The organism is Streptomyces sp. NPDC031132 (assembly GCF_055570595.1).
Map to the genome: position 1 here is coordinate 541,223 of NZ_JBVIGX010000001.1, position 53,644 is coordinate 594,866.

51 protein-coding genes and 1 pseudogene (1 of these 52 only partly in view) are annotated in these 53,644 nt (G+C 71.4%); 38 read left to right on the plus strand and 14 right to left on the minus strand.

Going from position 1 to position 53,644, the window contains the following annotated elements:
• Positions 1–548 carry the 5' portion of an LLM class flavin-dependent oxidoreductase gene (locus tag ACZ49B_RS02460; RefSeq protein ID WP_468299646.1) on the minus strand. Its footprint begins 439 nt before the window's first position, so the window shows 548 of its 987 coding nt (coding positions 1–548); its start codon is at positions 546–548; its stop codon lies beyond the left edge, outside the window.
• Positions 549–611: 63 nt separating this feature from the next.
• Positions 612–2,096: a cytosine permease gene (locus tag ACZ49B_RS02465; RefSeq protein ID WP_468299648.1), complete on the minus strand. Its 1,485-nt coding sequence runs from the start codon at positions 2,094–2,096 to the stop codon at positions 612–614.
• A 142-nt stretch (positions 2,097–2,238) separates the two neighbouring features.
• Here ACZ49B_RS02465 and ftsY point away from each other — a divergent pair, with 142 nt between their 5' ends.
• Entirely contained in the window at positions 2,239–3,456 is a 1,218-nt protein-coding gene (ftsY, locus tag ACZ49B_RS02470) for a signal recognition particle-docking protein FtsY (RefSeq protein WP_468299650.1), read from the plus strand.
• Positions 3,457–3,547: 91 nt separating this feature from the next.
• Here the strand turns inward: ftsY and ACZ49B_RS02475 are convergent, their stop codons facing one another.
• Entirely contained in the window at positions 3,548–4,216 is a 669-nt protein-coding gene (locus ACZ49B_RS02475; RefSeq protein WP_468299652.1) for a bifunctional DNA primase/polymerase, read from the minus strand.
• A gap of 407 nt (positions 4,217–4,623) precedes the next feature.
• Here ACZ49B_RS02475 and nsdA point away from each other — a divergent pair, with 407 nt between their 5' ends.
• From nsdA to ftsH, 6 genes are all read left to right on the plus strand, one after another.
• Positions 4,624–6,129 carry a transcriptional repressor NsdA gene (nsdA, locus tag ACZ49B_RS02480; protein WP_037635708.1) on the plus strand — a complete coding sequence of 502 codons (1,506 nt, stop codon included), beginning with the start codon at positions 4,624–4,626 and terminating at the stop codon, positions 6,127–6,129.
• A gap of 383 nt (positions 6,130–6,512) precedes the next feature.
• The gene (locus ACZ49B_RS02485; protein WP_468299655.1) at positions 6,513–7,859 is read left to right on the plus strand and encodes an ammonium transporter; all 1,347 of its coding nucleotides are present in this window, start codon (positions 6,513–6,515) and stop codon (positions 7,857–7,859) included.
• Positions 7,856–8,194, plus strand: a complete 339-nt coding sequence (locus ACZ49B_RS02490; RefSeq protein WP_468299657.1) for a P-II family nitrogen regulator — start codon at positions 7,856–7,858, stop codon at positions 8,192–8,194. Before ACZ49B_RS02485 ends, ACZ49B_RS02490 begins: the two co-directional genes overlap by 4 nt.
• A gap of 17 nt (positions 8,195–8,211) precedes the next feature.
• Positions 8,212–10,653, plus strand: coding sequence for a [protein-PII] uridylyltransferase (locus ACZ49B_RS02495; RefSeq protein ID WP_468299659.1), 2,442 nt, complete (start codon positions 8,212–8,214; stop codon positions 10,651–10,653).
• A gap of 310 nt (positions 10,654–10,963) precedes the next feature.
• Complete coding sequence (gene ffh, locus ACZ49B_RS02500) at positions 10,964–12,532, plus strand: signal recognition particle protein (RefSeq protein ID WP_468299661.1); 1,569 nt, start codon at positions 10,964–10,966, stop codon at positions 12,530–12,532.
• A 127-nt stretch (positions 12,533–12,659) separates the two neighbouring features.
• On the plus strand, positions 12,660–14,588 hold the full coding sequence (gene ftsH / locus ACZ49B_RS02505) for an ATP-dependent zinc metalloprotease FtsH (RefSeq protein WP_468299663.1): 1,929 nt from the start codon (positions 12,660–12,662) through the stop codon (positions 14,586–14,588).
• A gap of 28 nt (positions 14,589–14,616) precedes the next feature.
• Here the strand turns inward: ftsH and ACZ49B_RS02510 are convergent, their stop codons facing one another.
• Complete coding sequence (locus ACZ49B_RS02510; protein WP_468299665.1) at positions 14,617–15,294, minus strand: methyltransferase type 11; 678 nt, start codon at positions 15,292–15,294, stop codon at positions 14,617–14,619.
• A gap of 131 nt (positions 15,295–15,425) precedes the next feature.
• Here ACZ49B_RS02510 and proS point away from each other — a divergent pair, with 131 nt between their 5' ends.
• The 18 genes from proS to ACZ49B_RS02600 all read left to right on the plus strand — a co-directional run bounded on the left by proS (position 15,426) and on the right by ACZ49B_RS02600 (position 30,365).
• Complete coding sequence (proS, locus tag ACZ49B_RS02515; protein ID WP_468299667.1) at positions 15,426–16,838, plus strand: proline--tRNA ligase; 1,413 nt, start codon at positions 15,426–15,428, stop codon at positions 16,836–16,838.
• 213 nt (positions 16,839–17,051) lie between these two features.
• Entirely contained in the window at positions 17,052–17,651 is a 600-nt protein-coding gene (locus ACZ49B_RS02520; RefSeq protein WP_099889267.1) for a hypothetical protein, read from the plus strand.
• Between the two features lie 179 nt (positions 17,652–17,830).
• On the plus strand, positions 17,831–18,271 hold the full coding sequence (gene rpsP / locus ACZ49B_RS02525; protein WP_030859859.1) for a 30S ribosomal protein S16: 441 nt from the start codon (positions 17,831–17,833) through the stop codon (positions 18,269–18,271).
• A 2-nt stretch (positions 18,272–18,273) separates the two neighbouring features.
• Positions 18,274–18,513, plus strand: coding sequence for an RNA-binding protein (locus tag ACZ49B_RS02530; protein WP_030011889.1), 240 nt, complete (start codon positions 18,274–18,276; stop codon positions 18,511–18,513).
• Positions 18,514–18,606: 93 nt separating this feature from the next.
• Entirely contained in the window at positions 18,607–19,170 is a 564-nt protein-coding gene (gene rimM / locus ACZ49B_RS02535; RefSeq protein WP_468299670.1) for a ribosome maturation factor RimM, read from the plus strand.
• Positions 19,170–19,991, plus strand: a complete 822-nt coding sequence (gene trmD, locus ACZ49B_RS02540; RefSeq protein WP_468299672.1) for a tRNA (guanosine(37)-N1)-methyltransferase TrmD — start codon at positions 19,170–19,172, stop codon at positions 19,989–19,991. The genes rimM and trmD overlap by 1 nt, the downstream gene beginning before the upstream one ends.
• A 133-nt stretch (positions 19,992–20,124) precedes the next feature.
• A complete protein-coding gene (rplS, locus tag ACZ49B_RS02545) occupies positions 20,125–20,475 on the plus strand; it encodes a 50S ribosomal protein L19 (RefSeq protein ID WP_008737520.1) in 351 nt (116 codons plus the stop codon).
• A 44-nt stretch (positions 20,476–20,519) separates the two neighbouring features.
• Positions 20,520–21,281, plus strand: a complete 762-nt coding sequence (gene lepB / locus ACZ49B_RS02550; RefSeq protein ID WP_468299675.1) for a signal peptidase I — start codon at positions 20,520–20,522, stop codon at positions 21,279–21,281.
• Complete coding sequence (gene lepB / locus ACZ49B_RS02555; RefSeq protein WP_468299677.1) at positions 21,274–22,137, plus strand: signal peptidase I; 864 nt, start codon at positions 21,274–21,276, stop codon at positions 22,135–22,137. Before lepB (ACZ49B_RS02550) ends, lepB (ACZ49B_RS02555) begins: the two co-directional genes overlap by 8 nt.
• A 104-nt stretch (positions 22,138–22,241) precedes the next feature.
• Positions 22,242–23,144 (plus strand): signal peptidase I, encoded by a 903-nt coding sequence (gene lepB / locus ACZ49B_RS02560; RefSeq protein ID WP_468299679.1) that lies wholly within the window; start codon positions 22,242–22,244, stop codon positions 23,142–23,144.
• Between the two features lie 44 nt (positions 23,145–23,188).
• Complete coding sequence (gene lepB / locus ACZ49B_RS02565) at positions 23,189–24,001, plus strand: signal peptidase I (RefSeq protein ID WP_468299681.1); 813 nt, start codon at positions 23,189–23,191, stop codon at positions 23,999–24,001.
• Positions 23,991–24,497: an NUDIX hydrolase gene (locus tag ACZ49B_RS02570; protein ID WP_468299683.1), complete on the plus strand. Its 507-nt coding sequence runs from the start codon at positions 23,991–23,993 to the stop codon at positions 24,495–24,497. Before lepB (ACZ49B_RS02565) ends, ACZ49B_RS02570 begins: the two co-directional genes overlap by 11 nt.
• Before the next feature lie 55 nt (positions 24,498–24,552).
• The gene (locus ACZ49B_RS02575; protein WP_006139554.1) at positions 24,553–24,861 is read left to right on the plus strand and encodes a DUF2469 domain-containing protein; all 309 of its coding nucleotides are present in this window, start codon (positions 24,553–24,555) and stop codon (positions 24,859–24,861) included.
• Between the two features lie 124 nt (positions 24,862–24,985).
• Positions 24,986–25,357: a YraN family protein gene (locus ACZ49B_RS02580; protein WP_053786130.1), complete on the plus strand. Its 372-nt coding sequence runs from the start codon at positions 24,986–24,988 to the stop codon at positions 25,355–25,357.
• Positions 25,357–26,991, plus strand: coding sequence for a YifB family Mg chelatase-like AAA ATPase (locus ACZ49B_RS02585; protein ID WP_468299686.1), 1,635 nt, complete (start codon positions 25,357–25,359; stop codon positions 26,989–26,991). The genes ACZ49B_RS02580 and ACZ49B_RS02585 overlap by 1 nt, the downstream gene beginning before the upstream one ends.
• A 497-nt stretch (positions 26,992–27,488) precedes the next feature.
• Positions 27,489–28,709: a DNA-processing protein DprA gene (gene dprA, locus ACZ49B_RS02590; protein ID WP_468299870.1), complete on the plus strand. Its 1,221-nt coding sequence runs from the start codon at positions 27,489–27,491 to the stop codon at positions 28,707–28,709.
• A 209-nt stretch (positions 28,710–28,918) separates the two neighbouring features.
• Positions 28,919–29,755 carry an RNA polymerase sigma factor WhiG gene (gene whiG / locus ACZ49B_RS02595; protein WP_468299688.1) on the plus strand — a complete coding sequence of 279 codons (837 nt, stop codon included), beginning with the start codon at positions 28,919–28,921 and terminating at the stop codon, positions 29,753–29,755.
• A gap of 52 nt (positions 29,756–29,807) precedes the next feature.
• Positions 29,808–30,365 carry a TetR/AcrR family transcriptional regulator gene (locus ACZ49B_RS02600; protein WP_468299872.1) on the plus strand — a complete coding sequence of 186 codons (558 nt, stop codon included), beginning with the start codon at positions 29,808–29,810 and terminating at the stop codon, positions 30,363–30,365.
• A 224-nt stretch (positions 30,366–30,589) separates the two neighbouring features.
• Here ACZ49B_RS02600 and ACZ49B_RS02605 read toward each other — a convergent pair.
• Positions 30,590–31,018, minus strand: a pseudogene (locus ACZ49B_RS02605) (peptidoglycan DD-metalloendopeptidase family protein); the annotation flags it as partial.
• Between the two features lie 167 nt (positions 31,019–31,185).
• Here ACZ49B_RS02605 and rpsB point away from each other — a divergent pair.
• From rpsB to ACZ49B_RS02650, 9 genes are all read left to right on the plus strand, one after another.
• Entirely contained in the window at positions 31,186–32,079 is an 894-nt protein-coding gene (rpsB, locus tag ACZ49B_RS02610; RefSeq protein ID WP_468299690.1) for a 30S ribosomal protein S2, read from the plus strand.
• A gap of 135 nt (positions 32,080–32,214) precedes the next feature.
• Positions 32,215–33,051 (plus strand): translation elongation factor Ts, encoded by an 837-nt coding sequence (tsf, locus tag ACZ49B_RS02615; protein WP_468299692.1) that lies wholly within the window; start codon positions 32,215–32,217, stop codon positions 33,049–33,051.
• Between the two features lie 162 nt (positions 33,052–33,213).
• On the plus strand, positions 33,214–33,993 hold the full coding sequence (pyrH, locus tag ACZ49B_RS02620) for a UMP kinase (RefSeq protein ID WP_030162523.1): 780 nt from the start codon (positions 33,214–33,216) through the stop codon (positions 33,991–33,993).
• An 85-nt stretch (positions 33,994–34,078) separates the two neighbouring features.
• Entirely contained in the window at positions 34,079–34,636 is a 558-nt protein-coding gene (gene frr, locus ACZ49B_RS02625; RefSeq protein ID WP_030298420.1) for a ribosome recycling factor, read from the plus strand.
• On the plus strand, positions 34,636–35,709 hold the full coding sequence (locus ACZ49B_RS02630) for a phosphatidate cytidylyltransferase (protein ID WP_468299695.1): 1,074 nt from the start codon (positions 34,636–34,638) through the stop codon (positions 35,707–35,709). Before frr ends, ACZ49B_RS02630 begins: the two co-directional genes overlap by 1 nt.
• Positions 35,710–35,868: 159 nt before the next feature.
• The gene (rlmN, locus tag ACZ49B_RS02635; protein ID WP_468299696.1) at positions 35,869–36,981 is read left to right on the plus strand and encodes a dual-specificity RNA methyltransferase RlmN; all 1,113 of its coding nucleotides are present in this window, start codon (positions 35,869–35,871) and stop codon (positions 36,979–36,981) included.
• Between the two features lie 252 nt (positions 36,982–37,233).
• On the plus strand, positions 37,234–38,337 hold the full coding sequence (locus ACZ49B_RS02640; RefSeq protein WP_468299698.1) for a thiamine ABC transporter substrate-binding protein: 1,104 nt from the start codon (positions 37,234–37,236) through the stop codon (positions 38,335–38,337).
• A 71-nt stretch (positions 38,338–38,408) separates the two neighbouring features.
• Positions 38,409–40,025, plus strand: coding sequence for an ABC transporter permease (locus ACZ49B_RS02645; RefSeq protein WP_468299700.1), 1,617 nt, complete (start codon positions 38,409–38,411; stop codon positions 40,023–40,025).
• Entirely contained in the window at positions 40,025–41,056 is a 1,032-nt protein-coding gene (locus ACZ49B_RS02650) for an ABC transporter ATP-binding protein (protein WP_468299702.1), read from the plus strand. Before ACZ49B_RS02645 ends, ACZ49B_RS02650 begins: the two co-directional genes overlap by 1 nt.
• A gap of 76 nt (positions 41,057–41,132) precedes the next feature.
• Here ACZ49B_RS02650 and ACZ49B_RS02655 read toward each other — a convergent pair whose 3' ends face one another.
• The 6 genes from ACZ49B_RS02655 to ACZ49B_RS02680 all read right to left on the minus strand — a co-directional run bounded on the left by ACZ49B_RS02655 (position 41,133) and on the right by ACZ49B_RS02680 (position 47,129).
• Positions 41,133–42,050: a DMT family protein gene (locus ACZ49B_RS02655; RefSeq protein ID WP_468299705.1), complete on the minus strand. Its 918-nt coding sequence runs from the start codon at positions 42,048–42,050 to the stop codon at positions 41,133–41,135.
• 91 nt (positions 42,051–42,141) lie between these two features.
• Positions 42,142–43,233, minus strand: coding sequence for an LOG family protein (locus tag ACZ49B_RS02660; RefSeq protein ID WP_468299707.1), 1,092 nt, complete (start codon positions 43,231–43,233; stop codon positions 42,142–42,144).
• Positions 43,234–43,259: 26 nt separating this feature from the next.
• Positions 43,260–44,333, minus strand: a complete 1,074-nt coding sequence (locus tag ACZ49B_RS02665) for a hypothetical protein (protein ID WP_468299709.1) — start codon at positions 44,331–44,333, stop codon at positions 43,260–43,262.
• Positions 44,315–45,076 (minus strand): ABC transporter ATP-binding protein, encoded by a 762-nt coding sequence (locus tag ACZ49B_RS02670; RefSeq protein WP_468299711.1) that lies wholly within the window; start codon positions 45,074–45,076, stop codon positions 44,315–44,317. Before ACZ49B_RS02670 ends, ACZ49B_RS02665 begins: the two co-directional genes overlap by 19 nt.
• 184 nt (positions 45,077–45,260) lie before the next feature.
• Entirely contained in the window at positions 45,261–46,622 is a 1,362-nt protein-coding gene (locus ACZ49B_RS02675) for an aspartate aminotransferase family protein (protein WP_030298399.1), read from the minus strand.
• A 3-nt stretch (positions 46,623–46,625) separates the two neighbouring features.
• Positions 46,626–47,129: an Lrp/AsnC family transcriptional regulator gene (locus ACZ49B_RS02680; protein ID WP_030298396.1), complete on the minus strand. Its 504-nt coding sequence runs from the start codon at positions 47,127–47,129 to the stop codon at positions 46,626–46,628.
• A 169-nt stretch (positions 47,130–47,298) separates the two neighbouring features.
• On the opposite strand from ACZ49B_RS02680, the gene ACZ49B_RS02685 reads away from it, so the two are divergent.
• From ACZ49B_RS02685 to ACZ49B_RS02695, 3 genes are all read left to right on the plus strand, one after another.
• On the plus strand, positions 47,299–48,738 hold the full coding sequence (locus ACZ49B_RS02685; RefSeq protein ID WP_468299714.1) for a gamma-aminobutyraldehyde dehydrogenase: 1,440 nt from the start codon (positions 47,299–47,301) through the stop codon (positions 48,736–48,738).
• A 104-nt stretch (positions 48,739–48,842) separates the two neighbouring features.
• A complete protein-coding gene (locus tag ACZ49B_RS02690) occupies positions 48,843–50,021 on the plus strand; it encodes an ABC transporter substrate-binding protein (protein ID WP_468299716.1) in 1,179 nt (392 codons plus the stop codon).
• A gap of 119 nt (positions 50,022–50,140) precedes the next feature.
• Positions 50,141–50,641, plus strand: a complete 501-nt coding sequence (locus ACZ49B_RS02695) for a hypothetical protein (protein WP_468299718.1) — start codon at positions 50,141–50,143, stop codon at positions 50,639–50,641.
• On the opposite strand, the gene ACZ49B_RS02700 is transcribed toward ACZ49B_RS02695, so the two are convergent.
• From ACZ49B_RS02700 to ACZ49B_RS02710, 3 genes are all read right to left on the minus strand, one after another.
• A complete protein-coding gene (locus tag ACZ49B_RS02700; RefSeq protein ID WP_468299720.1) occupies positions 50,608–50,904 on the minus strand; it encodes a hypothetical protein in 297 nt (98 codons plus the stop codon). The genes ACZ49B_RS02695 and ACZ49B_RS02700 overlap by 34 nt on opposite strands.
• A gap of 73 nt (positions 50,905–50,977) precedes the next feature.
• Positions 50,978–51,676 carry a glycerophosphodiester phosphodiesterase gene (locus ACZ49B_RS02705; RefSeq protein WP_468299722.1) on the minus strand — a complete coding sequence of 233 codons (699 nt, stop codon included), beginning with the start codon at positions 51,674–51,676 and terminating at the stop codon, positions 50,978–50,980.
• A 20-nt stretch (positions 51,677–51,696) separates the two neighbouring features.
• Complete coding sequence (locus ACZ49B_RS02710) at positions 51,697–52,722, minus strand: adenosine deaminase (protein WP_468299724.1); 1,026 nt, start codon at positions 52,720–52,722, stop codon at positions 51,697–51,699.
• 110 nt (positions 52,723–52,832) lie between these two features.
• Here ACZ49B_RS02710 and ACZ49B_RS02715 point away from each other — a divergent pair, with 110 nt between their 5' ends.
• Positions 52,833–53,492, plus strand: a complete 660-nt coding sequence (locus ACZ49B_RS02715; protein ID WP_468299726.1) for a DUF4190 domain-containing protein — start codon at positions 52,833–52,835, stop codon at positions 53,490–53,492.
• The last annotated feature ends 152 nt before the right edge of the window (positions 53,493–53,644 follow it).

Sequence of the window (53,644 nt, forward strand, 5' to 3'; positions counted from 1 at the left end):
CGGGCCGCGCGCCGGGCCGCCGCCTGGGAGCTGCCGCCGACCAGGAGCAGCGGGTGCGGCTGCGTGAACGGCGTCGGCGTCACCCGTACCGTGCGGCCGCGGAACGCGAACGGCTCGCCGGTCCACGCCTTGAGCAGGGTCTCCAGCAGTTCGTCCTGGAGCCGGCCGCGCCGGCCCCACTCGACGCCGTGCTGCTCGTACTCCTCGGGCCGGTAGCCGATGCCCGCGACCGTGACGAGGCGGCCGCCGCTCAGCAGGTCGAGGACCGCGATGTCCTCGGCCACCTTCAGCGGGTCGTACAGCGGGCCGATGATCGCCGAGACGGTCACCGCGATCCGGCGGGTGGCGCCGAAGACCGCGCCCGCGAAGGCGAACGGCGACGGCAGCCAGTTGTTGGTGGTGCCGTGGTGCTCCTCGGTCTGGATCGTGTCGATCCCGCGGTCGTCCGCGTACTTCGCCATCTCCAGCGCGGCCTTGTAGCGGGCGGAGAGGGTCTCGGGGGTGCCGTTCGGGTCGACGAGATTGAACCGGGCCACGGTGATGGGCATGGAGAAGTCCCCCTTCGCCGGAGGTGGGTGGGCGGGCGAAGGGGGACGTTAGCTGACGTGACGTCAGTTGGACAGGGATCCGGCGAGCGCAGGCTCCTCCGCCCCGGCCGCGCCGGCCGCCGGAGCCGGGGTGCGCGGCAGTACGGCGTACAACACGCCGGAGGTGACGATGCCGGCCGCCCAGCCCAGGCCGTTCTGCCCGATCCAGGTGCCGGCGAGCGGCCCGCCGAACCAGTCGACCTTGGTGAAGAGCAGTCCCACGACCAGGGCCACGCCCCACGCGGTCATGGCCTGCCAGGCGAACCCGCCCCGGTACCAGTAGGCGCTGCTGCGGGTGGTGTCCAGCAGCGCGGCGCCGTCGTACGAGGTCCGGCGCAGCATGTCCACGCCGAAGACGCCGATCCACGCGGAGAAGGCCACGGCGAGGAGCGTCAGGAAGGAGATGAACGAGCCGAAGAAGCTGGTCGCGACCACCATCAGCAGGAAGCCGAAGACCAGGCTGATGACGGCGTTGACGCTGACGGCCGCCGCGCGCGGGACCTTGATTCCGAGGGTCTGCGCCGTGAAGCCGGCCGAGTACATGGACATCGAGTTGATCAGCAGCATGCCGACCAGCGCGATCAGCAGGTACGGGACCGCGATCCAGGCGGGCAGCAGGTTGCCGATGAAGGAGACCGGGTCCTGCGCCGTGGCCAGGTCCGGGGTGCCGACCGCCATGACCGCGCCCATCAGCACCATCGGGATGACGACGACGGCCGCGCCGCCGATCGTCGCGCCGACCATGCCCTTGGCGGAGGCCGTACGCGGCAGGTAGCGCGTGAAGTCCGGGCCGGACGGGACCCAGCTGATGCCGCCCGCGGCGATGGTGCCGATGCCGGCGATCATCATCGCCGTCGAGCCGGCCGGCTTGTCGAAGACGGCGGACCAGTCGGTCTCCGCGACCAGATAGCCGAGCACGAGCACGCTGAAGGCGCCGAAGAGGTACGTCGACCAGGTCGAGCAGGCGCGCAGCGCGCTGATGCCGAGGCCGGACACCAGGAAGGTGCAGCCGACGAAGAGCACCAGGGTGACCACGATCAGGGCCGTGTTCTTCCGCACGCCGAACAGCAGGTCCAGCACGGTGAGCATGGCGAACGCGCCGCTGACCGCGTTGATGGTCTCCCAGCCCCAGCGGGCGACCCAGATCAGGGCGCCGGGGAAGAGGTTCCCGCGCTGGCCGAACACGGCCCGCGAGAGGGCCATGCCGGGGGCGCCGCCGCGCTTCCCGGCGATCGAGATCAGGCCGACGAGGCCGTACGAGACGACGGGCGCGGCGACAGCGACGACGAGCACCTGCCAGATGTTGAGCTTGTTGAAGATCACCAGGCCGGCGCCCATGGTCAGCAGCAGCACGCTGATGTTGGCGGCGACCCAGGTGGGCACGAGCTCGCGGACCCGGCCGCTGCGCTCGCCGTCCGGGACGGGCTCGAGGCCGCGGGTCTCGACCGAGGTGTCGGTCGGGGTCTCGGCCGGCTGCTGTATCGCGCCGTCGGCGGGCTCGGCAGGCATGCGGTACTCCGGTGGCAGGGCGTACGGGTAAGTCGCCCATCATCGTGGATATGCCGCTAAGGCCGCAAATGGAGGCTTACGGCCCCGCCGGAACCGCGGGAACCGGGGGCCCGGGGCAGCCGTGGCCGATACTGGATCCGTTATGGACATCCTCATCCTTGCTGTAGTCATCGCCCTGGTCGCGGTCGGCGTGATCAGCGGGCTCGTGGTCGGCAGCCGCAAGAAGAAGCAGCTGCCGCCCCCGGCGCCGCCCAGCACACCGACCATCACTGCCCCGCCCGCCGAACCGCAGGTGGGGGAGGACGCCGTAGAGACGGCGGAAGAGCCCCGCCGCACCATCGAGGAGGTCGTCCTCCCCGAAGCGGAGGCTGCGGCTCCCGAGGCGCCCCCCCTCGTCGAACCCGAGGCTCCGGCCGCCCCCGAGATCGAGGTGCCCGAGCCCACCGCCGGCCGCCTGGTCCGGCTGCGCGCCCGCCTCGCCCGGTCGCAGAACTCGCTCGGCAAGGGGCTGCTCACGCTGCTCTCGCGCGAGCACCTCGACGAGGACACCTGGGAGGAGATCGAGGAGACCCTCCTGATCGCCGACGTCGGTGTCGTACCGACGCAGGAGCTCGTGGACCGGCTCCGCGAGCGGGTCAAGGTGCTCGGCACCCGCACCCCCGCGGACCTGCGGAACCTGCTCAAGGAGGAGCTGCTGACCCTGGTCGGCACCGACTTCGACCGCGCGGTGAAGACCGAGAGCGGCGTGGACACCCCGGGCGTCGTGATGGTCGTGGGGGTCAACGGCACCGGCAAGACCACCACCACCGGCAAGCTGGCCCGCGTGCTCGTCGCCGACGGCCGCTCCGTGGTGCTCGGCGCCGCGGACACCTTCCGCGCCGCCGCCGCCGACCAGCTCCAGACCTGGGGCGAGCGGGTCGGCGCGCGCACCGTGCGCGGCCCCGAGGGCGGCGACCCGGCCTCGATCGCCTACGACGCGGTCAAGGAGGGCATCGCCGAGGGCGCCGACGTGGTGCTCATCGACACCGCCGGCCGCCTGCACACCAAGACCGGCCTCATGGACGAGCTCGGCAAGGTCAAGCGCGTCGTGGAGAAGCACGGCCCGCTGGACGAGGTCCTGCTGGTCCTGGACGCCACCACCGGGCAGAACGGCCTGACCCAGGCCCGCGTCTTCGCCGAGGTCGTGGACATCACCGGCATCGTGCTGACCAAGCTCGACGGCACCGCCAAGGGCGGCATCGTCGTCGCCGTCCAGCGCGAGCTCGGCGTCCCGGTCAAGCTCATCGGCCTCGGCGAGGGCCCGGACGACCTGGCGCCCTTCGAGCCGGAGGCGTTCGTGGACGCCCTGATCGGCGACTGAGCGAGACCGTACGCAGCGCACGCAGACCGTACGCACGGCAGCGCCCCCGCATTCCGGCCGGAACGCGGGGGCGCTGGCGTGCGTACCGGGATCAGCGCCGCAGGCGGTGGCAGATGTACGCGAGGGTGCCGAGCAGCAGCCGGGCCTGCGGCGGGCCGCCCGCGGAGTCGAGCGCGGGCGGGCGCAGCCAGCCGACCGGGCCCAGGCCCGCGTGGTCGGAGGGCGGGGCGGTCAGGAAGGCGCCGACGCCCAGGGCGCGCAGATCGAGGTCGGCGTCGTCCCAGCCCATCCGGTAGAGCAGCTGCGGCAGCTCGGCGGCCGCACCCGGGGCGACGAAGAACTGGGCACGGCCGTCCGGGGTCGCGGTGACCGGCCCGAGCGGCAGGCCCATCCGCTCGAGGCGGACCAGCGCCCGGCGCCCGGCCTCCTCCGCGACCTCGATGACGTCGAAGGTGCGGCCCACGGGCAGCAGGACCGCGGCGCCCGGGTACCCGCTCCAGGTCTCGGTGACCTCGTCGAGGGTGGCGCCGGCCGGGACGGTCGGAGCGAGGGGGAGCGGATGCGCCCCCGGCGTGCTGCAATGCGTATGACCGCAGGAGCACTCGCTGGCGGGGGCCGCGGCGCGGGCGCCGGGGACCACGTCCCAGCCCCACAGCCCGGTGTACTCCGCGACCGCCGTGCACTCCGACGTCCGGCCGCGGCGCCGCGAGCCGGAACGGAACTCCTTGGTGCTGCGGCTGCCGCCGATCGTGAAGCCCATGCCCATGCCCCCTCCAACGGGTCGGACGCGCCGGTGGTTACGACGTCGGCGGGACGGGATGCGGGGCCGGGCGCGAGCCCGGTGTCCCGAAGGGCCACCGGCGCACTCCTCGCCGCGTGCGCCCCTGCTGCACTCCCGTCCAACCGATCGTTTTCGCCTCGGTGTCAAGTGAATCGCGCCTGGCCGGTGGCTAGTTCATTCGAAGGGGTGGCGAATGGTGGCGTTTCTGGAAACGACCTCGCCGCAGGGGTGATCGTAGGATTACTTTCAGTACATCGAACCCCGAAGGCGGGCCGTCCGTGGTTATGCCGGAGGCAACTTGTGGAGGACCTGTGAAGGTCCGTGGCGGCGCTCGCCGTCCCAGCCAGGGTTTCGTATGAAGATGCTGAGTGGATGGGGGCGTTCCAGTGAGCGGCAACGGCGCAAGCGGAACGAGCGAGGAGCCGGAGGTCCCGGGCTCTGCAGCCCGCAATGAGCAACTGACGTCGTGGTTCGTCCGCAGCGGCTGGTCGAAGGGCGAACTGGCCCGCCAGGTGAACCGGCGTGCCCGGCAGATGGGCGCCCACCACATCAGCACGGACACCTCCCGGGTGCGCCGCTGGCTCGACGGCGAGCAGCCCCGCGAGCCCGTCCCGCGGATCCTGTCCGAGCTGTTCTCCGAGCGGTTCGGCTCCGTCGTCGCCATCGAGCAGCTCGGGCTGCGCACCGCCCACCAGACGCCTTCCGTCTCCGGCGTCGACCTGCCCTGGGCCGGCCCGCAGACCGTCGAGCTGCTCGGCGAGTTCTCCCGCAGCGACCTGATGCTGGCCCGCCGCGGCTTCCTCGGGACCTCCCTCGCCCTCTCCGCCGGCCCCGCCCTCATCGAGCCCATGCAGCGCTGGCTCGTCCCGGTCCCCGCCGCCGACCCGGGCCCCCGCGAGGCCGGGGCGGCCGGAGCCCTCAGCGGCCACCGCCCGCCGCGCCTGTCCGAACCGGAACTCGGCCTCCTCGAAGCCACCACCGTGATGTTCCGCCAGTGGGACGCCCAGTGCGGCGGCGGCCTGCGCCGCAAGGCCGTCGTCGGCCAGCTGCACGAGGTCACCGACCTGCTCCAGGAGAACCACCCGGCCCCCGTCATGAAGCGGCTCTTCAAGGTCGCCGCGGAACTCGCCGAACTCGCCGGCTGGATGAGCTACGACATCGGCCTGCACCCCACCGCGCAGAAGTACTTCGTCCTCGCGCTGCACGCCGCCAAGGAGGGCGGGGACAAGCCGCTGGGCTCGTACATCCTCTCCAGCATGAGCCGCCAGATGATCCACCTGGGCCGGCCCGAGGACGCCCTGGAACTCATCCACCTCGCGCAGTACGGCAGCCGCGACTGCGCCGGGCCGCGCACCCAGGCCATGCTGTATGCGATGGAGGCCCGCGCCTACGCCAACATGGGCCAGCCCAGCCGCTGCAAGAGGGCCGTCCGGATGGCCGAGGACACCTTCTCCGACGTCGCCTTCGGCGGCGAGCCCGAGCCCGACTGGATCCGCTTCTTCTCCGAGGCCGAGCTCAACGGCGAGAACTCCCACTCGTACCGCGACCTGGCCTACGTGGCCGGGCGCAGCCCCATGTACGCCTCCCTCGCCGAACCCGTGATGCAGCGGGCCGTGGAGCTCTTCGAGAAGGACGACGAGCACCAGCGCTCGTACGCCCTCAACCTCATCGGCATGGCCACCGTGCACCTGATCCAGCGCGAGCCCGAGCAGGCCACCGTCCTCGTAGGCCGCGCCCTCGACGTGGCCGGAAAGGTGCGGTCCGAAAGGGTGAACACGCGGCTGCGCAAGACCGTCGACACCGCCGCCCGTGAGTACGGCGACGTCGCCGACGTGGTCCGGCTGACCGACCAGCTCGCCTCCCGGCTCCCCGAAGCGGCGGAGGCCGTCTGACGGCCGAAGCGGCCGCCCCCGAAGGCCCCGGCCGCGGCAGTCACCCCGTGAAGCCCGATCAGGCTCCCCCAGCCAGGTCCCCCCGGGTACTGCCGTGGCCGGCCCCCTTTTTTTGCGCCTAAACCGGCGCCGCTCTCGCGGACGTGGTTGCTCGCCGTCGTGCTTCCCCAATTGATGGTTGCGCTGTTCATCACGCCGTAACACCCGAGATGCCTTCGTCACGGACGCGAAACACCGAGCGGCGCCGCCGGAAACCGGCCTGCGCGAATCTCAGGGTCAATAACCGGCCAGCCCCCAGGCCCCACCCCCCGGCCTTACGCCTTGCGCCGCTCAGGTTTTCACGATCGCCCGCACGCGAACGTACCGACGACGAGGAGACGCCGATGGCATCAGCCATCACGACCCTCGCCGCAGACGCCCCGACGCTGTCTGCTGCGAACACCGGGTTCATGCTCATCTGCTCCGCCCTGGTCATGCTGATGACCCCGGGACTCGCCTTCTTCTACGGAGGCATGGTCCGCGTCAAGAGCAGCCTCAACATGCTGATGATGAGCTTCATCAGCCTCGGGATCGTCACGATCCTGTGGGTCCTCTACGGCTTCAGCCTCGCCTTCGGCACGGACGCCGGCAGCCTCATCGGCTGGTCCTCCGACTACGTCGGCCTCAGCGGCATCGGCATCACCGAGCTGTGGGACGGGTACACCATCCCGGTCTACGTCTTCGCCGTCTTCCAGCTGATGTTCGCCGTCATCACCCCCGCCCTGATCAGCGGCGCCCTGGCCGACCGCGTGAAGTTCAGCGCCTGGGCCCTGTTCACCGCCCTGTGGGTCACCGTCGTCTACTTCCCCGTCGCCCACTGGGTCTGGGGGGCCGGCGGCTGGCTCTTCGAGCTCGGCGTCATCGACTTCGCGGGCGGCACCGCCGTCCACATCAACGCCGGCGCCGCGGCCCTCGGCGTCATCCTGGTCATCGGCAAGCGCGTCGGCTTCAAGAAGGACCCGATGCGCCCGCACAGCCTCCCGCTCGTGATGCTCGGCGCCGGTCTGCTCTGGTTCGGCTGGTTCGGCTTCAACGCCGGATCCTGGCTCGGCAACGACGACGGCGTGGGCGCGGTCATGTTCGTCAACACCCAGGTCGCCACCGCCGCCGCCATGCTCGCCTGGCTCGGCTACGAGAAGCTGCGCCACGGCTCCTTCACCACCCTCGGCGCCGCCTCCGGCGCGGTCGCGGGCCTCGTCGCCATCACCCCCTCCGGCGGCTCCTGCTCCCCGCTCGGCGCGATCGCCATCGGAGCCATCGCCGGTGTCGTCTGCGCCATGGCCGTCGGCCTCAAGTACAAGTTCGGCTTCGACGACTCCCTCGACGTGGTCGGCGTCCACCTCGTCGGCGGTGTGATCGGCTCGCTGCTCGTCGGCTTCTTCGCCACCGGCGGGGTCCAGTCCGACGCGGCCGGCCTCTTCTACGGCGGCGGTCTGGAACAGCTCGGCAAGCAGGCCATCGGGGTCTTCTCCGTCCTCGCCTACTCTCTCGTCGTGTCCGCGATCCTCGCCTTCCTCCTCGACAAGACGATCGGGATGCGGGTCACCGAGGACGACGAGGTCTCCGGCATCGACCAGGTCGAGCACGCCGAGACCGCCTACGACTTCAGCGGAGCCGGCGGCGGCGCCTCCTCCCGGAGCACCGCCACCCCCGTCCCCGTTGCCGCCGCGAGCAAGAAGGTTGACGCATGAAGCTGATCACCGCGATCGTCAAGCCGCACCGGCTGGACGAGATCAAGGACGCCCTCCAGCGCTTCGGAGTCCAGGGCCTCACGGTCTCCGAGGCCAGCGGCTACGGCCGCCAGCGCGGCCACACCGAGGTCTACCGGGGCGCCGAGTACACGGTGGACCTCGTACCGAAGATCCGTATCGAGGTGGTCGTCGAGGACGACGACGCCGAATCGGTGATGGAGCTCCTCGTCAAGAGCGCCCGCACCGGCAAGATCGGTGACGGCAAGGTGTGGAGCGTCCCCGTGGACTCGGTCATCCGGGTCCGCACCGGCGAGCGCGGCGCTGAAGCGCTCTAGGCGACGGGAGCTCCTGGGTGACGAGCGTCGAGCAGACCACGACGGGTGATTCCGGCGATCCGTCCGGCTCGGGACCCAGCGGGTACGCCGCGGCCCGGCTGCGACTCCTCCAGGAGGAGTCGCGGTCCGGGCCTTCGCGGCGTTCCGCGCTGGCCGGGCTGACCGACGCATGGCTGAACGCCCTGTTCACCACGGCCCAGCGGGAGACCGGGGTGCGGGGCGCCACCCTCGTCGCCGTCGGCGGCTACGGGCGCGCCGAACTCTCCCCGCGCAGCGACCTCGACCTGCTGCTGCTCCACGACGGCAAGGCCGAGCCGCGGGCCCTGAGCGCCCTGGCCGACCGTCTCTGGTACCCCGTGTGGGACCTGGGCGTGGCCCTCGACCACTCCGTGCGGACCCCGGCCGAGGCACGCAAGACCGCCGGCGAGGACCTCAAGGTGCACCTGGGGCTGCTCGACGCCCGGCCCGTCGCGGGCGACGCCGGCCTCCTCGCGGGCCTGCGCACCTCGGTCCTGGCCGACTGGCGCAACCAGGCCGCCAAGCGGCTCCCGCAGCTGCACTCGCTGTGCCGGGAGCGGGCCGAGCAGTCCGGGGAGCTCCGCTTCCTGCTGGAACCCGACCTCAAGGAGGCCCGCGGCGGGCTCCGCGACGCCACCGCACTGCGGGCGGTCGCCGCGTCCTGGCTGGCCGACGCCCCGCGCGAGGGGCTGGCCGAGGCCCGGCGGCGGCTGCTCGACGCGCGGGACGCCCTGCACCTGGTGACGGGCCGGGCGACCGACCGGCTCGCGCTGCAGGAACAGGACCAGGTCGCCGCCCAGCTGGGCCTGCTCGACGCGGACGCGCTGCTGCGCGAGGTGTACGAGGCCGCGCGGGTCGTCGCGTACGCGGGCGACGTGACCTGGCGCGAGGTCGGGCGGGTCCTGCGGGCCCGGGCGGCCCGGCCGAGGCTGCGCGGGCTGCTGGGGACGCGGGGGGCCGCGGCAGCCGAGCGGGCGCCGCTCGCCGAGGGGGTCGTGGAGTCCGACGGCGAGGCCGTGCTGGCCCTGGCGGCCCGGCCCGACCGGGATCCGGTGCTGGCGCTGCGGTTCGGGGCCGCGGCCGCGCAGGCGGGACTGCCGGTGTCGCTGCACGCCGTACGCCGGCTCGCCGCGCAGGCGAAGCCGCTGCCGGTGCCGTGGCCCGCGGAGGCGCGGGAGCAGCTGCTGACCCTGCTGGGGGCAGGGGAGCCGACGGTGGCCGTCTGGGAGGCGCTGGAGGCCGAGGGGCTGATCACCCGGCTGCTGCCCGACTGGGAACGGGTGCGGTGCCGTCCGCAGCGCAACCCCGTGCACACCTGGACGGTGGACCGGCACCTGGTCGAGACGGCGGTGCGGGCCTCGGCCCTGACCCGCCGGGTGAGCCGCCCTGACCTGCTGCTGATGGCCGCCCTGCTGCACGACATCGGCAAGGGATGGCCGGGGGACCACTCGGTGGCGGGCGAGACGATCGCCCGCGACGTGGCCGTACGGGTGGGCTTCGACGCGGACGACACCGCCGTGCTGGGGGTGCTCGTACGGCACCACCTGCTGCTGATCGACACCGCGACGCGGCGTGACCTGGACGACCCGGCGACCGTCCGGTCGGTCGCGGAGGCCGTGGGAGCGCTCGGCACGCTGGAAATCCTGCACGCCCTGACCGAGGCGGACGCCCTGGCCACCGGGCCCGCGGCGTGGAGCACGTGGCGGGGCTCGCTGGTGGCGGACCTGGTGGCGCGGGTGGCCTCGGTCCTGGGCGGGGACGCGCCCGTCGAGGCGGAGCTGGCCATCCCGACGACGGACCAGGAACGCCTCGCGGTGGAGGCGCTGCGCACCCGGGAGCCGGTGCTGGCGCTGCACGCGCGCCAGGAGGAGGACGACGCGGTCGGGGTCGAGCTGGTGGTGGCGGTCCCGGACCAGCCGGGGGTCCTCCCGGCGGTGGCCGGCGTACTGGCCCTGCACCGGCTCACGGTCCGCGCCGCGGACCTGCGCTCGCTGGAGCTGCCGGATCTGGCGGGTGAGGTCCTGGTCCTCCGCTGGCGGGTGGCCGCCGAGTACGGCTCGCTGCCGGAGGCGTCCCGCCTGCGCACGGACCTGATCCGGGCGCTGGACGGCTCGCTGGACGTCCCGGCGAAGCTGGCGGACCGCGAGGCGGCGTACCCGCGCCGGCGCGGGGTGGTCCCGCCGCCCCCGCGGGTGACGGTGGTCCCGGACGTGTCCTCCTTGGCCACGGTCCTGGAGGTCCGGGCCCCGGATGCGCTGGGTCTGCTGCACCGGATCGGGCGCGCGCTGGAATCCTCCGGGGTCCGCGTCCGCAGCGCGCACGTCTCCACGCTCGGCGCCAACGCGGTGGACTCCCTGTACGTGGTCGACCCGGACGGCAAACCCCTCCCGCCGCGCGCGGCCGCGTCCCTGGCCACCGCCCTGGAGGCGAGCCTGCACTGACCCGGGGCCACGGGTCCCGCTGCGCGGAGCCGCTCCCCAGGGAAAACCAGCCCCGCCGGCGATGGAGGCAAGGGGGCCCGGAGGCGGAGCCCCCGGTTTCGGGAAGGGGCGGGGAGGGGCAAGCCCCGCGCAGCGGCCCCCGCCTTCGGCCCCGCCCCCGGGCGCGGCCCACGGCGTCGGTCGGAGCTGCTCGGCAGGGGCCGACGGGGCGGAGCCCGGGGGCCGGAAACGGGCGGGTCCCCGGACAGGGGGAGGGCCCGATACCCTGGGGGGCGACCACACGCCCCCGACCCGAGGAATCGCGACCACCGTGTTCGATACGCTTTCCGACCGCCTCAGCGCGACCTTCAAGTCCCTCCGGGGCAAGGGCCGCCTCTCCGAGCAGGACATCGACGCTGCGGCGCGGGAAATCCGTATCGCCCTCCTCGAGGCCGACGTCGCCCTGCCCGTCGTCCGCTCCTTCATCGCGAACGTCAAGGAGCGCGCCCGCGGCGAAGAGGTCTCCAGGGCCCTCAACCCGGGCCAGCAGGTCCTCAAGATCGTCAACGACGAGCTCGTCTCGATCCTCGGCGGCGAGACCCGGCGCCTGCGCTTCGCCAAGACCGCGCCCACCGTGATCATGCTCGCCGGTCTCCAGGGTGCCGGTAAGACCACCCTCGCCGGAAAGCTCGGCCTCTGGCTCAAGGGCCAGGGCCACTCCCCGCTGCTCGTCGCCTGCGACCTCCAGCGCCCCAACGCCGTCAACCAGCTCAGCGTCGTCGCCGAGCGCGCCGGTGTCGCGGTTTACGCGCCCGCCCCCGGCAACGGCGTCGGCGACCCGGTGCAGGTGGCCAAGGACTCCATCGAGTACGCCCGCACCAAGCAGTACGACATCGTCGTCGTCGACACCGCCGGCCGCCTCGGCATCGACTCGGAGCTGATGCAGCAGGCCGCGGACATCCGCGACGCCGTCAACCCCGACGAGATCCTCTTCGTCGTCGACGCCATGATCGGTCAGGACGCGGTCAACACCGCCGAGGCCTTCCGTGACGGCGTCGGCTTCGACGGCGTCGTGCTCTCGAAGCTCGACGGCGACGCCCGAGGCGGTGCCGCGCTCTCCATCGCGCACGTCACCGGCAAGCAGATCATGTTCGCCTCGAACGGCGAGAAGCTCGACGAGTTCGACGCGTTCCACCCCGACCGCATGGCGGGCCGGATCCTCGACATGGGTGACATGCTCACCCTCATCGAGCAGGCCGAGAAGACCTTCAGCCAGGCCGAGGCCGAGAAGATGGCGGCCAAGCTGGCGAAGGGGCCGAAGGAGTTCACGCTCGACGACTTCCTGGCCCAGATGGAGCAGGTCCGGAAGATGGGCTCCATCTCCAAGCTGCTCGGCATGCTCCCCGGCATGGGGCAGATCAAGGACCAGATCAACAACATCGACGAGCGCGACGTCGACCGCACGGCCGCGATCATCAAGTCGATGACCCCGGCCGAGCGCCACGACCCGCACATCATCAACGGCTCGCGCCGTGCCCGTATCGCCAAGGGCTCCGGTGTCGAGGTCAGCGCCGTCAAGAACCTCGTCGAGCGCTTCTTCGAGGCCCGCAAGATGATGTCCCGCATGGCCCAGGGCGGCGGGATGCCCGGCATGCCGGGCATCCCGGGCATGGGCGGCGGCCCCGGCCGGCAGAAGAAGCAGATCAAGCAGGCCAAGGGCAAGCGCAAGAGCGGCAACCCGATGAAGCGCAAGGAAGAGGAGGCGGCCGCAGCCGCCCGCCGCGAGCAGGGCCCGCAGACCGCCCCGCCCGCCACCGGCAGCCCGTTCGGTCTTCCGGCCGCGGGTCAGCCCGGGCAGGACTTCGACCTCCCGGACGAGTTCAAGAAGTTCATGAAGTAACCGCGTCCGTACGCGAACGGGTCCTGGCCGGAGCTTCCGGCCAGGACCCGTTCGCGTAGGTCCTGCGGGCGCAATGGTGCGTTATATCCCTTATGGTCGGCCACGAGGACGGCAGTAAGGAGGCCACGTGCCCAGCCCCACCCCCGTACCGCCTCGCGAGCGCGCCGACACGCCCTGGCGTTCCGAGGGCGCGCCGCCCGCACCGCCGCCCAAGAGGAAGATGCCCGGGGGTTGGCGCGGGCTGATCCTCGCCGCCCTGATCGTCTTCCTGCTCACCAACGTGGTCCTGTCGTTCTTCAACGAGGGCGACGAGCCGACCGTCTCGTACACGGAGTTCAGCAAGCAGGTCGCCGACGGCAACGTCTCGAAGATCTACTCCAAGGGCGACGCGATCCAGGGCGAGCTGAAGAACGAACAGCCGCTGCCCGACGGCGGCAAGGGCGACTACACGAAGTTCGTCACCCAGCGCCCGGCCTTCGCCGACGACCAGCTGTGGGTGAACCTCACCAAGCACAACGTCGTCGTCACGGCCTCCCCGGTCGTCGTCCAGCGCAGCTTCCTGGCCAACCTGCTGATCTCGCTGGCGCCGATGCTGCTGCTGGTCCTCCTGTGGGTGTTCATCGCCCGACGCATGGGCTCGGCCATGGGCGGCGTCGGCGGGCTGGGCCGCAAGCAGCCGCCCAAGCCCGTGGAGCTGGAGGGCGGCAGACGCACCACGTTCGCCGACGTGGCCGGCATCGACGAGGTCAAGGGCGAGCTCCACGACGTCGTGGACTTCCTCAAGAACCCGCAGCAGTACCGGGCCCTGGGCGCCAGGATGCCCGGCGGGGTCCTGCTCGCCGGCCCGCCCGGCACGGGCAAGACCCTGCTGGCGCGGGCGGTGGCGGGCGAGGCCGGGGTGCCGTTCTTCTCCGCCTCCGCCTCCGAGTTCATCGAGATGATCGTCGGCGTGGGCGCCTCCCGGGTCCGCGAACTCTTCTCCGAGGCGCGCAAGGTGGCCCCCTCGATCGTCTTCATCGACGAGATCGACACGATCGGCCGGGCCCGCGGCGGCGGCGCCGCCATGGGCGGCCACGACGAGCGCGAACAGACCCTGAACCAGATCCTGACCGAGATGGACGGGTTCTCCGGCTCGGAGGGCGTCGTCGTCATCGCCGCAACCAACCGGCCGGACGTGCTGGACCCTGCGCTCACCCGACCCGGCCGCTTCGACCGCACGGTGTCGGTCTCCCCGCCCGACCGGGCCGGCCGCGAGGCCATCCTGCGGATCCACACGCAGGACATCCCCCTGGCCGCCGACGTGGACCTCGACCAGGTGGCCCGCACCACCCCCGGCATGACGGGCGCGGACCTCGCCAACCTGGCCAACGAAGCCGCCCTCCTCGCGGTGAAGCGCAAGCAGGGCCAGGTCACCCAGGCGGACTTCATGGACGCCCTCGAGAAGGTCCAGCTGGGTGCGGCCCGCGCGCTGGTCATGCCCGAGGAGGAGCGCCGCCGCACGGCCTACCACGAGAGCGGCCACGCCCTGCTGGGCATGCTCCAGCCGGGCGCAGACCCCGTCCGCAAGATCACGATCGTGCCGCGCGGCCGGGCGCTCGGCGTCACCCTCTCGACCCCCGACGCGGACCGCTACTCGTACACGGAGGACTACCTCCGCGGCCGCATCATCGGCGCGCTGGGCGGCATGGCGGCCGAGCACGTCGTGTTCGACGTCATCACCACGGGCGCGGAGAACGACCTGGAACAGGTCACCAACCTCGCCCGCGGCATGGTCGGCCGCTGGGGCATGAGCGAGCGCATCGGCCGCCTCACCGCGATCCCGGCGGACGCGCAGAGCCCGTACGGGCTCCTGGCGGCCCCCGCCACCCTCGACGCGGTGGACCACGAGATGCGGCGGATCGTCGACGAGTGCTACGTGGAGGCCTGCCGGCTGCTGCGCGAACACCGTCCGAAACTCGACGCCCTGACCGAGGCCCTGCTGGCGAACGAGACCCTGGACGAACCGGCCGCCTACGAGGCCGCGGGCATTCCCCGCCTGTCGAAGGAGGCGAAGTAGCGGCGCAGGCCCCGCGCGGCCGTCACGGCTACGGCACGCGGGCGATCACGTAGCGGAAGATGTTCGGCAGCCAGACGGTGCCGTCCGGCCGCTCATACGGGTGAAGGGCCTCCGTGAGCTCCTTCTCGACCTGCGCCGGATCCGAGGTGGACTCGTACAGCCCCGCCGACAGCAGCCCCCGTACCGCGCTGTCCACGTCCGCGTACCCGAAGGGGCAGAACACCCGGCCCGATCCGTCGGGCGAGAGGCCCGCCCGCGCCACCGCCGCGTCCAGATCCTGCGGCGCGGGTCCGCCGCCCAGCACCGCAGGCACGGTGCACCGCTCCGCCGGGCCCCAGTCGGCCAGCACCACCGCCCCGCCCCGCCGGACCGCAGGCAGGGCCGCGGCCAGGGCCGCCTCGGACGGCGAGAAGGCCAGCAGCACGTCGTACGGCCGCGCGGCGGCCGGCGGGGCCGGGACCACCTCCAGCAGCCGCTCACGCGCCAGTTCCCGGCGCGCCGGATCCGCCTCCACCCCCGTGGTGGCGGCTCCCCGCCCCGCGGCGAGCAGCAGGGCCAGCCCGGCCCCGCAGTCCAGGCCGAGCAGCCGGTCGCCCGGCCCGACCTCCAGCCGGTCGTAGACCGCCTCGTACAGCGGTACCAGCATCCGTTCCTGGATCTCCGCCCAGTCCCGGGCGACGAGCGTCGCCGTCGGCGTCGGTGTCATCGAAAGAGCGCTCCTGATTCCTTGTCGCCCCCTTGCCCCCGTTGCCAGAGAACTCCCCATTCGCCCCCGCGTCCAGAGGAGTGCGCCACCCGATTCACGCATCGAGTGCCCGGCGCCGTACCATTCGCGCCATGGCAAAGGCACCCGTTCTCACCCCCCAGGCGGAGGATTTCCCCCGCTGGTACCAGGATCTGATCAACAAGGCCGAGCTGGCCGACAACGGTCCGGTACGCGGCACCATGGTCATCCGGCCGTACGGCTACGGCCTGTGGGAGCGGATGCAGCAGGAGATGGACGCGCGCATCAAGGACGCGGGCGCCCAGAACGCGTACTTCCCGCTGTTCATCCCGCAGTCGTACCTGACGCGCGAGGCCGAGCACGTCGAGGGCTTCGCCCCCGAGCTCGCCGTCGTCACGCACGGCGGCGGCAAGGAGCTGGACGAGCCGGTCGTGGTCCGGCCCACCTCCGAGACGATCATCAACGACTACTTCTCGAAGTGGGTCCAGAGCTACCGCGACCTGCCCCTGCTGATCAACCAGTGGGCCAACGTCGTCCGCTGGGAGATGCGCCCGCGCGTGTTCCTCCGTACGAGTGAGTTCCTCTGGCAGGAGGGCCACACGGCCCACGCCACGTACGAGGACGCCCGCGACTACGCCGCCCGCATCCACACGGACGTGTACGGCGACTTCATGACGAACGTGCTCGGCATCGACGTCGTGCTCGGCCGTAAGACTGCCAAGGAGCGCTTCGCCGGCGCCATCAACACCCTCACCCTCGAGGGCATGATGGGCGACGGCAAGGCGCTGCAGCTGGGCACGAGCCACGAGCTCGGCACCAACTTCGCCAAGGCCTTCAACACGCAGTACCTGTCGAAGGAAGGCAAGCAGGAGCTCGTCTGGCAGACCTCGTGGGGCGTCTCGACCCGCATGGTCGGCGGTCTGATCATGTCCCACGGCGACGACAACGGCCTGCGCGTCCCGCCGCGCCTCGCGCACGTCCAGGTCGTCGTCATGGCGATCAAGGGCGACGAGGCCGTCGCGAAGGTCCGCGAGCTCGGTGCGCAGCTGAAGGCCGCGGGCCTGCGCGTGCAGGTCGACGACCGCGTCGACACCCCCTTCGGCCGCCGCGCCGTGGACTGGGAGCTCAAGGGCGTACCGGTCCGCATCGAGATCGGCCCCCGCGACCTGGAGGCCGGCACGGCGATGCTGGCGCGCCGGATCCCGGGCGGCAAGGAGCCCGTGCAGATCGACGCGCTCGCCGACCTGCTGCCCAAGGTGCTCGACGAGGACCAGGCGCAGCTGCTGCGCGAGTCCCGCGAGCGCCGCCTGGCCCGTACCTCCGACGTCTCCACCATCGAGGAGGCCGCCGAGGCCGCCGTCGCCGGCGGCTGGGCGCGGATCCCGTGGGCCGACCTCGGCCCCGAGGGCGAGGCCAAGCTGGGCGAGCAGGCCGTGTCCGTACGCTGCCTGATCGCCGAGGACGGATCGGTTCCGGAGGCGGACGACGCCCCCGGTACGCTCGCCGTCGTCGCGCGCTCGTACTGACCGACCCCGACCACCGGCCCGCCCCGGCGCACGGCACGAGCCGCGCGCCGGGGCGGGTTCGTGTCGGTCTGGTCGTCGTTACGTACCGACTCCTCCTGGGATCGGCGCACCCGTCCTCGTCAGGACGCATGAGACTGAACTGACTGGTACGTGCAAAAAATTTGGAATGGCCCGGAATCGGAACACCGGGGCACTCCGGCTCGTTGTCACGACGTGAGCACGACACCACCTGTTCTCGCCGCAGAGCTGGCGCAGGCGTGGGCCGACATTCAGCGGTACCACCCCGAGCTGCCTGACCTTGCCGCGCCCGAGTCCCTGATCGGAGAGTCCTCGTCCGCCTGCGGCGCCGAGCTCTCCTTCGAGCGACTGCTGCACGAGGCAGTCCACGGCATCGCCGCCGCCCGCGGAGTGCGCGACACCTCGCGAGCAGGCCGCTACCACAACCGCAGATTCCTCGCGATCGCCGAGGAGATGGGGCTGGACCACTCCGACGAGCCGCATGCCAGCAGCGGCTTCTCGCTGGTCTCGCTCAATCCCGAGGCGAAGAAGCGCTACCGCCCCACCATGGAGCGGCTGCAGCGCGCGCTGAAGGCGCACACGGCCGCAACGGCCGCCGACACCAAGCGCAGCTTCCGCGGGCCGGCCGCCCGGCACGGCTCCTCGGGTGGCGGTGTCCGCGTCAAGGCGGTCTGCGACTGCGGGCGCAACGTGCGGGTGGTCCCGTCCGTGCTGGCCCAGGCGCCGATCGTGTGCGGCGGCTGCATGAAGCCGTTCCGCATCCCCGAGGTGGCGCTGTCCGCTGCCGCTTCCTGAGCCCGGCCGACTCCCCGTGAGAAGCGCCGCAGGCATGTGGCACAATGGCTAGCTGTACTCGACAGTCGCATAGGACCCCTCTCTCCTCCGGCTGACGCGTCCATCGGGCACCCGAGTACCGCAACCCCACGTGGCATCTCATGTGCCCAACCACGTCAAGTTCAGGAGACACCACTCCAGTGGCAGTCAAGATCAAGCTCAAGCGCCTCGGCAAGATTCGCCAGCCGCACTACCGCATCGTCGTCGCCGACGCCCGTACCCGTCGGGACGGTCGCGCGATCGAAGAGATCGGTATCTACCACCCGACGTACAACCCGTCGCGCATCGAGGTCAACGCCGAGCGTGCGCAGTACTGGCTGTCGGTCGGCGCCCAGCCCACCGAGGCTGTGCTCGCCATCCTGAAGCTGACCGGTGACTGGCAGGCGCACAAGGGCCTCCCGGCCCCCGCGCCGCTGCTGCAGCCGGAGACGAAGGAGAGCAAGCGTCGCTCCTTCGACGAGTTCGCCAAGGCCCTCGAGGGCATCGGCGAGACCAAGGGCGAGGCCATCACGCAGAAGGCGAAGAAGGCCGACAAGAAGGCGGACGAGGCTGAGGCCACCGCCGAGTCGACCGAGGCCTGAGCATGCTCGAGGAGGCTCTTGAGCACCTCGTAAAGGGCATTGTGGACAACCCCGACGAAGTGCAGGTCGCCTCGCGCAACCTGCGTCGCGGGCAGGTGCTCGAGGTTCGGGTTCACCCGGACGACCTCGGGAAGGTGATCGGCCGCAACGGCCGCACCGCGCGTGCCCTGCGTACCGTCGTGGGCGCCATCGGCGGCCGGGGGATCCGCGTCGACCTCGTCGACGTGGACCAGGTCCGCTGAGACTTGGTTCATTGAGAACGTGAATCACCGGCACGGGCCGGGGAGGGCATTCGTGCCCGCCCCGGCCCGTCGTCGTCTGAACAGGAGAAACAAGTGGAGCTGGTTGTCGCGCGGATCGGCCGCGCCCACGGGATCAAGGGTGAGGTCACCGTCGAGGTGCGGACCGACGAGCCGGAGCAGCGGCTCTCGCCCGGCGCCGTTCTGCGGACCGAGCCGGCTTCGGCGGGTCCGCTGACCATCGAGACGGGCCGCGTGCACAGCGGGAGGCTGCTGCTCCGCTTCGCCGGCGTCAAGGACCGCACCGGGGCCGAGGCGCTGCGCAACATCCTGCTCATCGCCGACGTGGACCCGGCGGAGCTGCCCGAAGAAGAAGACGAGTACTACGACCACCAGCTGATGGACCTGGACGTGGTGCTGGAGGACGGTACCGAGATCGGCCGGATCACCGAGATCTCCCACCTGCCCTCGCAGGACCTCTTCATCGTCGAGCGCCCCGACGGCACCGAGGTGATGATCCCCTTCGTCGAGGAGATCGTCGCCGAGATCGACCTCGAGGAGCAGCGCTGTGTCATCACCCCGCCGCCCGGGCTGATCGACGACCGCGCAGAGATCGTCTCCACGCGCGACAACGGGGCCGAGGCCGGGGAAGAAGCCTGATGCGTCTCGACGTCGTCACGATCTTCCCCGAGTACCTGGAGCCGCTGAACGTCTCCCTCGTCGGCAAGGCGCGGGCCCGCGGGCAGCTCGACGTACACGTCCACGACCTGCGGGACTGGACCTACGACCGGCACAACACGGTCGACGACACCCCGTACGGCGGCGGTCCCGGCATGGTCATGAAGACCGAGCCGTGGGGCGAGGCCCTCGACGAGGCGCTGGCCGACGGGTACGAGTCCGGTGCGCGCGGGCCGGTCATGGTCGTCCCCACGCCGAGCGGCCGCCCGTTCACCCAGGAACTGGCCGTCGAGCTCTCCGAGAGGCCCTGGCTGATCTTCACGCCGGCCCGGTACGAGGGCATCGACCGCCGGGTCATGGACGAGTACGCCACGCGGATGCCGGTCTACGAGGTCTCCATCGGCGACTACGTGCTGGCGGGCGGCGAGGCCGCAGTCCTGGTGATCACCGAGGCCGTGGCCCGGCTGCTGCCCGGGGTGCTCGGCAATGCCGAATCGCACCGCGACGACTCCTTCGCGCCCGGCGAGATGGCGAACCTGCTGGAGGGGCCGGTCTACACGAAGCCCCCGCAGTGGCGCGGCCGGGGCATCCCCGACGTGCTGCTCAGCGGCCACCACGGGAAGATCGCCCGCTGGCGCCGGGACGAGGCGTTCCGCAGGACCGCCCAGCACCGCCCCGACCTGATCGAGCGCTGCGAGGCCTCCGCCTTCGACAAGAAGGACCGCGAGACGCTGAGCATCCTCGGCTGGCGGCCGGACGCCGACGGCCGATTTTGGCGTAGGCCGCAGGTCGTGGAAGAATAGGCGGCTGCTGTGTGCTCGCGTGCGCCCCTGCCACAGGGGGACAGTCGCCCGCAGAGTGACCCGGCTCCCGAATTCTCTACGGAAATCCGCACCGGCGGCCTGTGGCGTCGTGCGAAGAAAGCAGACGAAGAACATGTCTCACCTGCTCGATGGCGTCAACGCCGCCTCGATCCGCTCCGACGTCCCGGCCTTCCGCCCGGGTGACACGATCAACGTGCACGTCCGCGTCATCGAGGGCAACCGCTCCCGTATCCAGCAGTTCAAGGGCGTTGTCATCCGTCGCCAGGGCTCTGGCGTCTCCGAGACCTTCACCGTTCGCAAGGTCTCCTTCAGCGTCGGCGTGGAGCGCACCTTCCCGGTGAACTCCCCGATCTTCGAGAAGATCGAGCTCGTCACCCGCGGTGACGTGCGTCGCGCCAAGCTGTACTTCCTCCGTGAGCTCCGCGGCAAGGCCGCGAAGATCAAGGAGAAGCGCGACCGCTGATCTCCTCTCCGGGTCCCCGGGGTGGCCGGATAGGCTCGCCCCTGATGGACACCGAAGCAGAGCTCACACAGCGCGGCCACTCCTCCCCCGAAACGGGGGAGGGGCGGCCGCGTTTTGCGTTGTGGGGGCGCCGCGCGCGTCCCGGCTGGCGTGCGTTCCTGACCTGGCGGCGGGCCGGGATGCTCGGCGTGCTCTGCACGGCCTTCCTGCTGCTGATCAGCAATTTCGTCGTACAGCCGTTCCTGATCCCGAGCCGGTCGATGGAGCCGACGCTCCAGGTCGGGGACCGGGTGCTCGTGAACAAGCTGGCGTACCGTTTCGGCGATCAGCCGAAGCGCGGGGACGTGGTGGTCTTCGACGGCACGGGGTCCTTCGTGCCGGAGCGCGCCGCGGGCAACCCGATCGGCGAGGCCCTGCACGGCGCGGCCTCCGCGCTCGGGATCGGCGAGCCCTCCGACACCGACTTCGTGAAGCGGGTCGTGGGCGTCGGCGGGGACGACGTGGTGTGCTGCGATGCAGGCGGGCGGATCAAGGTGAACGGCGTCCCGCTGCAGGAGCCGTACCTGTATCCCGGCGACACGCCCTCGAAGGTGCCCTTCCGGATCGCCGTACCCCTTGGGACCCTGTGGGTCATGGGTGATCATCGTTCCCAGTCCCGGGACTCCCGGGACCACTTGGGGGAGCCGGGTGGGGGGATGGTGCCGGTGGAGAAGGTGATCGGGCGGGCCGACCGGATCGGCTGGCCGGTCTCGCGCTGGGGATCGACTCCCACGGCCACACCGTCCTCCGGCGGCGGTCATGGGTAGCCGGGGGCGCCCCAGAGGCGGCCGGGTCCCCGAGCCGGAGCCGGATCCGGAGCCCGAGCCGGTCCCCGAGGCCGCCGGGGGCGGCGGTCGGGCCGAACGGCGCCGGCTGGCCCGCCGGGTCAAGCGGCGCAGGCGCACCCGTCGGGTGGGCGAGGTACCGCTGCTGATCATCGTGGCGCTGTGCATAGCGCTCGTCCTCAAGACCTTCCTCGTGCAGGCCTTCTTCATCCCGTCCGGGTCCATGGAACAGACGATCCGGATCGGCGACCGGGTGCTGGTCGACAAGCTGACGCCGTGGTTCGGCTCCGAGATCGAGCGCGGCGACGTCGTCGTGTTCAAGGACCCGGGCGGCTGGCTCAAGGGCGAAGCCGCGCGCCCGCCCGAGGACCCGGTCGGCGTCAAGCAGATCAAGGAGACGCTGACCTTCATCGGCCTGCTGCCCTCGGCCGACGAACAGGACCTGATCAAGCGGGTCATCGGCGTCGGCGGCGACACCGTCATGTGCTGCGACGCCAAGGGCCGGGTCACCGTCAACGGCGCGCCGCTCGATGAGCCGTACGTGAGCCCCGGCAACGCCCCGTCCGAAATCAGGTTCGAGGTCCAGGTGCCGCCGGGGCGGCTCTTCGTCATGGGCGACCACCGGGCGAATTCGGCCGACTCCCGCTACCACCTCGACGAGGCCTTCGACGGCACCATCGACGAGGAGGGCGTCGTGGGCCAGGCCGTCGTCATCGCCTGGCCGTTCGACCACTGGCGCAAGCTCGAACAGCCCGCGACCTTCCGTACGGTGCCCGATCCGGCACCGAGCGGGCGACGCGGCCGCCGCGGGCGCCGTCGTCGGCCGCCGTTCGCATAGTGTGTCCTCGGTCTCCCGCGCCTTAGGGAACTCCCGCTCGTTAAGGGAGGGGAGGGCCCGTCACCAATTCGGCACGGGCGGCGACTTGCGAGTGAGGAGTGGATGTGGGGGATGTGGCAGTAGGCGCGCGATCCGGACGCGACGAAGGCGAGGAGCGGCCGGACGAAGCCGAGCGCGAGGCCGAGGACGAAGGTGCAGAGGCGCGCCCGCACCGCTCGTTCTGGAAGGAGCTCCCGCTCCTCATCGGCATCGCCCTGCTGCTGGCCCTGCTGATCAAGACCTTCCTGGTGCAGGCGTTCTCGATCCCGTCCGACTCGATGCAGAACACCCTGCAGCGCGGCGACCGGGTGCTCGTGGACAAGCTGACCCCGTGGTTCGGCTCCGAGCCCGAGCGCGGCGAGGTCGTGGTCTTCCACGACCCCGCGAGCTGGCTGGCCGGGGAGCCCACCCCGGAGCCCAACTTCATGCAGACGGTCCTCAGCAAGATCGGCCTGATGCCGGACGCGGCCGAGAAGGACCTGATCAAGCGGACCATCGCCATCGGCGGTGACACGGTCGAGTGCAAGAAGGGGGGACCGGTCGTCGTCAACGGCAAGGCGCTGGACGAGCCGTACATCTACCCCGGCAACACCCCGTGCGACGACGCTCCGTTCGGCCCGCTCACCGTGCCCAAGGGCAAGATCTGGGTGATGGGCGACCACCGGCAGAACTCGCAGGACTCCCGCTACCACATGCAGGACTCCACCCAGGGCTTCGTCCCGGTCGAAAAGGTCGTCGGGCGGGCCGTGGTGGTGGCGTGGCCCATCACCCGCTGGTCGACCCTGCCCGTCCCGGACACGTTCGACCAGCCGGGCATCGGGAACCAGACCAAGGCGACGGCGCTGGGTCTCGGGGCCGCCGGTCTGGCACCGGTCGGGCTCGGTCCGGCCGCGCTGGGCCTCGTCGGCGCGGTTCCGGTCGTGATGTGGCGCCGGCGGAGGCTGACCAGCGGGACTACCGACAGGTAGGGTGCCGCCCAGGTCGTCGATCCCGGAAGTGTGGGGGCGCTGCAATGGGCGGAACGCAGGAAAGCGGTACCGAAGGAATACGCGGTGGCAAGGACGGCCGCGGCGGTCTCGGCCATGTGCTGTCGGGAGTCGCCGTGGCCGTCGGCTTCGTGCTCTTCCTGGGCGCCTTCGTATGGGGGGCGCTCGTCTACCAGCCGTACACGGTGCCGACCGACTCGATGATGCCGACGGTGAACCCCGGCGACCGGGTGCTCGCGCAGCGGATCGACGGCGGTGAGGTGCGGCGCGGCGACGTGGTCGTGTTCACTGATTCCATGTGGAGTGACTCGCCCATGGTCAAGCGGGTCGTCGGCATCGGCGGCGACACCGTGAAGTGCTGCGGCGAGGGCGGCCGGCTCACCGTGAACGGCAAGGAACTCGACGAGCCCTACATCGAGCACACCAAGCCCGAGGCGGCCGCCGCGGGCACGGGTACGGGCACTGGCACGGGCTTGGGCGTGGCCTCCGACACGCCGTTCGAGGTGACCGTGCCCGAGGGCAACCTCTTCCTGCTGGGCGACCGGCGGTCCGCCTCGCTCGACTCCCGCGCCCACCTCCAGGAGGCTGGCCAGGGCACCGTGGCGCGCTCGGCGGTCCACGCCCGGGTCGACGCCCTCGCCTGGCCCTCGATGGCGATGCTCGAGCGGCCCGGCACGTACGCCTCCCTGCCCGGCGGGACCTCGCAGCCGGGGCCGCTGCGCCTCCAGCTGGCCGCGGTGGTGGCCGGAGCCGCCCTGGTGGTCCTGGGGGCCGCGTACGGCCCCGTCGTACGGGTCCTGGGGCGCGGGCGGAGGCGGGAGCCGGCCGGTGCCCGCTGAGGCGGCCGCCGGACACGGCCCCCGCAAGGTCGCACGGGTGATCCTGCTGGACCCCGCGGACCGGATCCTGCTGCTGCACGGCTTCGAGCCGGACGACCCGGCCGACCACTGGTGGTTCACCCCGGGCGGCGGCCTCGAGGGCGGCGAGACCCGGGAGCAGGCCGCACTGCGGGAGCTCGCCGAGGAAACCGGGATCACCGAGGTGGAACTCGGGCCGGTGCTGTGGCACCGGTACTGCTCCTTCCCGTTCGACGGGCGGCGCTGGGAGCAGGACGAGTGGTACTACCTGGGCCGGACCGCCCAGACGCGCACCGAGATGGGCGGGCTCACCGAACTGGAGCGGCGCAGCGTCACCGGTGCCAGATGGTGGACCTCCGAGGAACTGCTGGCGGCCCGTGAGACGGTGTACCCGACCAGACTCGCCGAGCTGCTCCGTACGCTGCTCGACGACGGTCCTCCGGGTGCGCCGGTGGTCCTGGCCCCGGAAATCGTTTAGGGGCGCACGGGCCTGGCGCACAATAGGGGGACGCACGGCTGAAGGGGAACATGCCATGAGCGCCGAGGACCTCGAGAAGTACGAGACCGAGATGGAGCTGAAGCTCTATCGCGAGTACCGCGACGTCGTCGGGCTGTTCAAGTACGTGATCGAGACCGAACGTCGGTTCTACCTCACGAACGACTACGAGATGCAGGTGCACTCGGTCCAGGGGGAGGTGTTCTTCGAGGTCACGATGGCCGACGCCTGGGTGTGGGACATGTACCGGCCTGCGCGTTTCGTCAAGCAGGTGCGGGTGCTGACCTTCAAGGACGTGAACATCGAGGAGCTCAACAAGAGCGACCTCGAACTGCCCGGCAGCTGATTCCCCTCACCTCCCCTCCCCTCACCCGGGAGGGTGAGGGTGTTGTCCACAACGGCCGGGTTGTCCACCAAGATCCACAAGGTGGGCGGGGGCGCGGGATCGTCGGTGCCGGAGGTGGTGCCGGATGAACGCGAAGGGCGTGGCACAGCAGGCATTGGGGCGGTACGGCGAGGAGCTCGCGGCGCGGCGGCTGGCCGAGGCCGGGATGACCGTGATCGCGCGGAACTGGCGGTGCCGCAGCGGGGAGATCGACATCGTCGCGCGGGACGGGGACGCCCTCGTCGTGTGCGAGGTCAAGACCCGCCGGGCGGGTGAGTTCGAACATCCCATGGCCGCCGTCCGTCCCGGCAAGGCCGAGCGATTGCGCCGGCTCGCCGGCCGATGGCTCGCCGACCACGGCGGACCACCCCCGGGCGGGGTGCGCATCGACCTCGTGGGAGTCCTGCTGCCGCGGCGCGGTGCGCCCGTGGTGGAACACGTCCGGGGGGTGGCGTGATGGGGTTCGCACGAGCCTGTTCGGTCGCCCTCGTGGGTGTCGACGGCGTGGTGGTGGAGGTCCAGGCAGACCTGGAGCCCGGGCTCGCCGCCTTCACCCTGGTGGGGCTGCCCGACAAGACCCTGGTCGAGAGCCGGGACCGGGTGCGGGCCGCCGTCGTGAACTCGGGGGCCGCATGGCCGCAGAAGAAGCTCACCGTGGGGCTCAGCCCGGCCTCCGTACCGAAATCCGGGGCCGGCTTCGACTTGGCTGTTGCCGCAGCAGTGCTGGGCGCCGCCGAGGTGGTCGATGCCGCTGTCATCGCCGACCTGGTGCTGATCGGGGAACTGGGGCTGGACGGCCGGGTGCGGCCGGTGCGGGGCATCCTGCCGGCGGTCCTCGCCGCGGCGGATGCCGGGTATCGGAACGTGGTGGTGCCACAGCAGTGCGCCGCCGAGGCCATGCTCGTCCCCGACGTCTGCGTGCTCGGCGTCCGCAGCCTGCGCCAGCTGATCGCCGTCCTCACCGACGGGGAGGTCCCCGACGAGGAGGCGCCGGGTCCACAGGGGCGGCCGGACCCGATGCTGGCCGGACTGGTGGTTCCCGGCGCCGGGCTCGGCACCGGGATCTCCCAGCGCCGGGCCGGGGAGGGCACGGCCCCGGACTTCCCCGACCTCTCCGATGTCGCCGGGCAGCACGGCGCCCGGCGGGCCCTGGAGGTGGCGGCCTCCGGGGGTCACCACCTCTTCCTCAGCGGGCCTCCGGGAGCCGGCAAGACGATGCTGGCCGAGCGGATCCCCTGGATCCTGCCGCCGCTCTCCCGGAAGGACTCGCTGGAGGTCACGGCCGTCCATTCGGTCGCCGGGATCCTGCCGCCCGGCGAACCGCTGGTCGCCCGGCCCCCGTACTGCGCGCCCCACCATTCGGCGACCATGCAGTCCCTGGTCGGCGGTGGAGCGGGGGTGCCCCGGCCCGGGGCCGTCTCCCTGGCCCACCGGGGTGTGCTGTTTTTGGACGAGGCCGCCGAGTTCAGCACCAAGGCGCTGGACGCGCTGCGCCAGCCCCTCGAATCGGGGCACGTGGTCATCGCCCGGGCCGCCGGGGTGGTGCGGCTTCCGGCCGGATTCCTGATGGTGCTCGCGGCGAACCCCTGCCCGTGCGGGCGGCACACCCTGCTCGGCGCCGGCTGCGAGTGCCCGGCATCCGTGATCCGGCGCTACCAGGCGCGGCTGTCCGGGCCGCTGCTGGACCGGGTGGACCTGCGGGTGGAAGTCGAGCCGGTCACCCGCTCCGACCTCCTGGGGCGCGGCGGCCGCGGGGAGACCACGGCAGCCGTCGCCGACCGGGTGCGCGAGGCCAGAGACCGCGCCGCGGCCCGGCTCGCCGACACCCCGTGGCGGCTCAACGCCGAGGTGCCCGGGCACGAGCTGCGCACGCGCTGGCAGGCGGCTCCCGGGGCGCTGGCGCAGGCCGAGCGGGATCTGGAGCGCGGGCTGCTCACCGCCCGCGGGCTGGACCGGGTGCTGCGGGTCGCCTGGACCGTGGCCGACCTGCAGGGCCGGGACCGCCCGGAGGCGCTGGACGTGGCCGTCGCCCTCGAACTGCGGACCGGCATCGCCCGCGGCGCGGCCCTTGCCATGGGAGCAGGCTCATGAGCGCCGCCACCGAGCCCGGGCCGCCGGCGGAGCCACGGCCGGCCGCCGAGTCCGAGCCGGCCGCCGATCGGGGACCATCCGCCGGACCTGAGACGGCCGCCGGACCTGAGACGTCCGCCGGACCTGAGACGTCCGCCGGGCCCGAGACGGCCGCTGAGCAGGGGCAGGCCGCCAGGCCTGGGACAGCCGCCGGGCCTGGGGGAGCGGCCGGGCCTGGGGGAGCCGCCGGGTCCGACCCGGCCCCCGGATCCGAGCAGGCCGCTGAGGCGGGACGGACTGCCGTGCCCGAGCCGCCGACCCGGGCCGGGCCAGCCGCTGAGCAGGGGCAGGCCGCCAGGCCTGGGACAGCCGCCGGGCCTGGGGGAGCGGCCGGGCCTGGGGGAGCCGTCGGGTCCGACCCGGCCCCCGGATCCGAGCAGGCCGCTGAGGGGGAACGGGCTGCCGTGCCCGAGTCGACTGCCGAGCCAGGGCCGGCTGCCGAGGTCGGACCGGCCGTGGTGCGGGCGCGCACGGCCAGGGCCGGGTCTGAGGCGCGGTCAGGGGCAGCCGAGGGGCTCGATTCGGAGCTGTTGGCGCGGGCCGCGCTGACCCGGGTGCTGGAGCCCGGCGACGAGCACGGCGGGCGGTGGCTGCGCGAACACGGCGCCGTCCGGCTGATACGGCTGCTCACCGGCCCGGCCGGCGAGGCGGCGGCGCTGGCCGGGGTGGCGGAGCAGCGGCTCAGCGGATACCGCAGACGGGCGGCGCTCGCCGACCCCCGGCGGGATCTGGCGGCCGCGGCCCGCAGCGGCGGCCGGTTCATCTGCCCCGGCTCGGCGCAGTGGCCGACCCAGCTGGACGACCTGGGCGACGCCCGGCCCGTCGGGCTCTGGCTGCGGGGCCGACCGGCTCTGCGGACCTGGGCGCTGCGCTCCGTCGCCGTGGTGGGCGCCCGGGCCTGCACCCCGTACGGCGCGCACATGGCCCAGACCCTGGCCGCCGGGCTCGCCGAGCGGGGCTGGGTGGTGGTCTCCGGGGCGGCTTACGGGGTCGATGCCGCCGCCCACCGCGGGGCCCTCGCCTCGGGCGGCGCCACGGCCGCCGTGCTCGCCTGCGGGGTGGACACCGCCTACCCCCGCGGCCATGCCGGGCTGCTCGCCCGGATCGCCGAGCAGGGGCTGGTGCTGGGCGAGCTGCCGCCCGGCAGTCACCCGACCCCCAGCCGGTTCGTCCTGCGCAACCGGGTCATCGCCGCCCTCACCCGGGGCACCGTCGTGGTCGAGGCGGCCCACCGCAGCGGCTCCCTGGTCACGGCACGGCGGGCCCAGCAGCTCGGGCGGTTCACCATGGGCATCCCCGGACCGGCCACCAGCGGGCTGTCCGGCGGAGTGCACGAACTGCTGCGCGGTGAGGCCGTGCTCGTCACCGACGCCGCGGAAGTGGTCGAGCTGGTCGGCGGCATAGGCGAACTGGCTCCCGAGCGGCGCGGCCCCGTGCTCGCCCGGGACCTGCTGAACCGGGACACGGCCCGTGTGCTCGAAGCACTCCCGGCCGGCCGGCTCGTGCACGCCGACGAAGTGGCTCTCGCCGCGGGCACCGGCACCGATGAAGTCATCGGCAGACTGTACGAACTTCACTCTCTGGGGTTCGTCGAACGGCAGGGCGAGGGCTGGCAGTTGACCACACAATCACCTGAAGGAGGCACACAAACCGGGGGCACCCGGCGAGGCGGTCGTTGACCTGGGGTGTTCCGGTGAAAGAGTGAAGCCGATGAGAGACGCGGTCTTCCCGGTGGCAGCCGCCGGGACCGAGCGCCAGGCGCCGGTCCCGGGTCTCCCGCGCGAGTCACGACGCCCCGGTGCCCCTGCGCGATCCCGTACTCTTCGCGCACCGCGACACTTCCGTCACGCTACGCTCCCAAGGAATCCGGCTCCGGCAAAGGCGAAGCATGCCCCAGCACACCTCAGGGTCTGACCGCGCTGCGGTGCCCCCCGCTGCCCGCGGCAGCGTGCGGACCCCCGCGCCCTCGTCCCTCGAGGTGCTGTGGCGCTCGTACAAGGAGAGCGGTGACGAGCGGCTGCGGGAGCAGCTGATCCTGCACTACTCGCCCCTGGTGAAGTACGTGGCCGGCCGGGTCAGCGTGGGCCTGCCGCCCAATGTGGAACAGGCCGACTTCGTCTCCTCCGGGGTCTTCGGACTGATCGACGCCATCGAGAAGTTCGACATCGAGCGGTCCATCAAGTTCGAGACGTACGCGATCACCCGGATCCGGGGCGCGATGATCGACGAGCTGCGGGCGCTGGACTGGATCCCGCGTTCGGTCCGGCAGAAGGCGCGGGCCGTGGAGCGGGCCTACGCCACGCTCGAAGCCCAGCTGCGCCGCACCCCGACCGAGCACGAGGTCGCCGGCGAGATGGGCATCGCCGTGGAGGAACTCCACGCCGTGTTCAGCCAGTTGTCGCTCGCCAACGTGGTCGCCCTGGAGGAGCTGCTGCACGTCGGCGGAGAAGGCGGCGACCGCCTCTCGCTGATGGACACCCTGGAGGACACCGCCGCCGACAATCCGGTCGAGGTGGCCGAGGACCGCGAGCTGCGCAGGCTTCTGGCCCGGGCCATCAACACCCTGCCGGAGCGGGAGAAGACCGTGGTGACGCTGTACTACTACGAAGGGCTCACGCTGGCCGAGATCGGCAACGTCCTCGGCGTCACGGAGAGCCGGGTCAGTCAGATCCACACCAAGTCGGTGCTCCAACTGCGGGCCAAGCTGGCGGATGTCGGCCGGTGAGCTTGCGGCACCTCCGTAGAGTGGATGCGTGCCCAGGATTCGAGCGGCCTCCGTGGCCGAGCACCGGTCGATGCAGCGCGGCGCCCTGCTGGACGCTGCACGCTCCCTGTTGTCCGAAGGCGGGACGGAAGCTCTGACCTTCCCCGCCCTGGCGGAGCGCACCGGCCTCGCCCGGTCCTCCGTGTACGAGTACTTCCGCTCCCGCGCGGCCGTGGTCGAAGAGCTGTGCGCCGTGGACTTCCCCGTGTGGGCCGCCGAGATCGAGGCGGCGATGGAACAGGCCCAGTCGCCGGAGGCGAAGGTCGAGGCCTACGTGCGGAGCCAGCTCGGGCTGGTCGGGGACCGGCGGCACCGGGCGGTGGTGGCGATCTCGGCCAGTGAGCTGGACGCGGGGGCGCGGGAGAAGATCCGTGCTGCGCACGGGGGGCTCGTGGCGATGATCGTGGAGGCGCTCGGGGCCCTCGGGCACGAGCAGCCCCGGCTTGCCGCGATGCTCCTGCAGGGCGTCGTCGATGCCGCCGTGCGGCGCATCGAGCTCGGCGCCGCCGAGGACCCCGGTGTGGTGACGGAGGCGGCCGTGGCCATGGCCCTGCGGGGTGTACGGGGCTGAGGTCCCGGGGGTTCTGCCCCCAGACCCCCGCGCCTCGAACGCCGGCGGAGCTCGATTCGGGGCTCCCGCCCCGGGCCCGCGCCTCGAACGCCGGCGGGGCTGGATTGGCCGGCGGGGCTGGAGTGGGGCAGGAGTCGTGGCGTGGGGTGGGGGAGGAGGGCCAAGGGGTTCAGGTACGTCGTGCCTGAGAGGAGGCCCCAGTGGAGGCAGGGGGTCGTGCAGTGCGTGCCCTCCGTGAGGACCGCCACCACCTGGCCCGCCGTGACCTCCTCGCCCTCCACGACCAGCGGCCGCACCGGTTCGTACGTGGTGCGCAGGCCCCCCGGGAGCGTGAGGGAGAGGACCCCGCGGCCGGCCACCAGGCCCGCGTAATGCACCCGGCCCGGACCGACCGTGCGGAGCTCCGCGCCCACCCGGGCGGACAGGTCCACCCCGCGGTGCCCCGCCGCGTACGGGGTCGGGGGCGGGTCCCACCAGCGGGCCACCACCAGTGGGGGCGGCAGCGGCCGCGCCCCCGGTACGAGCGCTTGGGCCAGGGTCAGCAGCAGCGTGAGCAGCAGTGTCGTCATGCCGTCCAGGTTGCCGCCGGCTCGCGCAGCGTGACGGCGGCTGTGGACAAACGGCCGGGTGTGGACAACGGCGTCACCTGGCATACCGCCCGGTCCCGTACACTTCTTACGGCGATCCGGGTCACCGGGTCGACTTCGCACGCCCCAGCACCAGCCGCTCAGGCCGGGTGAAAGCGTCTCTCGGTCCCCTTGTCGGGGGCAGGACGCGGTGGGGCGTCAGGAACCAAACCGAGAAAACCAAGGAGATGGCCATGGCCGTCGTTACGATGCGGGAGCTGCTGGAAAGCGGCGTCCACTTCGGTCACCAGACCCGTCGCTGGAACCCGAAGATGAAGCGCTTCATCTTCACCGAGCGCAACGGCATCTACATCATCGACCTGCTCCAGTCGCTGTCGTACATCGACCGCGCCTACGAGTTCGTCAAGGAGACCGTTGCCCACGGCGGCTCCATCATGTTCGTCGGTACCAAGAAGCAGGCCCAGGAGGCCATCGCCGAGCAGGCGACGCGCGTTGGTATGCCGTACGTCAACCAGCGCTGGCTGGGTGGCATGCTCACCAACTTCTCCACCGTCTACAAGCGCCTCCAGCGTCTGAAGGAGCTTGAGGCGATCGACTTCGAGGACGTCGCCGCCTCGGGTCTCACCAAGAAGGAGCTCCTGGTCCTCTCCCGCGAGAAGACCAAGCTGGAGAAGACCCTCGGTGGTATCCGCGAGATGTCGAAGGTTCCCAGCGCCGTCTGGATCGTCGACACCAAGAAGGAGCACATCGCCGTCGGTGAGGCGCGCAAGCTCCACATCCCGGTCGTCGCGATCCTCGACACCAACTGCGACCCCGACGAGGTCGACTACAAGATCCCGGGCAACGACGACGCGATCCGTTCCGTCACCCTGCTCACCCGCGTGATCGCCGACGCCGTCGCCGAGGGCCTCATCGCCCGCTCCGGCGCTGCGACCGGTGACTCGAAGCCGGGCGAGAAGGCCGCCGCCGAGCCGCTCGCCGAGTGGGAGCGCGACCTGCTCGAGGGCGAGAAGAAGGCTGACGACGCCGAGGCCGCTCCGGCCGAGGCCGCTGTCGAGGCTCCGGCCGCCGAGGCCCCCGCCGCCGAGGCTGTCGAGGCCCCGGCCGCCGACGCCGAGCAGGCCTGACCCACTGAGAGCGCCCGGCGTTCATACGCCGGGCACTCGCAGCACGGACGATGACGGCGGGGGAGCCGCGCCACAAGCGCGGCGCCTCCGCCGTTCACCCGTAGATCTACGACTTCGAGAGAGAATCACAGACTCATGGCGAACTACACCGCCGCTGACGTCAAGAAGCTCCGCGAGCTCACCGGCGCCGGCATGCTGGACTGCAAGAACGCGCTCGTGGACGCCGACGGTGACGTCGACAAGGCCCAGGAAGCGCTCCGTATCAAGGGTCAGAAGGGCGTCGCCAAGCGCGAGGGCCGTTCTGCCGAGAACGGTGCCGTCGTCTCCCTCATCGCCGACGACAACACCTCCGGTGTCATCGTCGAGCTGAAGTGCGAGACGGACTTCGTCGCCAAGGGCGAGAAGTTCCTGGCCGTCGCCAACCAGCTGGCCGCGCACGTCGCCGCCACCTCCCCGGCCGACATCGAGGCGCTGCTCGCGTCCGAGATCGAGCCCGGCAAGACCGTCACCGCCTTCGTGGACGAGGCGAACGCGAACCTGGGCGAGAAGATCGTCCTGGACCGCTTCGCGCAGTTCTCCGGCGGTTACGTCACGGCGTACATGCACCGCACCATGCCCGACCTGCCGTTCCAGATCGGCGTCCTGGTCGAGCTCGACAAGGAGAACGCCGAGGTCGCCCGCGGTGTCGCGCAGCACATCGCCGCGTTCGCCCCGCAGTGGCTCTCCGCCGAGGACGTCCCGGCCGACAAGGTCGAGTCCGAGCGCCGCATCGCCGAAGAGGTCACCCGCGCGGAGGGCAAGCCCGAGGCTGCCATCGCGAAGATCGTCGAGGGTCGCGTCAACGGCTTCTTCAAGGACGCCACGCTGCTCGGCCAGGCGTACGCCCTGGACAACAAGAAGTCCGTCCAGAAGGTCCTGGACGAGGCCGGTGTCACCCTGAAGCGCTTCACGCGCATCAAGGTCGGCATCTGAGTCCGTCCGTACACGACGGACACCGGACCCCGGTAGGGTCTGAAGCAGTCGTCCGCCCGCGCGCGGAACGACCGCAGATCTGACGAGGAGGCCATTGCCGTAGAGGGAACCGCGAGGACCCACCGGCAATGGCCTTCTTCGTATGTGCACGAGGAGATCTCCATGAATCAGGGCGTGGACCCCCACACCGCTTCCGACGACAAGAGCGACCACGACAAGAAGGGCCGCCGCTTCATGCTGAAGCTGTCGGGCGAAGCCTTCTCCGGTGGTGGAGGACTGGGCGTCGACCCCGACGTCGTCCATGCCATCGCGCGCGAAATCGCCGCGGTGGTCCGTGACGGCGCGGAGATCGCCGTCGTGATCGGCGGCGGAAACTTCTTCCGCGGCGCCGAACTGCAACAGCGGGGCATGGACCGTGCGCGGTCCGACTACATGGGCATGCTCGGCACCGTCATGAACTGCCTCGCCCTCCAGGACTTCCTGGAGAAGGAAGGCATCGACTCCCGCGTGCAGACCGCCATCACCATGGGCCAGGTCGCGGAGCCGTACATCCCGCTGCGCGCCGTACGCCACCTGGAGAAGGGCCGCGTCGTCATCTTCGGCGCCGGCATGGGCATGCCGTACTTCTCCACCGACACCACGGCCGCCCAGCGCGCCCTGGAGATCGACGCCGAGGCCCTGCTCATGGGCAAGAACGGCGTCGACGGGGTCTACGACTCCGACCCGAAGAAGAACCCCGACGCGGTGAAGTTCGACGCGCTGGAGTACAGCGAGGTGCTCTCCCGCGACCTCAAGGTCGCCGATGCCACCGCCATCACGCTGTGCCGCGACAACAAGCTGCCGATCCTGGTCTTCGAACTGCTCGCCGAGGGCAATATCGCCCGCGCCGTCAAGGGTGAGAAGATCGGCACGCTCGTGAGCGACCAGGGCACCCGGGCCTGAGCGTCCCGACGCCGGGCCCGGCCCTCCTGGGCCGAGCCCGCCCCGCCCGCCTGAACCATCCAAATCTGACATGCAGGAGCACGTGGTGATCGAAGAAATCCTCCTCGAGGCCGAGGAGAAGATGGAGAAGGCCGTCGTCGTCGCCAAGGAAGACTTTGCCGCGATCCGCACCGGTCGCGCGCACCCGGCGATGTTCAACAAGATCGTGGCCGACTACTACGGCGCCATCACCCCCATCAACCAGCTCGCGTCCTTCTCGGTGCCCGAGCCGCGCATGGCGATCGTGACCCCGTTCGACAAGAGCGCCCTGCGCAACATCGAGCAGGCCATCCGCGACTCCGACCTGGGCGTCAACCCCAGCAACGACGGCAATATCATCCGGGTGACCTTCCCCGAGCTGACGCAGGACCGCCGCAAGGAGTACATCAAGGTCGCGCGCACCAAGGCCGAGGACTCCAAGGTCTCGATCCGCTCCATCCGCCGCAAGGCGAAGGACGCCCTCGACAAGCTCGTCAAGGACAAGGAGTCCGGCGAGGACGAGGTGCGGCGCGCGGAGAAGGAGCTCGACGACACCACCGCGAAGTACGTGGCGCAGGTCGACGAGCTGCTCAAGCACAAGGAAGCCGAGCTCCTCGAGGTCTGATGAACGACTCTCCCTGGGCCACGGAGCAGGTTCCGGCGGGTCCCGCATACGATGCGCTGGTGGGCCCGCACACTCGGCCCATGCCCATCGTGCCCGATGCCGCCGGCCGTGACTTCGACGACCGGGAAGCACGCGATCGGGGGGCCGCCGCCGACGGCGGCCCCCCGTTCCGCGCCGAGACGCCGCCGCAGGAGCCCATGCCCAGCCCCCCGCCTCCGCCCTCGCAGGCACCGCAGGACGCCTCGCCCCCGCCGAAGAAGCGGGCGGGGCGAGACCTGCGTGCCGCCATAGGGGTCGGCGTCGGCCTCGGCGCGGTGATCTTCGCTTCGCTGTTCATCGTGAAGGCGGTCTTCGTCGGCGTCATCGTCGTCGCGGTCGTCGTGGGCCTGTGGGAGCTCACTTCCCGGCTCCAGGAGAAGAAGGGCATCAAGGCGCCGCTCGTCCCGCTCGCGGTCGGCGGCGCCGCCATGGTCATCGCCGGATACGTCCGCGGGGCCGAGGGTGCCTGGGTGGCCATGGCCCTGACCGCGCTGGCGGTCCTGGTCTGGCGGATGACCGAACCGCCCGAGGACTACCTCAAGGACGTCACCGCGGGCGTCTTCGCGGCGTTCTACGTGCCCTTCCTGGCCACCTTCGTCGCGATGCTGCTCACCGCCGACGACGGCCCGCAGCGGGTGGTCACCTTCCTGGTCCTGACCGTGGTCAGCGACACCGGGGCCTACGCGGTGGGCTGGCGGTTCGGCAAGCACAAGCTGGCGCCGCGCATCAGCCCCGGCAAGACCCGCGAGGGGCTGTTCGGCGCGGTGGCCTTCGCAATGGCGGCCGGCGCGCTGTGCATGGAGTTCCTGATCGACGGCGGCGCCTGGTGGCAGGGCCTGCTGCTCGGTCTCGCCGTCGCGGTCAGCGCCACGCTGGGCGACCTCGGCGAGTCGATGATCAAGCGGGACCTGGGCATCAAGGACATGGGCACGCTGCTGCCGGGCCACGGCGGCATCATGGACCGGCTCGACTCCCTGCTGCCGACCGCTCCGGTGGTGTGGCTGCTGCTCGCGGCCTTCGTCGGCACGGGCTGAAACCGGCCTCCGCGGGTTCCGGTCGGCGGGCGGTTCACCAGGGGGCCCCGCTGAGCAGGGGCGACGTACGTACGAAAGCTTCGGGTGGGTCCGGGCGGTTACTCTTGAAAGGCGCGCTGCTTCTGCGGCGCGCCTTTCGTCTTACGAGGAGTACCTGCCATGGCCCGCCCCGTCCCGGGAGAGCTCACCTTCGTCGCCCCTCGCGGAGCCAAGAAGCCGCCCCGGCATCTCGCCGACCTCACGCCCGAGGAGCGGCGCGAGGCGGTCGCCGCGATCGGTGAGAAGCCCTTCCGGGCCAAGCAGCTCTCGCAGCACTACTTCGCCCGGTACGCGCACGACCCGGCCGAGTGGACCGACATCCCGGCGGGCTCCCGCGAGAAGCTCCAGCAGGAGCTGCTCCCCGAGCTGATGAACGTCATCCGGCACATCTCGTGCGACGACGACACCACCCGCAAGACCCTGTGGAAGCTGCACGACGGCACGCTCGTCGAGTCCGTGCTGATGCGCTACCCCGACCGGGTCACCATGTGCATCTCCTCGCAGGCCGGCTGCGGCATGAACTGCCCGTTCTGCGCCACCGGCCAGGCGGGCCTGGACCGCAACCTGTCCACCGCCGAGATCGTCCACCAGATCGTCGACGGCATGCGCGCGCTGCGCGACGGCGAGGTCCCGGGCGGCCCGGCCCGGCTCTCCAACATCGTCTTCATGGGCATGGGCGAGCCGCTGGCCAACTACAACCGCGTCGTCGGCGCCATCCGCCGCCTCACCGACCCCGAGCCCGACGGCCTGGGCCTGTCGCAGCGCGGGATCACCGTCTCCACCGTCGGCCTGGTCCCGGCGATGCTGCGGTTCGCCGACGAGGGCTTCAAGTGCCGCCTCGCGGTCTCGCTGCACGCGCCGGACGACGAGCTGCGCGACACCCTCGTCCCCGTGAACACCCGCTGGAACGTCCGCGAGGTCCTCGACGCGGCATGGGAGTACGCCGAGAAGTCCGGCCGCCGGATCTCCATCGAGTACGCGCTGATCCGCGACATCAACGACCAGGCCTGGCGCGGCGACCTCCTCGGGCGACTGCTCAAGGGCAAGCGTGTCCACGTCAACCTGATCCCGTTGAACCCGACGCCGGGCTCGAAGTGGACGGCTTCGCGTCCCGAGGACGAGAAGGCCTTCGTGGAGGCCATCGCCCGCCACGGCGTGCCGGTGACCGTCCGTGACACCCGCGGCCAGGAGATCGACGGCGCGTGTGGCCAGCTGGCGGCCTCGGAGCGCTAACCTGCGGTTTCCTCCGACCCGGTTCGGCCACGGGGTACCCTGTGGCCGAACCAATTGCATATTCCGACAGGGGAGCGCCACAGCGCTGAGAGTGCGGTAACCGTCATCCGCAGACCCTCTGAACCTCGCCCCGGTCATTCGGGGTAGGAAGTTCGGTCATCACTCAAGCTGTTGCGCCCTGCCCGGCGACCGCTCGCACTGAGCGCCGGGCAGGGCCGCGTCTTCTCCTGGTCATCCCAGGAGGAATCACCAGTGAGCACCACCAAGAAGTTCGCGGGCGCAGCGCTCGCGGCCGCGCTCGGCGTCGCCACGCTCAGCGCCTGCGGCGGCGGAGACGCCAAGGACAAGGCCGGGGACGGCGCGAGCGAGACGCCGAAGTCCAAGACGGTCACGCTCGTCTCCCACGACTCCTTCAACGTGACCGACACGGTCCTCAAGGAGTTCGAGCAGCAGAGCGGCTACACCGTCAAGGTCCTGAAGTCCGGGGACGCGGGCGCCGCCCTCAACCAGGAGATCCTCACCAAGGGCTCCCCGCGCGGCGACGTCTTCTTCGGTGTCGACAACACGCTCCTCTCGCGCGCCCTCGACAACGGGATCTTCACGCCGTACGAGGCCAAGGGCCTGGCCGACGTGAAGCCCGAGTACGTGCTCGACAAGGAGCACCGGGTCACCCCGATCGACTCCGGCGACATCTGCGTCAACTACGACAAGGCGTACTTCGCCGACAAGAAGCTCGCCCCGCCGCAGACGCTGGACGACCTGATCAAGCCGGAGTACAAGAACCTGCTGGTCACCGAGAACGCGGCGACCTCCTCGCCGGGCCTCGGCTTCCTCCTCGCCTCCGTCGGCAAGTACGGCGAGGACGGCTGGAAGGACTACTGGACCAAGCTCAAGGCCAACGGCGTCGAGGTCGTCGACGGCTGGGAGCAGGCCTACAACGAGCGCTTCTCGGGCTCCGCGGGCGGCAAGAAGGCCAAGGGCGACCGCCCGCTGGTCGTCTCCTACGCCTCCAGCCCGCCGGTCGAGGTCCTGTACGGCGAGCCGCAGCCGGCCGAGGCACCCACGGGCGTCTCCACCGGTACCTGCTTCCGCCAGGTCGAGTTCGCGGGCTTGCTCAAGGGCGCGAAGAACGAGGAGGGCGGCAAGGCGCTCCTCGACTTCCTGGTGAGCAAGAAGTTCCAGGAGGACATGCCGCTCCAGATGTTCGTGAACCCGGTGGTCAAGGACGCGAAGCTGCCGGAGCTGTTCACGAAGCACGGCGTGGTCATCGAGAAGCCGGAGAACGTCACTCCGGAGACCATCGCCAAGAACCGTGAGCAGTGGGTCAAGACATGGTCCTCGCTGGTCGTGAAGTAGGACGCGAGAGCGCACGCGAGGGCACTCCTGTGAAGGAGGGCGTACGCGGTACAGCCGTCAGGCTCGCCCTGATGGCCGTACCGCTCGCCTTCTTCGGGCTGTTCTTCGCCTATCCCGTCGCCGCGATCGTCGGCCGCGGGATCAAGACCGAGGACGGCTGGCAGTTCGGCCGGATCGGCGAGGTGCTGGCCCGGCCCGACATCGCCGACGTCCTCTGGTTCACCACCTGGCAGGCGCTCGCGTCCACGGCGCTCACGCTCCTGATCGCACTCCCCGGCGCGTACGTCTTCGCGCGCTTCGAGTTCCCCGGCAAACAACTGCTGCGGGCGGTGGTCACGGTCCCGTTCGTGCTGCCGACGGTGGTGGTCGGCACGGCCTTCCTGGCGCTGGTCGGGCGGGGCGGACTGCTGGACGAGCTGTGGGGCGTCCGGCTGGACACCACCGTGTGGGCGATCCTGCTCGCGCACGTCTTCTTCAACTACGCCGTCGTCGTACGGACGGTCGGCGGACTCTGGGCGCAGCTCGACCCGCGCCAGGAGGAGGCCGCCCGGGTGCTGGGCGCCGGGCGGTTCGCCGCCTGGCGGCGGGTGACGCTGCCCGCGCTCGGGCCGGCCGTGGCCGCCGCCTCGCTGATGGTGTTCCTGTTCACCTTCACCTCCTTCGGCGTCGTGCAGATCCTGGGCGGGCCCTCGTACGCCACCCTCGAGGTGGAGGTCTACCGGCAGACCGCGCAGCTGCTGGACCTGCCGACGGCCGCGGTCCTCACGATGGTGCAGTTCGTGGCGGTCGGCCTGATCCTCGCCATCCACGCCCGGACCGTCCGCCGGCGGGAGACCGCCCTGCGGCTGGTGGACCCGGCGCGGACCGCACACCGGCCGAGCGGGCCGGGCCAGCGCGCCCTGCTGGGCGGGGTGCTGCTGACGGTGGCGCTGCTGATCGTGGCCCCGCTGCTGGTGCTGGTGGAGCGGTCCTTCGACGCGCCGGGCGGGTACGGGTTCGGCTTCTACCGGGCGCTGCAGGACGCGGGCGCGGGCGGCGGAACGTTCCTGGTGCCACCGCTGGAGGCGATCTGGAACTCCCTGCAGTACGCACTCGCCGCCACCGCCATCGCCCTGTTGATCGGGGGGCTCGCGGCCGCGGCACTGACCCGGCGCGGGGGGCGGTTCGTGCGCGGGTTCGATGCGCTGCTGATGCTTCCGCTGGGGGTGTCGGCGGTGACGGTCGGCTTCGGCTTCCTGATCACCCTGGACGAGCCGCCGCTGGACCTGCGGACCTCGTGGATCCTGGTGCCGCTGGCCCAGGCGCTGGTGGGCGTGCCCTTCGTCGTACGGACCATGCTGCCGGTGCTGCGCGCGGTGGACGCCCGGCTGCGCGAGGCCGCCGCCGTGCTCGGCGCGTCGCCGCTGCGGGCCTGGCGGGAGGTGGACCTGCCGCTGGTGCGGCGGGCGCTGCTGATCGCGGCCGGGTTCGCCTTCGCCGTCTCGCTGGGGGAGTTTGGGGCGACCGTCTTCATCGCGCGGCCCGACCGTCCGACGCTGCCGGTGGCCGTGGCGCGGCTGCTGGGGCGGGCGGGTGAGCTCAACTACGGGCAGGCGATGGCCCTGAGCACGATTCTGATGCTGGTGTGCGCCGTGTCCCTGCTGGTGCTGGAGCGGCTGCGCCCCGACAAGACCTCGGGAGAGTTCTGATGACGTTGCTCGAACTGGCCGGGGTGTCGGTCCGCTTCGGCGAGCGTGCCGTCGTCGACGTGCTGGACTCCGTGGATCTCGCGGTCGCCGAGCACGAGATCGTGTGCGTGCTCGGGCCGAGCGGGAGCGGCAAGTCCACGCTGTTGCGGGTCGTCGCCGGGCTCCAGCCGGTCTCCGCCGGGCGGGTCCTGCTCGGAGGTGCGGACCAGGTGCGGGTGCCCGTGCACCGGCGCGGGGTGGGCCTGATGTTCCAGGACCACCAGCTGTTCCCGCACCGGGACGTGGGCGGGAACGTCGCGTTCGGGCTGCGCATGAGGGGCTCCGGCCGAGGGGCCTGCGAGGGGCGGGTCGCCGAACTGCTGGAGCTGGTCGGGCTCCCCGGAGCGCAGGGTCGGTCCGTGTCCTCCCTGTCGGGCGGTGAGCAGCAGCGGGTCGCCCTGGCCCGGGCGCTGGCCCCCTCACCGCGGCTGCTGATGCTGGACGAACCACTGGGACAGCTGGACCGGGGGCTGCGCGAGCGGCTGGTGGTGGAGCTGCGGGGGCTGTTCTCCCGCCTCGGGACCACCGTGCTGGCCGTCACCCACGACCAGGGGGAGGCCTTCGCCCTGGCCGACCGGGTGGTGGTGATGCAGGACGGGCGGATCGCCCAGGCCGGGACCCCGCTGGAGGTCTGGCAGCGGCCGGCCTCGGAGTTCGTGGCGCGGTTCCTCGGGTTCGAGAACGTGGTCCCGGCGGTGGTGTCGGGCGGGGCCGCGCTGACCGCCTGGGGCCGGGTGCCGGTTCCGGCCGGCTCCCCTGACGGTGAGCACAGGCTGCTGATCCGGCCCGCCGGGGTGGTCTTGGCGGAGCAGGGGCTGGGCTGCGAGGTGGTCTCGCGGACGTTCCGGGGGACGCATGTCGCGCTGCTGCTGCGGCCGGAGGCGGGGCCGCAGCTGGAGGCGGAGTGCGGGCTGGCGGGGGCCCCGGCCGTGGGGGACCGGGTCACGGTGTCCTTCGCCCCGGCCGAGGTGGTCGTCCTCCCGACGGCGTAGCTGCTGCGCGGGGCTCGTCCCCTACTTCCGGCCTGCCAGCGTTTCGCTCCTCAAGAGCCGGACGGGCTGAAAGGCCTCAGACGCCGGCGGGGGTGGATTCGGCCGGGGTGGTGTCTTCGGCCGGGGTTTCCGCGCCGTCGTGGTTGCCGTACCAGGCGACGGCCACCGCGCCCGTGACGGCCAGGACGAAGCCGAGGACCGCCAGCCACGCCAGGCCAGGCCGCGATGCGTCGCCCAGCCACAGGACGCCGATCGCACCCGGCAGGACGGTCTCGCCGACGACCAGCGCGGCCGTCGCGCCGTTCACCGAGCCGATCTGGAGGGCGACGGTGTGCAGGTACATGCCGCCGACGCCGGCCAGCAGGATGGCGTAGAGGGCCGGGTCGGCGAGCAGCTTGCCCAGGTCGAACGGGTCGATCCCGTCGAGGATCCGGACGCCGACGCCGAGCGCGCCGAAGGCCAGGCCCGACAGCAGACCCGCCAGGATCGCGGCCCGCGCCCCCAGGAGGCGTACGGCCACCGTGCCGCCCGCGATGATCAGCAGGGTCACGGCGAACAGCCACCAGTGCGTGGACATCGGGGCGTGGTGACCGCCCTCGTGGCCCGCCGCCGTCGCCAGCAGCACCAGCGCCGCGCAGACGACCCCGATCGAGGTCCATTCCTTCCGGGTCAGCCGGATGCCCAGCATCTTCACGCTCAGCACGGCGGTGATCACCAGGTTGGCGCTGATCACCGTCTGGGAGAGGAACAGGGGCAGCAGGCGGGCGGCGAGCGCGCCCAGCCCGAAGCCGACGAAGTCCAGGATGGTGCCGACGATGAACTCCCACGTCATCGCCGCTTTCGCGGTGGACGAGAGGTTCGGGCCGCCGTGCGCGGTCACCCCGGCGGCGGCCGGGGACATCCGGGCCGCCCGGCGCGAGCCGACGGCTTGCAGGACGGATCCCGTGCCGTAGCAGATGGATGCCGCGATCGCGGTCAGCAGGCCTATGAGCACCGAGGGCTCCGTTCACGTCTGGCAGGGTTTTGCACTTTGATTACCTATGGCAGACGTGCGATCGGGCCGGGAAGTTGCCTCGGCCCGTCACTCATTTCATCGAAGCGAGTACGGCGGGGACCTCGGCCACCGAGTCGACCAGCGCGATCCGGGACTCCATCGCACGGCCGCGCGCCAGCGCCTGGAGCAGCGGCCACGCCGGCAGGTGCTCGGTCCAGTGCGTACGCCCGACCAGCACCATCGGCGTCGGCTCGCCCCGCGACTCGTAGTAGTTCGGCGTGGCGTTGTCGAATATCTCCTGCAGGGTGCCCGCGGCGCCCGGCAGGAAGACGACGCCCGCGGTGGACCGGGCGAGCAGCCCGTCCTCCCGGGTGGCGTTCGCGAAGTACTTGGCGATGTGGCCGGCGAAGGCGTTCGGCGGCTCGTGCCCGTAGAACCAGGTGGGGATCCCCACCGAGTCGCCGCCGGCGGGCCAGCGGTCCCGTACGGCGAACGCCGCCTGCGCCCAGTCGGACACCGAGGGCGCGAAGGACGGGGCCTTGGCCAGGATCTCCAGGGCCTCCGCAAGAGCGTGGTCCGGAGCGGCCGCCAGGTAGGCGCCGAGGTTGGCCGCCTCCATCGCGCCGGGGCCGCCGCCGGTGGCGACCGTCAGCCCGGACCGGGTCAGCTCCCGGCCGAGTTCGGCCGCGCCCTGGTAGTCCAGGCCGCCGCGGGCCATGGCGTGGCCGCCCATGACGCCGACCACGCGGGCACCGGCGAGCTGTTCGTCGAGGGCGTCGGAGATCGCGTCGTCGTGGATGGACCGCAGCATCGAGGAGAAGACGTCGCCGTCCGCCTTGGTCTCCTGGAACCAGGCGTACGACTGGGCGTCAGGGGTGGCGTCGTAGCCGGCGGACAGCCCCGCGAACAGCTCGTCGGCGGTGTACAGCAGACCGCGGTACGGGTTGAAGGGCAGGTCCGGCACCGGCGGGAAGACCAGCGCGCCGTCCGCGCGCACCTTGGCCGCCGCGTCGGGCTCCATCGCGCAGCCCAGGAAGACGGCCGCGGAGGTGTCGGCGGACAGCAGGGCGAACGTACGCTCCAGCAGGTTGACCGACTGGATCCGGTAGCCGCTGAGCGAGCCGCGGGCCACGACCTGGTCGAATTCGGCGAGCGTCTCGATCTCGATGTCTGCGTTGACCATTCGGCCCACCCTAAGGGCTGCTTGTATCAGCGGGTCAACGCCAGCGACGTCAGCTGCGCCACACCCCACACGACCGGTGCGCACACGGCCAGCAGCGCGGTGGCCCGCAGGGTCGCGGCCGTACGCAGGACCGTGCCCGGAGTGCCCAGGTCGCGCAGGGTCGCGCGGGTGTCGGAGCGGTCCTGGCGGACCTCGAAGGCGCAGGTGAGCAGGGTCGCGGCCACGCACAGCGCGACCAGGGCGCAGGCCGGCCCGGTCAGCGGGCCCAGCGGGACGGGGAAGCCGTCCTCGTCGCGCAGGGCAGCGGCGGTGAGGGCGCCCGCGCCGACCGCGCACAGCAGGCCGAGCGGACGGCCCAGCCGGGGCGCCTCCTCCTGGAGGGTGCGCCCGGCCAGCAGCCGCACGGCGCCCGGGCGGACCGCCTGCACCAGCGCTCCGCAGGCGTAGGCCAGCCCCGGGCCGGCGAGCGAGAGCCCGACGGCGGTGAGTGCCCAGCCGGCCGCCATGCCGAGGCCGCCGAGGCCGGTGTACGCCTCGACCGCCAATCCGCAGGCGGTGAGGGCGATGCCCCAGGGCAGGCCGGTCTGCGGGGCCAGCGGCGGATGCGGGCGCAGGGCGAACGCCGTGGCGGCCGAGGCGGCCAGCGGCACCAGGGCCAGCAGGGTGAGGGCGGCCGCCACGGGCAGCGGCCGGTCGGCGTGCAGCAGGCGGGCCCCGGCCCCGTCGAACGGCAGGCCGGTGACGTCGCCCCGCAGATGGAGGAAGGCGACCAGGGCCACGGCGCTGCCCAGGGTGCACGAGACGGCCGTGGAGACCGCCGCGACGAGGGCGAGCCGTACGGGGCCCAGCCCGACGGCGTCCATCCCCTCGCGGGGCCGGGTCGCGGGGTCGGTCCGTGCGACGGCGACCGCGAACTGCACGGTGACGGCGAGCGGGACCAGGGCCCACAGCAGGCGCGGGAACGATCCGGCAGGCCGGACGGTGGCCTCGGCCAGCACGAACAGCAGGAGGAAACCGGTGCCGGCGCAGGCGGCGGCGACCAGCAGCCGGCGCAGCTGGACGAGCGGGCGGGAGCCGCGGGCTAGGCGGAGAGCGAGCACGCGGCCTGGCCCTCCGGGGTCTCGTCGGACACACCGCCGACGGCGGCCGCGGTCCCGGCGGGGCGGCCGTCGAGCAGCGCGACCCGGCGGTCGGCGACGGCCGCGGTCTCCTCGTCGTGGGTGGCCAGCACCACGGTGATCTCGTGCGAGCGGGCCGCGGTGGTGAGCGTACGGAGCAGCAGGGCGCGCTCGGCGCGGTGCAGCGGGGCGGTGGGTTCGTCGGCGAAGACCACGGCGGGCTCGTTGACCAGGGCCCGGGCGAGGGCCACCCGCTGGGATTCGGCGTGGGTCAGGGCACGGGGGCGCTTGCGGGCGAAGCCGCCGATGTCGAGGCGGTCCAGCCATTCGCAGGCGGCGGCCTTGGCGGTGCGGTGGGAGGCCCCGGCGATCAGCAGGGGCAGGGCGGCGTTCTCCCAGACCTTGAGCTCGGGCAGCAGCAGGGGCTCGGGGCCGATCCAGCCGAACCGGTCGCGGCGCAGCCGTTCGCGGGCCGGCGCGCCCATGGTGTGGACGGGCACGCTGTTGAACCAGATCTCGCCCTGCTCCGGCACCACGTGTCCGGCCAGGCAGCGCAGCAGCGTGGTCTTCCCGCTGCCGCGCGGGCCGGTCAGGGCCAGGATCTCGCCCTGGCGGACGCCGACCGAGACCCCGATGAGGCCGGGTGAACCGCTGTGGGAGTAGTGAACGGACCGTGCCCAGAGGACGTCATTGTCCGGTGGGGCGTTGTCCGGTGGAGCCACCATGGCGTACACCTCCGTCCGGGGGAACGAAGCGGAACCGGTTCGGTCACTGGCGCCGCACTGAGATGTAAAGAGATGAATGCCTTGGATGGTGACAGCACACGGCCCGGACCCCCGCGTTCTCACTCGAACGGAGGATCCGGGCCGTGTGGTTCGGACTATTTACTGCTCTTTGCCGCGCTGCTCTTTACAGCTTGGTCCACGCCTCGGTGAGCACCGAGCGCAGGATGCCTTCGATCTCGTCGAAGGTGCCCTGGTCCGCGATCAGCGGCGGGGCCAGCTGGATGACCGGGTCGCCACGGTCGTCGGCACGGCAGTACAGGCCGTTCTCGAAGAGTGCCTTGGAGAGGAAGCCGTAGAGCACGCGCTCGGTCTCCTCGTCCGTGAAGGACTCCTTGGTGACCTTGTCCTTGACGAGCTCGATGCCGTAGAAGAAGCCGTTGCCGCGGACGTCGCCGACGATGGGCAGGTCGTGCAGCTTCTTCAGCGTCGAGAAGAAGGCGTCCTCGTTGTCCAGCACGTGCTGGTTGAGGCCTTCCTTGTCGAAGATGTCGAGGTTGGCGAGCGCCACCGCGGAGGACACCGGGTGTCCGCCGAAGGTGTAGCCGTGCAGGAAGGTGTTGCCGCCCTTGTAGAACGGCTCGGCGATGCGGTCCGAGACGATGCAGGCACCGATCGGGGAGTAACCCGAGGTCATGCCCTTGGCGCAGGTGATCATGTCCGGGACGTAGTCGAACTTGTCACAGGCGAACATCGTGCCGAGGCGGCCGAAGGCGCAGATCGTCTCGTCGGAGACGAGGAGCACGTCGTACTCGTCGCAGATCTCGCGGACCCGCTGGAAGTACCCGGGCGGCGGCGGGAAGCAGCCGCCGGCGTTCTGCACCGGCTCGAGGAACACGGCGGCGACGGTGTCGGCGCCTTCGAACAGGATCTCCTGCTCGATCTGGTCGGCGCACCAGCGGCCGAAGGCCTCGGGATCGTCGCCGTAGATCGGGGCGCGGTAGATGTTGGTGTTCGGCACCTTGTGCGCGCCGGGGACCAGCGGCTCGAAGGGGGCCTTCAGGGCCGGCAGGCCGGTGATGGACAGCGCGCCCTGCGGGGTGCCGTGGTAGGCGACCGCGCGGGAGATGACCTTGTACTTGGTGTGCTTGCCCTGCAGCTTGAAGTACTGCTTGGCGAGCTTCCACGCGGTCTCGACGGCCTCGCCGCCACCCGTGGTGAAGAAGACCTTGTTCAGGTCGCCCGGGGCGTAGCCGGCGAGGCGCTCGGCCAGCTCGACCGCCTGGGGGTGGGCATACGACCAGATGGGGAAGAACGCGAGTTCCTGGGCCTGCTTGTAGGCGACTTCGGCCAGTTCCTTGCGGCCGTGACCGGCGTTGACCACGAACAGTCCGGCGAGACCGTCCAGGTAGCGCTTGCCCTTGTCGTCGAAGATGTAAGTGCCCTCACCCCGCACGATGGTGGGGACGGGGGAGTTCTCGTACGACGACATGCGGGTGAAGTGCATCCACAGGTGGTCGTACGCGGTCTTGGAGAGGTCCTGGCTCACGGGCTATCGAGTTCCCCACATGTAGGTCTGCTTCTTCAGCTTCAGATAAACGAAGCTTTCGGTTGATCGCACGCCGGGGAGCGCGCGGATCTTCTTGTTGATCGTCTCCAGCAGGTGGTCGTCGTCCTCGCAGACGATCTCCACCATCAGGTCGAACGAGCCCGCGGTCATGACCACGTACTCGCACTCGGCCATCTGGGTCAGTGCGTCGGCCACCGGGTCGAGGTCTCCCTCGACGTTGATGCCGACCATGGCCTGGCGCCGCAGGCCCACGGTGAGCGGGTCGGTGACGGCGACGATCTGCATGACGCCCTGGTCGAGCAGCTTCTGCACGCGCTGGCGCACGGCTGCCTCCGACAGGCCGACGGCCTTGCCGATCGCCGCGTACGGACGGCGTCCGTCCTCCTGCAGTTGCTCGATGATCGCCAGGGACACAGCATCGACCGAAGGGGACGGTTGTCTGTTCCTGGAATCTGCGCTTCGACTGACCACGACCTCACTGTGCACGAGGAGTCGTCTGTTCCGCAAGACGGAATCGATGAAATCCGTCGTCTGGGGACTTGGATCTCACTGATTTCGTAGTTCGTGGCATCTGGCCCTGCCGAAAGCGTCCGCCTAGGGGCTAAGATTGGGATTCGTCTCAATCGTTGGACATGTGATCAGGAGTGTGGCTGGAGTGACCACCGAACTGCGTCGTCTGCGCAACTACATCGGCGGAGAGTTCAAGGACGCCGCCGACGGGCGGACCACCGAGGTGGTCAACCCCGCCACCGGCGAGGTGTACGCCACCGCCCCGCTCTCCGGCCAGGCCGATGTCGACGCCGCCATGGCCGCTGCCGCGGCCGCTTTCCCGGGGTGGCGCGACACCACCCCCTCCGAGCGGCAGAAGGCCCTGCTCAAGATCGCGGACGCCTTCGAGGCGCGCGCGGAGGAGCTCGTGGCCGCCGAGTCGGAGAACACCGGCAAGCCGCTGGGCCTCACGGCCAGCGAGGAGCTGCCGCCGATGGTGGACCAGATCCGCTTCTTCGCGGGTGCGGCCCGCCTGCTCGAGGGCCGCTCGGCCGGCGAGTACATGGACGGGATGACCTCGATCATCCGCCGCGAGCCGGTCGGCGTATGCGCCCAGGTCGCGCCGTGGAACTACCCGATGATGATGGCCGTGTGGAAGTTCGCCCCGGCCATCGCCGCGGGCAACACCGTGGTGCTCAAGCCCTCGGACACCACCCCGGCCTCCACCGTCCTGATGGCCGAGATCATCGACTCGGTCCTGCCCAAGGGCGTCTTCAACGTCGTCTGCGGCGACCGTGAGACCGGCAAGGCCATGGTCGAGCACTCCACCCCGGCGATGGCCTCCATCACCGGCTCGGTGCGCGCGGGCATGCAGGTCGCCGAGAGCGCCTCGAAGGACGTCAAGCGCGTCCACCTGGAGCTCGGCGGCAAGGCCCCGGTCGTGGTCTTCGAGGACGCCGACATCCCGAAGGCCGTCGAGGACATCGCGGTCGCCGGCTACTTCAACGCCGGCCAGGACTGCACCGCCGCGACCCGCGTGCTCGTGCACGAGTCCATCCACGACGAGTTCGTGAGCGCGCTGGCCAAGGCCGCGGCCGACACCAAGACCGGCCAGCCGGACGACGAGGACGTGCTCTACGGCCCGCTGAACAACCCGAACCAGCTCAAGCAGGTCGCGGGCTTCATCGACCGCCTCCCGGCGCACGCCAAGGTCGAGGCGGGCGGCCACCAGGTCGGGGAGAAGGGCTACTTCTACGCCCCGACCGTGGTCTCGGGCCTCAAGCAGGACGACGAGATCATCCAGAACGAGGTCTTCGGCCCCGTCATCACCGTCCAGTCCTTCACGGACGAGGCCCAGGCCCTGGAGTTCGCGAACGGCGTCGAGTTCGCCCTCGCCTCCTCCGTGTGGACCAAGGACCACGGCCGCGCGATGCGCATGTCCAAGAACCTCGACTTCGGCTGCGTGTGGATCAACACCCACATCCCGCTCGTCGCCGAGATGCCCCACGGCGGCTTCAAGAAGTCCGGCTACGGCAAGGACCTCTCCGCCTACGGCTTCGAGGACTACACGCGCATCAAGCACGTGATGACCTCGCTCGACGGCTGATCTTTCTCCACGGAGATCGCATCGATCACCGAAGGAGCTTGAGAGGGCGGGCAGTAGACAATGTGTCTATTGCCCGCCCCTTTCTGTTCCCCGAGGCTTTGCCCATGCCTGAACTCGCCTTCTCCCGCCGCGCGGCACTGCGCGGCCTCGGTGCCGCCGGCCTGTTCGCGGCCCTCACCGGCTGCGGTGTGCCCGCCGCCTACGTCCCCGAGGACCGTCGGGGAGGCCAGGACCGCTCCGGCCGGGACAAGCGGGTCGCCTTCTCCAACTGGCCCCTGTACATCGACACCGATGACGAGGACGAGGAGCGCCGTCCCACGCTGGACGCCTTCTCGGAGAAGACCGGCATCGAGGTCCGGTACACCGAGGAGATCAACGACAACGACGAGTTCTTCGGCAAGGTCAGTCCGGCCCTGATGAACCACCAGGAGACCGGCCACGACCTGGTGGTGGTCAGCGACTGGATGGCCGCCCGCTTCGTCCACCTGGGCTGGGCCCAGAAGATGGACCGGTCGGCGCAGCCCAACGTGACCGCCCACCTGGACCCGCAGCTGAAGTCCCCCGCCTTCGACGAGGGCCGCCTGCACACCGTCCCGTGGCAGTCGGGGATCACCGGCATCGCCTACAACCGCAAGGCGCTGGGCCGGGAGATCAAGTCCGTCAAGGACCTGTGGCACCCGGACCTGGCGGGCAAGGTCACCCTCTTCTCGGGTCTGGACGAGTCCTTCGCCCTGCTGATGCAGGGTGACGGCGTGGACGTGACCCGGTGGACCGAGTCCGACTTCCATCGGATGTGCGACCAGGTGGAGAGCATGGTGAAGAAGAAGCACATCCGCCGCTTCACCGGCAACGACTACACCTCCGATCTGAGCAAGGGCGACGTCCTGGCCTGCCAGGCGTACTCCGGCGACGCCATCCAGCTCCAGGCCGACAACCCCGACATCGAGTTCGTGGTACCGGAGGAGGGCGCCGAGCTCTGGGCGGAGAGCCTGCTCGTCCCCAACCTGGCCCGGCACAAGGCCAACGCCGAGGCCCTGGTCGACTACTACTACGCCCCCGAGGTGGCCGCCGAGCTCGCCGCCGCCGTCAACTACGTCTGCCCGGTCCCGGCCGCCCGCGACGTGCTGGCCGGCTCCGACGACAAAGAGACCGCCGAACTCGCCGAGAACCCGCTGATCTTCCCGGACGGGGAGATGCGCAAGCGGCTCGTCGTGGCCCGCGACATCTCCTCGGCCGAGCGCCGCTCCCTCGCCCAGCGCTGGAACGCCATCGTCGGTCTCTGAGCGCCGAGCGTCGAGCGCCTGGTGCCGGGCGGAGTCGAATGATCACGGTCCCGCCACAGAACTGAACGCGTTCAGAGAATTGGCTGAACGTGTTCAGAAATAGGCGTACGCTTCTTTCCATGAGCGAGAGAAGCGCCCTTCAGCGGCGGATCCGTGCCTGGCTGGTCCTGTTCATCGTCTGCCTCGTGCTCAGCGGTCTCACCGCCTTCCCCCTGGTCAGCGAATTGCACTGGGCCAACTCCCTCGTGTCCCACACCTGGCTGCGGCGGGTGGGGGAGGGGCTGGACCGGGCCGACGCGGACTATCCCTTCCTCCTCTACGGCACCGACTGGCTCGCCTTCGCCCACCTGGTGATCGCGGTCTTCTTCTACGGGGTCCACCGCGACCCCGTCCGCAACATCTGGATCGTCGAAGCCGGCATGATCGCCTGCGCCGGCGTGATCCCCCTGGCCCTGATCTGCGGCCCCATCCGGGGCATCCCCTTCGGGTGGAGCGTCATCGACATGTCGTTCGGCGTCTTCGGGGTCGTACCCCTGCTGGCGCTCCGCCGCATGATCAAGCGCCTCGAGGCACTGCCGACCGACGGCTACCGGGCGAAGGCCGCCGCGACGGTCCCGTAAGCCACCTTGTTCACGTCCTGGCCCTTGGTGTCGGTGGAGTTGACCGAGTGGACGAGGGTGCGCGAGAGATCGCGCGCCCCGCCGATCACGGTGCCGTAGCCGTACCGGGAGCCCGTCCTGCCGTAGACCACCGTGCCGTCCGGCAGCACGAACTGCTTCATCTCCAGCGGCGCGTTGCCCAGCGTGGTCAGCAGGTACGCCGGCCAGGTCGCCGGCGAAACCAGCGGATCGCGGGGCACGACGAACGGAATCGTCGTCGCCACCTGCACCAGCAGCGTCAGCCCCAGGTGCTGCCACCGCGGATCCGCCCGCCGGATCCGCTCCCCCGGGCGTGTATCACCGGCCGGGCAGCCCGAACTCGGCCCGTACGCCGGCCAGCGCGTCCACCCGGTTGGTGGTGACCGAGTCCACCCCGGCCGCGACCAGCCTGCGCATCGTCCGCCTGGTGTCCGCCGTCCAGGCCGAGACGAGCAGGCCGTCCCGGTGCAGGGCGTCCGTCAGTTCCCGGCTGACCAGCCCGAAGCGGTAGTTGAGCCAGGTCGGCGCCACCGCGTCGATCAGCACCCGGCGCGGCGGCGCCAGCGTGGTCCAGGTCAGCGCGATCTCGGCGCCCGGATCGGCGGCGCGCACGGCCAGCATGGTGTCCGGCCCCGCGCTGTAGTACGTACGCTCGCGCGCCCCGCACTCCCTGACCTGGCCGACGACCGTCCGTACGGATTCGGGCGTCGCACCCGGCAGGTCGATCATCAGCCGGCCCGCACCCGCCGCCGTCAGAGCCTGGCGCAGCGTCGGGATCCCACCGTCCGTCAACTCCTTCAGCTGCGGTGCCGTGACGGCATCGAGCCGCACGTCGTGGCCCCACAGCCGCTGGAGCGTCTCGTCGTGGAGCAGGACCGCCTCCCCGTCGCGGGTCAGCCGTACGTCGACCTCGACCGCGTCCGCTCCGCGAGCGAAGGCCGAGCGGATCGAGTGCAGGGTGTTCTCGCGGGCACGGTAGGGGTCGCCGCGGTGGCCTACGACAGTCAGGGTGCGCATGGACCCATTGTCCGCAGGCGTCAGCGCGCCAGCCAGGCGTCGGTGTACGTGTCAATCTCCGCGCTGATCTTCGCCTTGCCGGCCTCGTCCAGGAAGGAGGCCTCGACGGCGTTCTTGGCCAGCTGTGCGAGCCCGCGCTCGTCGAGGTCGAGCAGCCGCGCGGCGACCGCGTACTCGTTGTTGAGGTCCGAGCCGAACATCGGCGGGTCGTCGCTGTTGATGGTGACGAGCACGCCCGCCTGCACCATCTCCTTGACGGGGTGCCGGTCCAGGTCGGTCACCGCGCGCGTGGCGATGTTGGAGGTCGGGCAGACCTCGAGCGCGATCCGGTGCTCGACGAGGTACGCGAGGAGCTCCGGGTCCTGGGTGGCGCTGGTGCCGTGGCCGATGCGCTCGGCGCCGAGGTCGCGGATCGAGTCCCAGATGGTCTCCGGTCCGGTGGTCTCGCCGGCGTGCGGCACGCTGTGCAGGCCCGCGGCCCGGGCGGCGTCGAAGTACGGCTTGAACTGGGGGCGCGGGACGCCGATCTCGGGCCCGCCGAGGCCGAAGGAGACCAGGCCCTCCGGGTGCAGTTCGACGGCGAGGCGCGCGGTCTCGGCGGCGGCCTCCAGGCCGGCCTCGCCGGGGATGTCGAAGCACCAGCGCAGGATGACGCCGAGCTCGGTCTCGGCCGCCTTGCGGGCGTCCTCGATGGCCTCCATGAAGGCCTTCTCGTCGATGCCGCGACGGGTGGAGGAGTACGGGGTGATGGTCAGCTCGGCGTAACGGATGTTCTGCCGGGCCATGTCGCGGGCGACTTCGAACGTCAGGGTGCGGACGTCGTCGGGGGTGCGGACCAAGTCGACGACGGAGAGGTAGACCTCGATGAAGTGCGCGAAGTCGGTGAACGTGAAGTAGTCGGCGAGTGCCTCGGGATCGGTGGGGACCTTGGAGTCGGGGTGGCGGGAGGCGAGTTCGGCGACGATGCGCGGGGAGGCCGAACCGACGTGGTGGACATGGAGTTCCGCCTTGGGCAGCCCTGCGATGAAGGGGGTCAGGTCGGGCATGAGGGAGCCTCCGGGAGGACGCGGGTGCGGACAGATCGGGCTTCATCGTAGGCAGCTCCGGGACTGTCGGCGGCAGCGCTTAGCATGGCCGTACGAGAGGGGGGCGCCGCATGACCGATCAGAGCCCCGAGCCGAGGGACCCGTGGGCGCCGCCGGAGCGGCCGGCGGTGGAACTCGGCAAACCGCAGGCCACACCGGGCGTGTCGGGTTCGCCGTCCGTGCACGACCAGCCCACGATCGCGGGGATGCCGGGGGCCGACTTCCCGCCGGCGCAGATACCGGGGCCGACGCCGATGCAGACTCCGGCGCCCCTGCCCGAGCCCGCCCCGACGCTGCCGCCCGCGTACGGGTACCCGGCGCAGCCGGATCCCGGTGGCTACGCGTACCCCGGACCGCCGCCCGCGCAGCCGGCGTACGGCTACCCGGGCTATCAGGGGTACCCCGGGTACCCCGCCTACCGGCAGATGAGCAACGGCTTCGGGGTCACCGCCCTCGTCCTCGGCATCATCGGGGTGGTCACCTGCTACCTGGGTGTCCTGTTCGGAGTCCCGGCGGTCATCTTCGGCGCCCTGGGCCGCGGCAAGGCCCGGCGTGGTGAGGCCGACAACGGCCCGATGGCACTCGCCGGCATCATCCTGGGCTCGGTCAGCATCCTGATCAGCATTCTGATGATCGCGCTCGTGATCGCCGGGGTCCTGCTCGGTGACCCGGACAGCGACTCCGACTTCGACAGCCCGGCCTCGCCGACGCGGATCCGCGAGAACGTCTGACGCACGGGCCGCGGGCGACGGGCTGCCCAGCACACGGCGACACGGCCACACGGCACAGGGGGGGGGGGGGGGGGGGGGGGGCCGCCCCCCCCCCGCCCGTCGCTCGAGCGCCAACCGCCCCCACCGCCACCCCCCCCACAGCCCTCATACCC

Bases quoted from the DNA above. Each gene is read 5' to 3' on its own strand.
- ACZ49B_RS02465 (WP_468299648.1), bottom strand. From the start codon at position 2,096: ATGCCTGCCGAGCCCGCCGACGGCGCGATACAGCAGCCGGCCGAGACC.
- ftsY (WP_468299650.1), top strand. From the start codon at position 2,239: ATGGACATCCTCATCCTTGCTGTAGTCATCGCCCTGGTCGCGGTCGGC.
- ACZ49B_RS02475 (WP_468299652.1), bottom strand. From the start codon at position 4,216: ATGGGCTTCACGATCGGCGGCAGCCGCAGCACCAAGGAGTTCCGTTCC.
- ACZ49B_RS02485 (WP_468299655.1), top strand. From the start codon at position 6,513: ATGGCATCAGCCATCACGACCCTCGCCGCAGACGCCCCGACGCTGTCT.
- ACZ49B_RS02490 (WP_468299657.1), top strand. From the start codon at position 7,856: ATGAAGCTGATCACCGCGATCGTCAAGCCGCACCGGCTGGACGAGATC.
- ACZ49B_RS02510 (WP_468299665.1), bottom strand. From the start codon at position 15,294: ATGACACCGACGCCGACGGCGACGCTCGTCGCCCGGGACTGGGCGGAG.
- proS (WP_468299667.1), top strand. From the start codon at position 15,426: ATGGCAAAGGCACCCGTTCTCACCCCCCAGGCGGAGGATTTCCCCCGC.
- ACZ49B_RS02530 (WP_030011889.1), top strand. From the start codon at position 18,274: ATGCTCGAGGAGGCTCTTGAGCACCTCGTAAAGGGCATTGTGGACAAC.
- trmD (WP_468299672.1), top strand. From the start codon at position 19,170: ATGCGTCTCGACGTCGTCACGATCTTCCCCGAGTACCTGGAGCCGCTG.
- rplS (WP_008737520.1), top strand. From the start codon at position 20,125: ATGTCTCACCTGCTCGATGGCGTCAACGCCGCCTCGATCCGCTCCGAC.
- lepB (WP_468299675.1), top strand. From the start codon at position 20,520: ATGGACACCGAAGCAGAGCTCACACAGCGCGGCCACTCCTCCCCCGAA.
- lepB (WP_468299677.1), top strand. From the start codon at position 21,274: ATGGGTAGCCGGGGGCGCCCCAGAGGCGGCCGGGTCCCCGAGCCGGAG.
- lepB (WP_468299681.1), top strand. From the start codon at position 23,189: ATGGGCGGAACGCAGGAAAGCGGTACCGAAGGAATACGCGGTGGCAAG.
- ACZ49B_RS02575 (WP_006139554.1), top strand. From the start codon at position 24,553: ATGAGCGCCGAGGACCTCGAGAAGTACGAGACCGAGATGGAGCTGAAG.
- ACZ49B_RS02580 (WP_053786130.1), top strand. From the start codon at position 24,986: ATGAACGCGAAGGGCGTGGCACAGCAGGCATTGGGGCGGTACGGCGAG.
- ACZ49B_RS02585 (WP_468299686.1), top strand. From the start codon at position 25,357: ATGGGGTTCGCACGAGCCTGTTCGGTCGCCCTCGTGGGTGTCGACGGC.
- whiG (WP_468299688.1), top strand. From the start codon at position 28,919: ATGCCCCAGCACACCTCAGGGTCTGACCGCGCTGCGGTGCCCCCCGCT.
- rpsB (WP_468299690.1), top strand. From the start codon at position 31,186: ATGGCCGTCGTTACGATGCGGGAGCTGCTGGAAAGCGGCGTCCACTTC.
- tsf (WP_468299692.1), top strand. From the start codon at position 32,215: ATGGCGAACTACACCGCCGCTGACGTCAAGAAGCTCCGCGAGCTCACC.
- pyrH (WP_030162523.1), top strand. From the start codon at position 33,214: ATGAATCAGGGCGTGGACCCCCACACCGCTTCCGACGACAAGAGCGAC.
- ACZ49B_RS02630 (WP_468299695.1), top strand. From the start codon at position 34,636: ATGAACGACTCTCCCTGGGCCACGGAGCAGGTTCCGGCGGGTCCCGCA.
- rlmN (WP_468299696.1), top strand. From the start codon at position 35,869: ATGGCCCGCCCCGTCCCGGGAGAGCTCACCTTCGTCGCCCCTCGCGGA.
- ACZ49B_RS02645 (WP_468299700.1), top strand. From the start codon at position 38,409: ATGGCCGTACCGCTCGCCTTCTTCGGGCTGTTCTTCGCCTATCCCGTC.
- ACZ49B_RS02650 (WP_468299702.1), top strand. From the start codon at position 40,025: ATGACGTTGCTCGAACTGGCCGGGGTGTCGGTCCGCTTCGGCGAGCGT.
- ACZ49B_RS02660 (WP_468299707.1), bottom strand. From the start codon at position 43,233: ATGGTCAACGCAGACATCGAGATCGAGACGCTCGCCGAATTCGACCAG.
- ACZ49B_RS02670 (WP_468299711.1), bottom strand. From the start codon at position 45,076: ATGGTGGCTCCACCGGACAACGCCCCACCGGACAATGACGTCCTCTGG.
- ACZ49B_RS02690 (WP_468299716.1), top strand. From the start codon at position 48,843: ATGCCTGAACTCGCCTTCTCCCGCCGCGCGGCACTGCGCGGCCTCGGT.
- ACZ49B_RS02695 (WP_468299718.1), top strand. From the start codon at position 50,141: ATGAGCGAGAGAAGCGCCCTTCAGCGGCGGATCCGTGCCTGGCTGGTC.
- ACZ49B_RS02705 (WP_468299722.1), bottom strand. From the start codon at position 51,676: ATGCGCACCCTGACTGTCGTAGGCCACCGCGGCGACCCCTACCGTGCC.
- ACZ49B_RS02710 (WP_468299724.1), bottom strand. From the start codon at position 52,722: ATGCCCGACCTGACCCCCTTCATCGCAGGGCTGCCCAAGGCGGAACTC.
- ACZ49B_RS02715 (WP_468299726.1), top strand. From the start codon at position 52,833: ATGACCGATCAGAGCCCCGAGCCGAGGGACCCGTGGGCGCCGCCGGAG.